Below are 56,756 nucleotides of genomic sequence, written 5' to 3'. Positions count from 1 at the left end.
CCGCGCTGCTGCCCACCACCCTGCTCAAGCTGGAGCAGCTCAGCGTCCAGGCGACGGGGCAGCGGATTCCCGTCACCTCGTCGCTGGGATCGACCGAAACCACCATGCCCGCCACACTGGGCTGGTGGCCCTCGCAATCGCTGGGCACGCTGGGACTGCCTGGCCCCGGGGTCGAGGCCAAGCTCATCCCAGGCGAAAACCGCTACGAAATCCGTTTTCGCGGCGACAACATCACGCCGGGCTATTACCGGGATCCTCAAGCCAACCAGGCATCGTTCGATGAAGAAGGCTTCCTGATCACCGGCGACGCCGTCGTCTTCATCAACGACGAACAGCCCGAGCACGGCCTGCTGTACGCCGGCCGCCTGTCGGAAAACTTCAAGCTCTCCACTGGCACCTGGGTCTCGGTGGCCACTGTGCGCGAGCATCTCCTGGAGGCTCTGCACCCCTTGGCCGCCGACGTCGTGCTGGCTGCACCGAACCAGCTCGAACTGGGCGCCCTGCTGTTCCTCAACCTGGCCCAGGTGCGCAAGGCATTTCCCGGGCTGGCCGAGTCGGAACCTGCAAGAATCGCCCGCGACCCCCAAGTGCTGGCGGCGATCCGCGAAGGCGTGCAGCGCTACAACGCCATGTTCCCCGCCAGCAGCACCTGCATTGCCCGCGCCCTGGTGCTGGATAGGCCGCCCAGCCTGGACGATGGCGAAATCACCGACAAGGGCCACATCAACCAGCGCGGCGTGTTGAAGACGCGCGCCGCCGCCGTGGATCGCATGTATGGCGCCACGGACAGCCAGGACGATTGCCTGCTTTTCGCCGCCGCCCGATAATACGGGTACCGGGGCCGCCGCGGCGGCTCTTTTCTTTTCGAGATCCCACCATGTCTTCCAGGCTTCGCATTTTCGGCTCGCCCATCAGCACCTACTACAACAAAATCAAGATCGCCCTGATCGAACTGGATCTGCCCTTCGAAGAAGTTCCCTTCATGCCGGGGGCCGGCCACTGGCCGGAGTCGGGCAGCCCAAGCGGCAAGATTCCCTTTCTGCACACTGCCGAAGGCAAGCTCTACGAATCGCAGGCCATCATCGAATACCTCGAGGACATCCGCCCTCAAGCCAGTGTCTCGCTATTCCCCGGCAACCCCATCGAGCGCGCCCGTTGCCGCGAACTGATCCAGTACATCGAGCTTTATCTGGACGCCGCGGCGCGCCCGGTCTATCCGGCCGCGTTCTGGGGCGCACAGCTGAACCAGGACGTGCTGGCCGCCGCCCTGGAAAACCTGGAGAAGGGGCTGCGCACATTGGGCCGGCGCGCCGACCTGGAGCACTGGCTTTGCGGCGAACACTACACCCATGCCGACGCCGCCGCCTGGGTGCACCTTTCCGCCATCCGCCGCACGCTGAACATCGTGGGCGAAAAAGACTTTCTCGACAGGCATCTGCCCGCGCTGTCCGGGTATATGGATCGCGCCGCGCAGCGTCCCAGCACGCAGCGCATCGAAGCCGACCGGCGGGCCGCCGGCCGCGCCCTCAAAGAACAACAAACCACCGCGCAAGGCAATTGACCCTATGGCCCGTCCTCAAGCCGCCGACTACGAAGACCGCAAGAAAGACATCCTGCATGCCGCCGCCGTGCTCTTCGCCCGGCAGGGCTATAGCGAAACCCTGCTCGAGGACATCGCCGAACAATGCGGCATCAAGAAGTCCTCGCTATATCATTACCACCGCTCCAAGCATGCCATCCTGCAGGGACTTATCGAATCGAGAATCGAAGATCTGGCGATAAAGGTCGAGGCCGCCACCGCCGCCGGCACGCCCAAGGAAAAATTCCACGCCATGACGGCCACGCTTATCAGCGAATACATCAGCACGCCCGACGAAATCACGGTCCTGCTGAACCAGACCCGGCACCTGAACAAGCCCGCCATGCGCTCGGTGGCCGCCATGCAGCATCGTATCGTCAGCCGCATGGCGGCCCTTATCCAGGCATTGCGGCCCGACATCGAAATCACGCGTAAGAAGATCACGGCCGTGGCCATGCTTTACTTCGGCATGACCAACTGGATCCACGTATGGTACGAGCCTTCGGGCTCCATCAAACCGGCGGAGTTGGCTACGCTTATCGTTCATCTGTTCCTGAACGGCCTGAACGACCTGCCGCCCATGGATCTGCGCTAGAGCCTGGTTGATCCGCATGCATGACCTCGGCGCCTGAATGCGCCAAACAATACCCCGGGAGAACAGGCGGCAGCCCTCCCGGGCTCCTCGTCAATCGCCGCTGCGCTCCAGTTCCGCCAATTGCTGGCTCCATGACTTCACGCCCTTGACTGTCGAGGCGGTGATGGCCGCGCTTGGCGGACGGACAATGGCTTTCGGCACCTTGATGCCCGCCAGCACATCGTAGGCGCCGATCACGCCTTGAACGCCCTGTCCGACCGCGTCGTTCTGGAAGGTGGCGGTAATCGTTCCTTTCTTGACGCCCTGAACCCCGAAATCGTCGCCGTTCATCCCCACGATTGAAATATGGCGTCCGGCGATTCTTGCCGCCGCGGCCGCCCCGGCCGCGGACGGATCGTTGTAGGCAATGATGCCGGCCAGCTGCGGATTGGCGCCCAGCAGCGCCGTCGCGGCCACCTTGCCGCCCGCCGCCGAGTCCTCCCGGTTATCCTGCCGGCCTACAACCTTCAGGCCCATCTGCTCCGACCAGTATTTCACCCGCTGCACGAGGTATTCGATTCCGGGAACCGGCACGGCAAAGCCGATCAGGCCGATCTGCCCGCCGGGTTTCGCACTGGCCATCGCCTTGGCCATGGACCACGCCTGCCAATCGCGCCCCTGCATCACCTGGCTGACATAGCCCTCGGGCAAAGCATCGCTGGCCTGGTTGGTCACGTCGTAGCCAATGACCACGACGCCCTTCTCCTTGGCCTGCTTGATGGCGGGGCCCAGCGCCTTGGGGTCGAGCGGGTAAAGCAGGATGGCATCGGCCCCCTGGACGAGCAACTGCTTGAAATTATTGAGCTGCGTATTGATGTCGACATTGTCGTTCTTCGCGATGAAGCGCCCGCCCAGGCGCTTCGTCTCGGCCTGCGCCGCATCCTGCACCGCCTGCAGGTTCTGGTTGCCGCCCGAAGGATTCATGAAGCCGATGGTGAAGGACTTTACCGCCCCGGGCTTGGGCTCTGCATAATGGGTAGGGAGCGCGGCCTCGACCCCCTTGTATTCGGACAGCGCAACCGACGGCCCGCCCGGAGCGGCCGTAGGCGCTGAAAACGCAGCGCCGGGAATACCCAGCGCAAGCGTTGAAGCGGCGCCGAGAGCCAATGCAGTGTACACCTTGCGGAATTTCATGTTCCGCCTGGAAACTTGGGACATAGGAACACCTCCTGTCGTTTTGCTGCCGTTCAAGAAATGGTTCAACAACCCGAAGCAAGGACGACCCACGATTGCCGCCGTCAGGACTGGCGCACAAGGCGCCGCCGGCGCCGCAGGTCTCCCAGTAATTTGCGTAAAGGGTCCAGGCCGACCGCCAGGACGAGGATGATGCCGGTGACGACCTGCTGCCAATAGCTGGAAATCCCCGCCAGCCCGAGGCCGTTCTGGAGTATCCCGATGAACAGCACGCCCGCGGCGGTGCCGACGACGCCGCCAACGCCGCCCGAAAACGCCGTTCCGCCAAGCAGCACCGCCGCCGCGGCCTGCAGCGGCAGCGCCAGGGTAATCAAGGGGCTGGCCGCACCCAACTGACCCACCTGGATGAGCGCCGCAATGCCCGCGCACACAGCGCTCAGCGTATAGACGCCTATCAGGATGCGGGAGGTCCGGATGCCCGAAAGCCTGGCAGCCTCGATACTGCCGCCCGTCGCAAAGACGTCGCGGCCAAAATAGGTCCATCGCTGTATGTAGACGGCGATGGCCAGCGCGGCAAGCATGATCCAGATGGCAATGGGAACGCCCAGGAATGTTCCGTAGCCGATGGCCAGGATCACCGAGTCGTCGACGGCCAGCGTGCGCGTGTCGGACCATATGTTCACAACACCCGTGAAAGCGGTCATGGAACCCAGCGTGACGACGAAGAAATTCAGTCCCGCCTTGCCGATCAGCACGCCGTTCACCAGGGCGCCGCATGCCGCGGAAAACACCAGCACGATGGAAATCGCCAGCCAGCTGCTCGTCCCCGCCAGAAGCAGGGTCGCCAGCAGATAGCCGGAAAGACCCATTTGCGCGGCCACCGCCAGGTCGATGCCCGCGGAAACGACGACGAAGGTCATGCCCAGCGACACCACCCAAAGCACGGCGCTGCCGGTAAGCAGATTGCTGATGTTGGCAACGGAAAGGAAACCGGGCAATGCCGTAGAGAAAACGATGACGAGCACGATATCGATGATGACCACCGCCGCATACCGCTCGGTGCCGCGGATGAACTTTCGCACATTGCCCTGCTTTGCTGCGCCATGCGCTTTGGTCTCAGGCATCGGGCACTCCCGACATCATCGACGTGATCGTGTATTCGCTTGCTTCCCGGGCCGGAAGGTCGCCGACTATCCTCCCCTGGAACATCACCAGGATCCGGTCGGCAAGCTGAACCACCTCGTCGAGCTCGGTCGACGCGAACAGCACGGCGGTTCCGCCGGAGGCGATCTGGCGCAGCAGATCGTGAATCTGAGCCTTGGCCTTGACGTCGACGCCGCGCGACGGTTCCGCCAGCAGCAACAGCTTCAGCGGCTTGGCCAGCCATTTTCCAATCACGACTTTCTGCTGGTTGCCGCCGGACAAGGCCGACACGGGACTGTCGGCGCCTTCCATGCGTATGGATACCGACTCGGCCACGCGATTCACCTGTTCAAGCTCCGAGCGGTCGGGCCGGCTAAGCCGGAAGCGCTCTGACGTGCCGGGAATCAGCAGATTGTGCCTGACGCTCATGTTCAGCAGCACGCCCTGCCATTTCCTGTCGGCCGGAACGAACCCGATGCCGGCCCGGATGGCTGTGTTGATACCGGCATTGGTGAGGTTCCGCCCGTCGAGGGAGATGTCGCCGCGCTCGATCAGGCGCGCTCCGTAGATCGCCTCGAGCAGTTCGTTGGCCCCCGAGCGTGTCAACCCGGTGATGCCGACGATTTCGCCGGGCGCCACCGACAAGGTGGCGCTCTCGACGTATCCGGCGGTGAACACATCGCGAACCTGCAGGCGTGGGCGGCTTGCAGGCAGGCGGGACGGCGCGCGGACGGCGCTCGTCGGCGTAACGGCGTCGCCCACCATATCCGAGATCAGGGTGTCGCGCCCGGTATCCTTCACGCATCGGGTCGAAATGGTTTGTCCGTCCCGCAACACCGTGACTTCGTCCGCCAGGTCGTAGATTTCATCCATCCGGTGCGACACCAATATCGTTGCCATGGTGCCGCGTTTGCTGGCGCCCTTTACTGTGCGGAATACGGCCTGGACTTCGTCGCTGGACAGCGCGCTCGTGGCTTCGTCCAGAACCAGGATGCGCGCCCTCATCGAAAAAGCCCTGGCGATCTCCACCATTTGCTGCTGGTCGGGGCGCAGGGTTCCCACGGGCGCGTCCTCGGGCAGGTCAAGCTCGAGCGAATCCAGGACTTCACGCGCAGCGCGAAAGACTTGCGGCCAGTCGATGGCCCCGAACCTGCCGCGGGGCAGCCTGCCCATCAGGATGTTCTCCGCCACCGTCAGGGCAGGCGCCAGGGTGGTTTCCTGCGTCACGGTCGAAATGCCGTGGCGCAGCGCATCGCGCGGCTCTGCAAAGCTTACCTGCCTGCCGTCCAGGTAGATCTCGCCCGCGTCCGGCTTGAGCTGCCCCGTTGCAATGCGCAGCAAGGTGGACTTGCCGCAGCCGTTGGATCCGAGCAGCGCATGCACGCTGCCCGGTCCCGCGATCTTGAGCGACGCGCCGCGCAGCGCCTGGATGCCGCCGAAACTCCGGTGCACCCCGCGCAGCTCGAACAAGCTCATGGCGCCGTCTCCACGGCGTCCGCGTCGTAGCCGGTGGCATAAAAACATCGAATGCCGGACTCGACCCAATTGGGTTCCCGCCAATCGGGATGCCTGCCGCGGATGACGGGCTCCAGCCTGGCCACGACATCGTCCTCGGCAACCCCCGAATCCTTGAGCGCGCCAACCTGCCGGCCCATGTCGGCAAGGTATCGCTCGGCGATTTGAATCAGTTCGATCCCGCCGATATCGCCATGCCCGGTGACAACCGTTTTAGGCCCGAGGGCGGCGATGCGCCTCAGCACCCGTATCCACTTGTTGCCGTTCACATCCGCATCGTCCGGCGGAAAAAACGGCACGATGGGGAACACGCCTGTTTCGACCAGGTCCCCGACGAACACCACCTTTTCCTCGGGCAGCCAGACGACCTGGTCGCCCATGGAGTGGGCGGGTCCCATTTCGATGAGTTCGACGGCCCGCCCCCCGAGTTCCATGGTGAGCCTGCCGTCGTACACAAGATCGGGATCGACGAACTGGACGTCGACCAGGCACTTTGCCACATGCTCGCCGAACCCCCGGAACATGTCGAGATAGCCCGGGCCCTTGGCCCGCAGCTCGTCGCGCTGCCTGCGGTTGTAAAGGATGGTGGCCTCTCCGGCGAATACCTGGTGGCCGAAGCCATGCTCGGGATGGAAATGGGTAAGCGTGAGGAACAGCGGCCGGCCTTTGGCGATTTCGCGGGCCTTGTCCAGCACCTTGCGGGCGTTTTCGCGCCCCATGCCGGTATCGACGACCAGCACCGAGCGTTCGCCTTCAATGATGCCCAGGTTCGGCACCAGCGGTATTCGGTGCTGGTCGGGAATGATCCAGACGCCATTCGCGATTTCGTGCAGGCCCGCCATATCGATGATGGGCGCGGGATTGGAGACTGCGTTCTGCTCGGACATGACTATTGCCTCTCCCCCTCCGGTTTGCCTGATGCGCAGCTTGGTTGATTCGACGCGAACCAGCCGGCGGCGCACCGCTTTTCTCTTGACGGCCAATTTAACGACCGTCGGTCATTTTTACATCATCCTAGCAAAGCGAATCCCGATTATCAATACAGGATTACACTTCGGACTACACTTTTCATGCTTGCCTGATCACCCCGACACAAGGCCCGTTCATGAACAAAGCCAAGCCGGCCATCGCCCTTGCCATTGCCGCCGTCATCGCCATCGCCGCATTCGCCTGGTGGCGGTTCGGCCAAAACCCGGCGCCCAACGGCCTCGTGCTGTACGGCAACGTAGACATGCGACAGATATCGCTGGCCTTCAACTCCAGCGAGCGCATCGCCCAGGTGCTGGCGACCGAAGGCGAACAGGTCAGGCAGGGACAGGTGCTGGCGGTGCTCGACACCACCACGCTGAAGCTGCGCCTGCGCCGGGCCCGGGCCCAGGCCAATGCGCAGGAACAAGCCCTGAAGCGCCTGGAAGCCGGCACCCGCCCCGAGGAAATCGCTCAGGCCAGGTCGGCGGCGGCCGCCGCCAAAGCCCAGGCCGTCCGGGCCAAGGAACAATATCAGCGGCTGCGCAATGCCAGCGCCGATACGAACGGCCGGGGCATAAGCCGCGAGCAGCTGGACGCCGCCAAAGCGGACCAGGCCGTGGCGCTGGCCCGCCAGGACAGCGCCGACAAGGCCTTAGAGCTGGCCATCGCGGGGCCGCGCCGGGAAGACATTGCACAGGCCCGGGCCCAATTGGAGGCCGCGCGCGCCGACCTGGCCCTGGTGCAGCAGCAAATGGCCGACTCCGAACTCAAAGCGCCTGTCGATGCGGTCGTGCGCAGCCGCTTGCTGGAGCCGGGCGACATGGCCTCGCCGCAACGGCCCGTCTACGCCCTGGCGCTGACCAGCCCTAAATGGGTGCGCGCCTATGTTTCCGAAACCGGTCTGGGTCAGGTCAAGCCCGGCCAGGAAGCGCAAGTGTCGACCGACAGCCAGCCGGATCGTCCGCTGCAGGGCCGCGTCGGCTATATCTCGTCGGTCGCCGAGTTCACGCCCAAGACCGTCCAGACCGAAGACCTGCGCACCAGCCTGGTCTATGAAGTCCGCATCAACGTTGACGACCCCGACAACCGCCTGCGGCTGGGCATGCCGGCCACAGTCCGGCTGTCCGGCGCGGATTCCGCCCCGCAGGACACCGCAGCTTCGGATTCGGGCGGGAAGCCTCGATGAACGCCCCGGCGCCCGCGCTGCGCGCGCGCAATCTGTACAAACGCTTCGAGGTCAAGGAAACCCGGCAAAGCCTCTGCGCGCTGAACGGCGTCTCGCTGCAGGCGCGGGCGGGTGCCCTGACCGCCCTGGTGGGGCCGGACGGCGCCGGCAAGACGACCTTGATGCGCCTCGCGGCGGGCCTGATGCGGCCCAGCCAGGGGGAGCTGGAAGTGCTGGGCATCGACGTAGGCGAACGCCCCCAGGCGGTACAGGACCGCATCAGCTATATGCCGCAGCGCTTCGGCCTGTACGATGACCTGAGCGTGCAGGAAAACCTGGATCTGTACGCCGACCTGCATGGCGTGCCAAAAAACGAGCGCGCGCAGCGCTATGCGCGCCTCATGGAAATGACCGACCTGGGCCGCTTCACGCGGCGGCTGGCCGGCAAGCTCTCGGGCGGCATGAAGCAGAAGCTCGGGCTGGCCTGCACGCTGGTGCGCTCGCCCGACATGCTGCTGCTCGACGAGCCGACCGTCGGCGTGGATCCCCTGTCGCGCCGGGAACTGTGGGAAATCCTGGAGCAATTGGTGCGGCAGGAGCAACTGGCCATACTCGTCAGCACCTCGTACATGGACGAGGCGGCGCGTTGCGCCCATGTGGTAGTGCTGCACGAAGGCCGCGTCCTGGTCCAGGGCGAGCCAGAGAGCATCCAGCAAAAGGCCGACGGCCTGTGCTTTGTCGCCACGCCCCTGCCGGGCCAGCCCGCCCGCCTCCTGCAAGCCCGCCTGCTCGACGACCCAGACACCCTGGACGCCGTGCCGCGCGGCGGCCAGGTGCGCTTCATCCGGACCGCGGACTGCCTGCGGCAAGGCGACCCGGGCCTGGCATCCCTGCTTGCGGGCGCCCCGTACTCGCCGGCGCCTCCTTCGCTGGAGGACGGCTTCATGGTCGTCCTGCGTGCCTTTGCTGCCGACAGCCGCGCCGATGCACCGATGCGCGATCCCGATTCGGCGCCCGCGCCGGGATCCTATGCCCTACCCGACTCCGGGCCAACGGCCCGACCCATCATCGAAGTCAAGCAGCTGGTGCGCAAGTTCGGTGATTTCATCGCTGTGGACAACACCACCTTCTCGGTGCGGCGCGGCGAGATCTTCGGCCTGCTCGGCCCCAACGGCGCAGGCAAGACCACCACCTTCCGCATGCTGTGCGGCCTGCTTGCGGCCAGCAGCGGCACGGTGCGGGTGGCCGACTACGATCTGCGCACGGCGGGCGCCCAGGCCCGCCTGAAAATCGGCTATGTATCGCAGAAGTTCGCGCTGTACGGCAATCTGTCGGTCAACGAAAACCTGGCTTTCTTCGGCGGCGCCTACGGCATGCGCGGCGCGCGCCTGCGCGATCGCATCCTCGCCTCGCTGGAGCAATTCCAGCTGTCCGGCCACAGCCAGACGCCCGCCGGCCAGTTGCCCGGCGGCTTCAAGCAGCGGCTCGCCATGGCCGTGGGTCTGCTGCACGAGCCTGAAATCCTTTTTCTGGATGAACCCACCAGCGGCGCCGACCCGCTGGCGCGCCGCGAGTTCTGGCGGCGCATCACCAGCCTGGCCGAGCAAAGCACGACCATCATCGTCACCACGCACTTCATGGAAGAGGCGGAATACTGCGACCGCGTGGTCATCCAGGACGCCGGCCGCATACTGGCGATGGGCGCGCCCCAGGAAGTGCGCCTGCAGGCGGGCGGAAAGCAGAACGAAGCCATGAGCATGGAACAAGCATTCATCGGCATCGTGGAAGGCGCGCGCCGCGCCCGGAGCGGCACCGACGGCGCGGATTCGGCGGAAAGCCCGCTCGGGCATACGGGCACGGCCGGCAATGCCGCGCCCAGCGGGAGTCCTCCATGACCTTTGGCGCGCACGGCTTCTGGCGGCGGCTGGCCGCCCTGACAAAAAAAGAAACCCGCCAGCTGCTGCGCGACCGCGGCAACCTGCTGATGGGCCTGGGCCTGCCCATCGTGCTGATCGTCATCTTCGGCTATGGCATGAGCTTCGACGTCAAGAACGCCCCCGTCGCCATCGTCATGCAGGACAGCTCGCCCACGGCCCGGGAGGCCATTGCCGGCCTGAGCCTGTCGCCCAGCATCGCCCCCGTCATCGTCGGCACCATGCGCGACGCCGAACGGCTCATGGCGCGGGGCAAGGTCGATGCCATCGTGGGCCTTCCCAGCGACTTCTCGCGCAATCTGGACCTGGGGCAGGCTCATATCCAGCTCGTCCTGCACGGCACCGACGCCAACCGGGCGCGCATCATACAAGGCTATGTCGAGGCCGCCCTGGCGCTACGGCAGGCAAAGCAGGCCGATCGCAGTGCGCAAAGCCCGCCGGGGGCCATGGCGACGCTGGAGCCGCGCCTGTGGTTCAACGCCGCCAACACCAGCACCTGGTTTCTGGTGCCTGGCCTCATCGTGCTCGTCGCCACGCTGGTCGGTTCCTTTTTGACGGCGCTGGTCATGGCGCGCGAATGGGAGCGCGGCACGCTGGAATCGCTGTTCGTCACACCGGTGCGTCCCATCGAAATCCTGCTGGCCAAGATCATCCCGTATTTCTGCGTCGGCATGGCGGGGCTGGCATTGTGCCTGCTGGCCGCCCGTTTCCTGTTCCAGGTTCCCTTTTATGGGTCGCTGACAGCCGTCGTCGCGATCTCGATGCTTTACCTGCTGGTGGCGCTGGGCCTTGGCCTGGTCATTTCCTCGATCACGAAGAACCAGTTCATGGCCAGCCAGATCGCCCTGATTGTCAGCTTTCTCCCGGCCCTGATGCTGTCGGGCTTTTTGTTCGACCTGCGCAACATGCCCGCCATGGTCGAGGCGCTGGGCCATGTGCTGCCCGCGACCCATTATCTGGAAATGCTCAAAAGCCTGCTCCTGGCGGGCGACATATGGCCGATGATCTATCGCCACAGCGCCATCCTGCTGTTCTACGTGCTGCTGCTCATGGCCGCGGCACGCGCCAAGACCCGCAAGGAGCTGGAATGAATCCCGCGGCCACCGTCGCGCGGCTGCTGGCCCTGTGCCGCAAGGAACTTCTCATCATCCTGAAGGACCCGGCCAACCGCATCCTGCTGGTCGTGCCCATCGTGCTTCAGTCCCTGGTCTTCGGCTACGCCGCCACCTACGACCTGAAGCACGCCACCTACGCCCTGCTCGATCAAAGCCATGGCGCCGCGTCGACCCAACTGGCCGCCCGCCTGGACGCCTCGGGCGTGTTCGAACGCACGGCCACATTGCGCAACGAAGCCGACATCGCGCCGGCCATCGATGCGCAGCAAGCCCTGGCGGTGGTGCATATCGGACCGCGCTTCGACCAGTTGCTGCAACAGGGGCAGCCGGCCCCGGTGCAGGTCATCGTGGACGCGCGCAATTCCGCAACCGCCAACAACGCCCTGGCCTATCTGGCCGGCATCGTCGATCAGTTCAACGCGCAATGGCGCCGGCAGCACGGCATGGCCGGTCCGCCCGTCGTCATCGATACCCGCGCCTGGTACAACCCCAACCTGGATACCCGCTGGTACATGCTGCCCGCGCTGATCGCCGCCCTCAGCATGATCCAGACGCTCATGCTGACCGCCCTGTCGGTGGCGCGCGAACGCGAGCAAGGCACCTTCGACCAGCTTCTGGTCGCGCCCTACACGCCCACCGAGATCATGGTGGGCAAGGCGATTCCGCCCATCCTGGTGGGGCTGGCGCAGTCCGCCTTCATCCTGTTGGTCAGCGTCTTCTGGTTCCGGATTCCCTTTTCGGGCTCGCTGGCCGCGCTCTTTGCCGGACTGCTGCTGTTCACGACCGCCATCGTCGGCGTAGGCCTTTCCATTTCGGCGCTGTCGGCCACCATGCAGCAGGCCATGCTGTACGCCTTCATATTGATCATGCCGCTGATGCTGCTGTCGGGATTGGCCACGCCCGTCGAGAACATGCCTCAGCCCATGCAATGGTTCACCGCCGTCAACCCGCTGCGCTACGGCATCGACCTGGTGCACCGCATCTATCTGGAAGGTTCGGGCCTCGCCCCGTTGTGGAACGATACCCTGCCCTTGCTTGCCATATCGGCCGTCACCCTGCCCCTGGCCGCCTGGCTGTTCCGCCATCGCCTGGCCTGACTGTCCGACACAAGCCGAAAGCAAAGGGCGCCCCAACGGCCATGCCGTCCTGACGCCCTGAACACAGCCGGGGCCGCCGGCAAGCTCTTGCCCGCGCCGGCATACTGCGCATTACAGCGAAATCAGCTTGTCCCAGGGCGACTCGCCGCTCCAGTTGATGCATACGCTCTGGCGGCGCATATAGCCCTTCCAGGCATCGGAGCCGGCCGTGCGGCCGCCGCCGGTTTCCTTCTCGCCGCCGAATGCCGAGCCGACATCCGCGCCGGTCGTACCCATATTGACCTTGGCGATGCCGCAATCGCTGCCCGCGGCAGAAAGGAAATATTCGATATTGGCCAGGTTGGTGCTGTGTATGCCCGAAGCCAGGCCCTGGCGGACGTTATTGTGGATTTGAATGGCTTCTTCCAGCGTATCGTAGGCAATGACCGACACAATGGGCGCAAAGGTTTCGTGCTGGGCGCAATCCCAGCCAGGATCGACGTTGGTCAGGATGGCGCCTTCCACATAGTAGCCGGGGCGGTCGATGCGCTTGCCACCGTAGACCAGCTTGGCCCCCTGCGCCACGGCGCTCTTGATGGTCTGCTCGTAATGATCCAGCGCGGCCGCGTCGATCAGCGGGCCGACCACCGTGCCTTCCTCGCGCGGATCGCCGATCTTGATCTGGCTGAACGATTTCTTCAGCAGCTCGACCAGTTCGTCGTGCACGGAACGATGGACGATGAGGCGGCGCATGCTGGTGCAGCGCTGGCCCGTAGTACCGATGGAGCTGAACGTCACGCCCCGGGCCGTCTGCTTCAGGTCGGCCGTTTCGTCGACGATGACCGCGCTATTGCCCGAGCATTCGAGCATATAGCGCCGGCCCAGCGTCTCGCTGACCAGGCTCGCCACCTTCTTGCCAACGCCGGTGGAGCCGGTGAACGACACCAGGTTCACACGGGGGTCGCGCACCATTTCCTCGGCAACCGAATCGTCCTCGGGGATGAACAGCGAAAACACGCCTTGGAAACCCATTTCCTCCATGGCCTGGTTGGCCAGCTTCTGGACGGCGATGGCCGTAAGCGGCACTTTGGGACTGGGCTTCCAGATGACGGTATTGCCGCCGATGGCCGACAGGAAGCCGTTTTGCGCCCAGACGGCGGCGGGAAAGTTGTAGGCCGAAATCACGGCGGCCACGCCCAGGGGCAGCCACTGGTCGTACATGCGGTGCCTGGCGCGCTGCGACTGCTGGGTCACGCCGTACATCATGCGCGACTGGCCCGCGGCCAGCGTGGCCATGTCCGCGGATTCCTTGAGTTCGCTGCGGCATTCGGCCAGCGACTTGCCGGTATCCAGCGACACGATGGCGGCCAGGTCGGCCATGTTTTCATTGATCAACTGGCCGATGCGCAGGACAAGCTCGCCGCGGCGGGGGCCCGGCACCATGCGCCAGCTTTTCTGCACGTCGACGGCGGCGGCGATGATGGCTTCGTAGTCTTCCCGGGTCGATGCCGCCACTTTGGCAACAGCCTTACCGTCGGCGGGACACACGGCGTCGAAGGCGGGCCGCCCTTCAACCGGCCCCCAGCCCTTGGTATGCACATAGGTGCCGGAGTGCACGCCTTGCAGGCCGAATTTTTCCAGGGCGCTTTGAGTATCGAACATGGTGACTTTCTCGGGTGTGGATAATGGTTTCATAAAGTGCTCGCTATTTCTTTTGCAGGAACCCGCCTATGGTCTCGTCGGTATGGAATACCGGCTTTTCCGCATAGTGGGGGCCATCGTAGATTTCAATCAATACACTGCGTTCGTGCGCAATCGTGGGGCCATGGGCATTGCCCTTGGGATTCATGTAGAACGAGCCCGGGCGCAGGCGCAGGCCGACGTCGGTGTACTCGTAGTCGCCTTCCAGGCAATACATGAACTGGTTGGAGGCATGCGTATGCTTGACCGGAATGCGCCCGCCCTTTTCATATTCGAGCAGGGCGATGCTGGCTCCGGTCTCCTCGTTTTTCCAAAGGAAGTATTGGCGGAAGCCATAATCGGGAAAGGCTATCCATTTGTCCGGATCGAGCTGGTCGCGATTGATCAGAACCTCCAGCGACTTCATCGTGTTGGCGTCGAAACTCATGCTCAGGTCTCCAAGGAGGGGCGGCCGTCGGCCACCCATTTGTCGTATTCCCGCCGGCTTTCCGGCGTGGCGGGAAACAGGCCGAACAAAGACCTGCCCCGCGCAATATGCGCGGCAGCGAATTCCTCGTACTCGGCCGAATCGAATGCCTCGTCGGCGATTTCCCCGACCAGCGCGCGCGGAATCGCCACCACGCCCTCGCCGTCGCCCACAATGACATCGCCTGGATAGATGGCCACCCCGGCGCAGCCCACCGGGCCGTTCAACTCGATGGGGTGCATGGCGATGGGAGTGGCGGGCGGCGCGCTGCGCTGCTGATAGCAAGGCAGGCCTATCTTGCGGATGGCCGGCGCATCGCGATAGCCGCCGTCGGTCACCGCGCCGCTCACGCCCCGCGCCCGCAGCCGGGCCGCCATCAAATCGCCCATGGCCGCCGACCTTGCCATGCCCATGGCGTCGATGACCAGCACGGCGCCGGCGGGACATTCCTCGATGGCGCGCCGATGCAGGTTATCGTTGCGCCCATAGTTCGCCATGGTGTCGATATCCTCGCGCGCGGGAATGAAGCGCAAGGTATAGGCCGGCCCCACCAGTTGCGGCTGCTCGGGCGACAGCGGCGCGACGCCCAGCAGGTACACATTGCGAAAACCGCGCTTGAGCAAGGCGTTGGCCACATTGGCCGTGCCCACGCGAGCCAGCTTTTGCCGGATCGCATCGTCCAGTTGCGGTATCGCGGGCGCAGCGCTGCCCGCCGGCGCCGACGCGCCGGATGGTTCTTCGTTATTCATGATTCACCTTTTGACGGATCGCGGCGGCGTTTGCGCTATCGGCAACCGTCCGCCTCGTAATTGGTCTCTACATAAAGAAATCGGCCTCGGGCTCCATGCCCCACTGCGTGGTCTCGCCCGCCGTGCCGTTGAATACCGTCGGCTGGTGGTCCGAGTCGACCACGTCGCCGTCGGTGTAGTGCTCGATGCGGAAGCCGAATGCATCCTTCCAGTAGTCGAAGACCTGGCTGCCGAGAAGATGGCGGCCCACGCCGCAGTCCAGTTTCCAGTTCCTGGAAACCAGATAGTCGTGGCCGGCCATGATGGCGTCCATGTCCTGCACTTCGTAGGAAGTGTGATGCACCGTCACGGTATCCGACTGCAGGATGAGCATGCTGTGATGATCCACCGGCGTCTTGCCCCGGTTGCAGCGCAGGAACGTGCCGAATATCGGGCCGCTTTCGCCGGGAGGCGCGAAATGGTCGGAAGGCAGCAGACCGAAGCGCTCCTTCAGCCATGCCACGGACTCGTCGTGATTGGACACGTGCAGCACAAAGTGGCCAAGCCGGATCACCGGGCAGGGCTCTCGCTTGACCCGGATGGATGCGCCCACGCGCGGCTTGGCGTCGCCGGCATTGAATGCATGGGAAGCGCGGACGGGCAGCGGCTCTGCCCTGGCCCGCCCCCATACGGCATTGATCTCGAAGCCGTCCGGCATCGTCATGCGCACCTGCCAGCCGCCGCCGGGCTCGGTAACGGCTTCGACTTTCGAAGACCCGTTCAGGGCCGCCAGCTCGTCGAGGTCTTCGCGGGAGGAAACCTCGATGGCCGCGCCGACGAAACGCGCCTTGGGTCCCAGGCGGGTTTCATGAATGTGATGCTGCGCCCCGGTGCCGCGCATATACAGGGCCTTGTCGCCGCGCTCGACGAGAACCAGGCCGAAATCCGCAAGAGTTCGCTCCATGAGCGGCAGATCCGGTACTTCGTAGATTACTTTGGCAATATCGATTGCTGTAGCCATGAGTAGAACCTAAGCAAGAAAATCAAACGGGACGGAGGCGGCCGCACGCCGCAAAGGCGCACAACGCTTCGCCCGTCATTCAAGATGGGTCAGCCGGCCATAGCGGCCGCTGTGAAACAGCAGGGGCGCGGCGCGATTCTCGACCGGCCGCAGCTCGCAGACCTCGCCCACGAACAGCGTGTGATCGCCGCAGGGGTAGGCGTGCCGCAAATGGGCGCCCAACTGCAGCACCGCGCCGCGAACCACCGGCACCCGGCCCAGCCGTTCGAACTCGGGCGCGCCTTCGGCCATGGGCTTGCCGGCGAAATGATTGCTGGTGTGCTGCTGGTCGTGCGCCAGAACGCTGATGCCGAAAAAGCCCGACTGCTGGATCTTCTCGTGCATGCGCGCCGTGCAGGCCACCGACACCAGAACCAGCGGCGGCTCCAACGAGCCGGACATGAAGGCATTGGCCGTCATGGCATGAGCGTCGCCATCGGTTTCCGTCGAGATGACGACTACCCCGGTGGCGAACTGGCCCATGGCATCCCGGAACTGGCGGGGAGTGAACCGGGGCTCATCCGGCAAGGAATTGAACATGCTGGCTTGCACCCTGGGCGTGGAAGTATTCAATGCAGTCATGGCTCGGCCTCCCGGCGCTATTAACGCTTGCCCAGAACGCTGACGTCGTCGGGGTTGACCAAATCCGGAACCGTCCAGCCGTCCAGGTCGTACTCGTCCAGGCACGACTTGGCGAAGGCCTTGAACTGATCCAGGTTGCCCGACCCCTGCGCCGCCCAGAGATTGGTCAGGCGCGTCACGTCGTTGCTGCCGATGTAGTTGATTTCGTAAAGCTCGTGGCGCGAACCGAACTCCGTGCCGATGGCGTCCCACAAAGCTTTCATGACCTTGACGCGCTCGACGGCATCGATGCCGCCCGAACCGCGCACATATTGGTCCAGATAGCCGCGCACCTCGGGCTGCTTGAAATCGTTGGCATGCGAGTTCAGGTAGATGAGGCCGCTGGCCACGATCTCTTCGATGATGTTCTTGATCTTGGGCATGGCCAGCTGGTTCATCACTCGGTACGCGCCGGCGAAATGCGCATCGGGGCGGATCATGCCGTTCCAGGGCTGCGAGCTCTTGGCCATGGCGTCGGAAAGCGCCCAGAAGGTATTGCGCCAGGCAATGACTTCACCCAGCTTGGACTGAACGCCGTGGAAACCGTTGGCGCCAGTGATTTCCAGGGCGCGCGCCAGCAGGCCGGTGATGAAGTCCAGCTTGACGGCGAAACGGGTGCAGCCGTGCATGGAAGCGCGCTCCAGATAGCCCGAGCCGGTGTTGAACTTGTTGGAAAGATCGACGTTGTTGTGCATGAACACGTCTTCCCAGGGCACGAACACATTGTCCAGTACCAGGATGGCGTCGTTCTCGTCCAGGCGGCTGGAAAGCGGGTAGTCGAAGGGGCTGCCCAGCACGGCGGCACGGTATTCGTTGGACACGCGGCAAAGCAGCTTGACGCCGGGGGCTCCAGTAGGAACGATGAACACGGGCGCGAACTTGGGATCCTGCATCGGTACCTGGGTAATATGGGCCACGAACGTATAGTGGGTCAGGGCCGAGCCCGTCGCCACGACCTTGGCGCCGCTTACGTAAATGCCCGCATCGGTTTCCTTGACCACGCGCACGAACACGTCGGAGCCGTCAGCGGTGGGGCTGGAACGGTCGACCGGCGGATGCATGATGGCGTGATTCACGTACCAGGTCTTTTCCTGGGCCTTGCGGTACCAGTTGCGGGCGTTCTGCTCAAAACCCTGGTAGAACCCGGCGTTGGCGCCCAGCGTGCCCAGGAAGCAGCCTTTGTAATCGGGCGAACGGCCCATCCAGCCCCAGGCCATGCGCTGCCACTCGGCGATCGCATCGCGCGAGGCGACCTGCTCCTCGATATTGGCCGAAGCACGATAGAAGCGGTGCGTATAGCCGCCCCATTCGGTCGGCGTGGTCAGGATGTCTTTCCTGGCGGGATCGTGCAGCGCATCGTACATGCGCGCAATCATGCGCGCCGAATTGCGGAACGCCGGATGGTCCGTGATCTTCTTTACGCGCTCGCCGTAGATCCAGACTTCGCGGCCATCATCCAGGCTATCCAGGTATTCCTGGCCGGTGAACGGAATGTAGTCCTTGTTCGCGACGCCGCTGGATAGTTGCGTGGGTGCGTTCATAAATTTCTCCTGAAAACCTGTATGTTCAAAGCTGGACGGGCCGCTTGCGCAAACCCGCATATATCGTGATGCGGCGATCGATGGAACTCAAAAACTGAATTGCATTCTCACACCCGCCATCCTATGTGTCGAATGAATAATCACTGGTTTTTTATAACCAGCCGGTAATGGCCGGCGCACTCATCCGGTTCAAGCTCATGCCTTGCTTCGACGCCGCATCGATGCGCTAGCGGCGCGTCAAGGCCATGGCAAAGATCAGAATTGCGCCGATCACCATGGTTTGCGCGTAAGCGCCTATCTGCATCAGGTTCATGCCGTTCTGCACGAACACGATCAGCAAAGTGCCCACCACCACAGCCAGGGCGCGCCCCACGCCACCGGAAAGCGTGACGCCGGCGATCACGCAGGCCGCAATGGACTCCAGCGGCAGGCTCGCGCCGATGTTCGACTCGCCGGTATCCAGCCGCGCCGTCAGCAGCAGCCCGGTCAAAGCCGCCAGAACCCCGGCCACGGCGAAGGCGGCAATGATGACGCGCCGGGTGCGTACCCCCGACAACTCGGCGGCACGCAGATTGCCGCCGGTTGCGTACAGATGGCGTCCGTAGCGCGTCCATTCGAGCAGCACGTAAACCAGCACGACCATCAGCAGCGCGACCAGCACCGGGATCGGCACACCGTAAATCCGCCCGAAGCCGAACGAATTGCCGAACTCGGGCGGCAGCCCGTAAATGGGAACGCCGCCGCTGATGAACAAGGTAATGCCGAACACCACCGAGGACGAACCCAGGGTCATCATGAAAGCGGGAATGCGCAACACGGCGGTTCCCCAGCCATTGACCAGGCCGACCAGGCCGCCCGCCGCCAGGCCGGCCGCCATGCCGGCAACGATAGCCAGCGTGGGCGAGTCGGGCATCGCCGCCAGGACCTGGGCCATGACCGAGGCGCCCACGACCGAGGCCAGGGCGACGATCATGCCTACCGACAGGTCCAGGCCGCCGCAGATCAGCACGATCAACTGCGCCAGCGACACGATCAGCAAATAAACCGACTGGCGTCCCACATTGGTCAGGTTTTCCAGGCTGAGGAAGCCGGGCGCGAAAATGGAAAAAATCACCAGCGAACCAATGAACAGGAACAACAGGACGGCTGTCGACCTGTGCTGGCGTAACCACGGCAGGACTCCGGGCTTTGTGCCGGGCGAAGCGGGCGTGGCGCTTTTGGCTATTGTCATAGTACTCATGGAAAAGCTCATTCAAAAAAACTGCTCGAGGATGGCGTGCTCGTCGAACTCGTCACGCCCAAACCCGGCAACCGTGCGTCCGTCGCGCATGACCAGCAGACGGTGCGACATGCCGAGCAGCTCCGGCAGATCCGATGAAATCAGCAGGATCGCGGCGCCCCTGGCGCTCAGCTCGCTGAAGTATTTATAGATGGCCTGGCGCGCGCCGACGTCCACGCCCACCGTGGGCTCGTCAAAGACATAGACATCGATATCTTGCGCCAGGCCTTTGGCCAGCAAGGTTTTTTGCTGATTGCCGCCCGAGAAGTTGGACACGGGCTCGTGCGCCCGGGAAAACGGAAACTCAACCTGCCTGGACAACTCGGAAACCAGCCTGCCTTCCTGGCCCGGCCTGCGAAAGAAGCCGCGATTGCGGCCGAACATCAACGACGACAGGCCGATATTGTCGAACGCCGAACGCATCATGGCGAGGCCATCGTGCTTGCGATCCGCCGGCGAATACCAAAGCCCGGCCCGGATGGCATCCGCGGGATGACGAAAGACGACTTTGCGTCCGTCCAGCAGGACTTCGCCGGCAGCGGTTCCAATGGCGCCGAATATGGTCTGGCCCAGCTCGCTTTTGCCGCAGCCGACCAGACCGGCCACCCCCACGATTTCGCCGGCCCGGACCTCGAGGCTGGCATCCTTCACCCTCCCGCAAGCGCTGGACAGATGCTTCAGTTCCAGGCGAATCTTGCCCGGCCGCCTCGCGCATTCGGGGTAGATATCCGAAGCGGTGCGTCCCGTCATCAACTCGATCAGGGCGTCCGCCTCGGTATCGGCAGGCACGGTCGCCACCTGGCGGCCATCGCGCAGCACAGTCACCGTATCGCCGATTTCGGGTATCTCGTGCATGCGGTGGGTGATGTACACGATCGAGGTGCCGGCCGCCTTCAGGCGGCGCACCAGCGCGAACAGCGCCTGCGTGTCGTGTTCGGTCAACGATGCGGTGGGCTCGTCCAGGATGAGCAGGCGCGGCGCCTGCCCCACGGCCTTGCAGATTTCCACCATCTGCTGCTTGCCCCGCGACAACTGGGAAACCAGGGCATCGGCGTCCAGGTCGAACCCCAGGTCGGCGATGAGCCTGGCCGCCTTGGCCCGCATGGCCGACTTCGCCAGGAAGCCCAGCGTGCCGACCGACTCTTCGCCCAAGGCGATATTGTCGGCGACGCTTAAATGGGGAATCAGGGAAAACTCCTGGAACACCGCGCGGATGCCCAGCGCCCGGGCCCGCGCGACCGTCGCCAGCTCGACGCGCTCGCCCATGATTTCGAGATGGCCGTCGCTGGGCTGGTTGGCCCCGGCCATCATCGAGATCAGCGTGGACTTGCCCGCCCCGTTCTCGCCGAACAGCACATGCACCTCGCCCGGCATCAAGTCGAGGCCGACGCCCTGCAAGGCCTGGTGGGCGCCATAGCGCTTGCCCAGGCCGCAGGCCTTGAGCACCGGTGCGCCGTTCGTCCCAGGCGCGCCCGGGGCGGCAGCAGCCATTTGGCTCATTTTGCCGTGACCTTGAAGACGGGCTTGAAGCCATTGGGCGCCAGCACGGTATCGATCGGCAGATCCTTGGCTTCAGCCTTCTGGTACACGTGCCCCAGCGGGCCGACATTGCGCAGCACGTCTTTGTTCTCGATCAGGCGGACGGCCTGGTCGACGGCAATGCGCCCCACCAGCACCACGGGCGCCATGCCCGCCGCTTCGATCCGGCCCGCCTTGACGCCCTCGTACACCCCGGGGGTCGTGTAAACAGAAACCACCTTGACCTTGCCTGCCAGGCCCCGTCCGCGCAATACCGGCACGGCGGCTTCGGCGGTGACCGCCGTGCCCACGACGTAGTCGAGATCCTTGTGAGTCTGCAGCAAGTCTTCCACCAGGCGCGCCTGCACCTCCTTGCCCGTGTCGCCGTACTTGGTCTCCGCGATTTCCACGGCACTGCCCTGGATGCCCTTGAGGAAGCCCTGGTTGAACAGCTCTACCCAGCCCGCGCCCGCGGGGCCTGGCAGCCAGGCGATCTTGACCTTGGGACTGCCCGCGGGATGCTTCCTGGCCAGGTACTGCCCGGCGCGAAAGCCTTCGTCGCTGGGAATGGTCAGCACGTGCGCATCGACGTCCTTCGAGGCAATGCCGTTATAGGCGTCCACTACGTACACGCCTTTCTTCTTGAGGTCGGCCACGAGATTGTTCAGCCCGTCCTGCGAGATCGAGCCGATGACCACGGCCTTGGCTCCGCCGGCCACGCAATTTTCGATCTGCGAGATCTGGTTGTTCAGCTCGGTATAGCCGCCCGCATCCATGACCTGCAGGTTCACGCCCAGGCGCTTGGCCTCCTCGGTCACGCCGTAGTCGGCGGCCAGCCAGAACGAATCCTTCATGTGCGGGAACGACACGCAGACATTCCAGGGCTTCTCGGCCTTGGGCAAGGCCTCGTACTTGGCTGGCGTGCGGCTGCCGTCGGGGTTCATCATCTCGACGTCCAGCGGATACCAGGCCGCATGCGCCGCGACCGAACCCATCAGGAGCGCCGCCGCCCCCGCTGCCTGAAAGCCCATCGTCCATTTTTTCACTTCCGTCTCCTCGTTGGTTGGTCGGCCGGCTTGCGGAAACCGCACAGTCCCGCGGCAAGCCGTTATGCAATCATGATTGCGATGGCGTAGTTTCTGACGAGGAAAAGGTTAGGTCTATTGAATTTTGACGTGGGATTTATTACCATTAGGTTATATAAAATTCGGCGCAGCCCTCATGGCCAAACTAAATTGGTACATCCGTTCCAACCTCAAGTTCAGCCATCTCCAGCTATTGGTGGCTCTGGACAACTTTCGCAGCATCGGACGCGCCGCCGGCTACCTCAACGTCAGCCAGCCGGCCATCTCCAAGGCCCTGGCCTCGCTGGAAGCAAACCTGGGGTTTTCCCTATTCACCAGAACCACACGCGGCATGGAGCCGTCCGAGTACGGCGAATGCCTGGTTCGGCACGCGCGCGACATCCTGCGGCGCATGGTCAGCATCGAGGAAGAACTGCTGGACATTGCCGAAGGACGCATCGCCCGCATCTCCATGGGCGTGCTGCCCGCAGCGGCCGGGGTGCTGGTGCCGCGCTTCGTCACCGACCTGAACAAGAGCAACGCCGACATCACCCTGTCGATCCGCGAAGGCACCATGGACGCCCTGGTGCCCATGCTGCGGGCCGGCGACATCGACTTCGTGCTTGGCAACCTGCCCCAGCGGCCGCTGGGCGCCGAATTCAAGACCGAGCTTCTGTATGAGGATCCCATTGTGGTGGTCGCGCGCAAGGATCACCCCCTGACAAAAATCGACAACCTGCAATGGGATGCGCTGTCGGGCTGCTCGATGATCCTGCCCACCCAGGATGCCTCCACCCGGGCGTCCATCGACGACTTCCTCGCCCGGCACGCCGTCGATATTCCACACCGGCACCTGGAGTCGCTGTCGACCTTCACGAATGTGGGCGTCCTGCAGTTCACCGATGCCGTGGCCTTCCTTTCGCGCGTACTGGCCGAGCATTTCCAGCGCATGGGCCTGCTGGCGATGCTGCCGCTGGGCCTGCCCGACACCTGCATCCATGTGGGGCTTACCTGGATGGGCGACCGCAAGACAACCAAGGCCCACGAAATCGTCAAGGAACAAATCCGCAACACGCGCGACGCGCTTCTCAGCCAGTTGTCGGCTTAGCCGCTTGGCTGGCTCGAGCGTTCAACGCCGGATGCCCGGACTCGCCAGGCAAGACGCACACCGCAGGAACAACCGTAACCATCACGAGGCCGGGCCAGGACGACAACAGCCTCTGGCGCGGAACCGCGCCGGCGCCCCAGGTCACCGGGCCGAACCGGGCTCGGGAACGTAGACGACGGTGCCGTCCTTCATGCGGTAGGCCACGCCGGCCTTGGAGCCCTCGCCCTGCCCGGTCTGCCCGTTGGCTTTGTAGCGTTCGATCTTCTCGCCCTTCTTGACGATCATTTCCATCGTTTCCTTGCCTGGATCCGTGATGATGGTCACGTCTTTCTTCGTAAAGGGATCCAGCAAGGGGTTCTGGGCGATGGTGATCAACAGCGCCGCGATGATCACCAGGAAGATGTCGATCAGGTTCACGACCGACAAAATGGGGTCGTCGGACTCCGTTTCCTCCAGGAACTTCATGCCGTCTTTCTCCCGGCCGCGTGCGCGTCGAAGCGGGCCGGCGCCTGCAGCCAGGCCAGTTCCTCAGCCAGCCAGCGCCGCTTCACGGAAACGATCCAATAAGTGATGGCGGCGGCAATGAGGGCCAGGATCACCGCCGAGAAGGCAATGGCCAGGTTTTCCGACACCGAAGCCAGATTGCCGTCCGAAAGGCCCTTCAGCGCCGGCCCCATGGGAATCATGGTGGCGACCAGGCCCAGCATGGGCGTTACGCGAGTGACGATGCGCGGCACTTCCAGCAGCTTGTGCGCGGCCACGTCCAGGTCGTCCTGCGAGGCATCCGGATTGGCATGGGCCCAGCGCAGCAGCTCGAAGCTGCGCTGGCGATGCGAAGCGCCGTCGATGGCCTGGCCGCGGCGCTGGGAATAAGCCATGGCAAACGCGCCCAGCGCATACAAGGCATACAGGAACAGCACCGAAATGGCCACCAGGGTGGGAATCAGAAATACCTGTCCCACCTGGTACATCAAGCTTTCAAGAACATGACTCATGCAACTTCCTTTTCATTACAGCAATGGAATAAATTCGTTGCGGGCCCGATTGCCCGCAGCCGGCGTCCAGCCAGCTGGATCCGTGGCCATCACGCCGGCCTCGTCTTCGCCCCGCCTGGCGCTGACACTAGGGCCTGTTAACAGGCCCTAGCCCGCCCGCACGCGCACCGGCCGCGCCTGGCGCAAGGCGCCCGCGGCGACGACCAGCAGCAAAAAGGCCAGCACGAAATACAGGGTATGGTCGGGCTCGGCGTTGGCGCCGACTTTCTCCAGTTTCATGCCGGTGACCTGCTCCAGTGCCGCATCGTCCGGCGCTGGCTGCTGCTGTGCCTGAGGCTGCTCGGGCGCCCGGTTCGCCTGGGCAGTATCCGGCGTTGGCGACGCCAGCATCTCGGCCTTCACCGGCTCGCCGGCCGCCACATACTCCAGGAAGCGGGCGTTGTCGCTGCGCACGTCGTAGCGCGCCGCCAGGTCGTTGTAGCGCTCCTTGAGCATCTGCACGGTTTGCGGGTCGGCCTGCCAATACCCCTGGCGCGCGGCCTCCAACATGCGTTCCATGGTCTGGGCCAGTGCATGCGGGTTTTCCTTCTCGAACCACTCCTTCAGGCCCAGCTTGTATTTGTCGTTGACATATACGTCGACCATTTCCTGCCACTGGTCATCGCGCACGATTTCGCGCGCCACCGAAGTCCAGCCCCAGAAATTATTGGTGGCGTCCAGCACGCTGAGCGTTCCAGCATAGCCTTCGGCCATCAGGGCCTTGATATAGCCCGGATGGAACTGGCGCGTGGCCAGCTCCTTGGCCAGGAAGCCGGCCGCGCCCTCGACCTTGCCGGCCCCGCCGCCGCGCAGGTTGGAGATATACAGCTCGGGCGCCTTGCCATCCAGGCTGCGCACGGCCAGGCCGATGCCGCCCAGGTACTGGAAGGGGTCGTCGGTGGTCAGCATGCCGTAGGTATTGGAGGTGCGCGACAGCACGGCGCCTTCCGTGCCGCGCAATTGCTCGGCATACAGATTGGCGGCGCTGCCGGCGACGCCTTCCGCCCCCCACTTGCTTTCGTCGGGACCGTAGGCGAATTTCATCTTCGACAAGTACAGCGCGGCCAGTTTTTTATCGCCCTCTTCCTTGCCGTTCCAGGTGTCGGTGGCCAGCGTGGCATCGTCCAGGCCCGTGCCATACTGCCCCGACGCCGACGAGAAGATGCGGGTCTGGCCGGCCAGCTTAGCATCGCCCGGCGCCACGCCCTCCTGCCTGAGCCGGGCCTCGATGCGCCTGGCGTTCTCGGCAACCGGGTTGTCGGCCTCCTCGGCCAGGGACGCCAGCTGCGCCGCGTGCGCCAGTTGCTTGAGCACATTGGGGAAGTGATCGCGATACAGGCCCGTGGCCGACAGCACCACGTCCACGCGGGGACGGCCCAGCGTCTTGCGATCCACCAGCTCCACACCGACCACGCGCCCGCCCTTGTCCCACACCGGCTGCACGCCCATCAGCCACAAAGCCTGGGCTTCGAGCAGGCCCTGATGGCGCATGGTTTCCACCGACCATAGCGAAAACGTGAGCTTGCGCGGCAAGCGGCCGCTGGACTGGCGATGCGCTTCCAGCAATTGCTCGGCCGCCTGGCGGCCGGCTTCCCAGGCCTGCCTGGTGGGCACGCGCGACGGATCGAACCCGTACAGATTGCGGCCTGTCGGATAAGCCTCGGGGTTCTTGATGGGATCGCCGCCGTAAGAAGTCGGGATATAGCGGCCCGCCAGTGCCGCGATGACGGCCGGCATCTCGTTGGCGGCGCCGATGTCGGCATACCAGCCGCGCGCCTGCTCGAGCATGGCCTTGAGTTGCGGCGATACGGGGCCGGGATCCTGGCCGTCCACCACCACCTGCTTGAGCAGCGCATACGGCGCCGTCTCGGCCAGCTTGTCGTAATCGCCGACGACGGCTTCGTCCAGGTCGGCTTGCGCGGTGCCGGCGTTGGCGGCGGCGGCCTCCCAGAACGGATGGCCCAGCATCAGCAGCACGGTGGAAAGCCTGTGCCTGGTCTCGGGCGCGCGGCCCAGGGTGTGCAGCCCCAGCGGCTGCGCCGTCTGGGCCAGTTCATGCAGATGGCTGTGCAGCAGGTCGATGAAGGCCGGGAACTCGGCGGCCGCGCGCTCGCGCGTCCAGCCCAGGTCCGGCAGTATGCGCTCGCTGGCTGCCCGCTCCAGCAGGTCGGCCTTGATCTGGTCGCGCACCGCGCCCTCACCCTGGTTCAGCCACTGGTGCAGCAGATTGTGGGTTTCGGTGAGGGCGTCGTGCAGCCCGGCCGGCTGGAAGGGCGGCGGCTGATGGCTGACAATGACCGCCCGGCCGCGGCGCCGCGCCTGCTGGGCTTCGCCGATGTTGTCGGCGATGTAGGGATACACCACCGGCACATTGCCCAGCACCAGCATGGGATAGTCGTACACCGACAGGCCTCGCTCCTTGCCCGGCATCCACTCTTGCGAGCCGTGCGTGCCGAAATGCACGAAGGCATCGGACTGCTGCTGCTCGCGCGCCCACAAGTAAACGGCCAGGTAGAAATGCGTGGGCAGCGCGGAGGTCGAATGGTACAGCGCCTTTTCCTTGTCCTCGGACTGATCGCTGCGCGGCGGCTGCGGCATGATGGCGATATTGCCCAGCAAAAGGCGGGGAATCACGAAATACGCGTTTCCGCCTTCGCGCACCACCATGCGCGACTTTTCGGGCTCGCCCCAGCGCTCGAGCATTTCGCTGCGCACTTTCTCGGGCTGCGCCTCGAACCAGCGCACGTAATCAGCCAGCGGCAGGCAGGCCGCCAGGCCATCGTCCAGCAAGGGCTTGAGCATGTCCGGGCGGTACTGCGGCGCCAGCAGGCGCTGCAGCTTCTCGATCAGCGCCGGCTCGTCGATGGGTTGCGTCGCGTACCCGGCTTCCTTCATGGCGGCCAGCGTGCCCATGAGGCTGTGCGGCAGGTTCATGAAAGAAGCCGACAGATTCTTCTCGCCCGGGGGGTAGTTCCAGAAAAACACGGTGACCTTTTTCTCGGCATTGGGCTTGCGCTGCAACGCCGCCAGCCGCAAAGCCTTGCCCACCACGGCATCCATCTGCGGCGCAATGGGCGTAAGCTGCTGGTCCTTGGCGTCGAAGGCCGACGCGATCTGGATATCGGTAATGCCCGTGTATTCGGACTGCGACATGTAGAAAGGCACGTCCATCATCTGCACGCCCTGCGGGTCGGCCTCCCATTGGCTGGCGTCGCCGCGCCGGTAGGGCGTGGCCTGGATGACGGGTATGCCCAGTTTTTCGAATTCGGCGCGCGGCCCTTCGGTGCTGAGCATGATGCGTGTGCTGATGAGGACACTGGCCAGCGTCCGGCCTTGCGGCGCCAGCATGCGCTGGTTGGCGGTGTCGTCGGATACCGAATGGTAATAGGCAATGGGCACGGCGCCGGCGGCTTCCACCCGGGCGATGATGTCGTCGATCAGCCGGGTCTGCATGGCCGACACGTACTGCTGGTGAAAGGAAATTCCCACGATCGGCGCGTGCTTGTCCGGGTCGACACCCTTCCATTTCAGGTACGCCATGGTATCGGCAAACAGCAGCCCCGGCGCCTTGGGGTGATAGATGGCGGTTTCGGGAAACTCGACCGGGTCGGCGATGCCCTGCGGCTCACGCCCCGCCAGCAAGGCGGCGACGGTGGCGAAGAAATTCTCGAAGTTCGCGCGCCCGCCGTTGGAGTAATAATCGGCCAGCCGCACGCCCATTTCCTTGCTCAGGCCGCTGGCCGACGGCGACTTGTCGTACAGCCAGGCCATGGGAACCTTCAGGCCCGGCAATGCCTTGACCAGCTTGGCCCGCACCGCGCTTTGCTGGTAGGTGTCCACAAAGACGATGTCGTAGCCCTTGAACAGCCCTTCATCCACGTCGGCGGGCAGGTCGCCGATATAGCGGTAGTCCACCTCGATGCCATAAGGCTGGGCGATGGCGCCAAGCACCTGGAACTTGCCGGCCGGCACGTTGCTGGTGGTCAGGAACAAAGCCGTCGCGGCCGACGCCGCCATGCTGGCCGCCCCCAATGACAAACCTGCGGCCAAAACCACTGCCCGCCGCGCATAGGCGCCCCATCGCCGAACCTTGTTGAACATTGCCATGCCTTGAATGCGCACCGCGCTGGAAGCCCACAGGCCGTCCAGCCGCGATGCTATCCGGATCCGATCCAGGCTCCGCCCTTCGATGCGCGCCCACCCCAAGGGCCCGCAACGACGCGGCCTGATCCCGGCCGGTTCCGATTGATTGTTTTTGACTTGGGAAACCTCTGGACGAGCCGCCCCGCAACTCACCAAGCGGATTCCCAGGCCACAGATATTATCATAATGATAATGATTCTTAAAATTATTAATTAAAGAGTACGGGGAAACGCCTCACGCCATCGCCGCCGCGCAGAACATATCCAGCTTCGGCCTGGGAAAACGCCGGTCGCGCCGTCCGCGCGGCGCCGCGATGGGCACACAGGCCGGATCAGACCTTTCCCTTGCCCAGGCGCGTCGCCATGGCGATTCCGCCCAGTGCGCACAAGCCCGTCGCCAGCCAGGTCCATTGCCAGCCGCCGGCCTGGGTCGCCACCCAGGCCACCAGGGGAGGCCCGGCAAACTGGCCGAATGACGAACACTGCTGCAGCCAGCCAATGGAGGTCGACGTCGCGCGCACCGACGGCGCCAGGCGTATTCCCAGCAGGAAGAGCGTGGTGGGAATCAGCCCGCCCACCGCGGAGAACAGCAGCACGGAAATAAACTTGGCGGTGGCGGGGATGTCGAGCGCGAAGGCGCAAAACGCACCGGCAGCCATGACGGCAAACCCGGTGCACAGCAAGACCGGCGGCTTGACCCCGCGCTGCAGCAGACGTCCCGCCGCCAGGTTGCCGAAGGCGTTCGAACCCGCCACGATGGCCGTCATGACGCCCGCCGCCGTTCCCGAAATGCCGGCGGCTACGTAAATGGAGGGCAGAAAGCCGATGATGGCCACCCACTGCCCTGAATAGGCGCCGAAGCACAACGCCGCGAACCAGATATCGCGCGAGGTCAAGGTGGCCTTGACGATGCCCCAGCCCGAATCCGCCGCCGGCCTATCAGGCTGCGGCCCGGCGGCTCTGGCGGAATCCGCCGGCACCCACCGGGCAATGGCGGCCAGCATAACGAAAGTCACTGCGGCCATCAGCCACCACAGCAGGCGCCAATCGGCCAGGCTCAGCAGCCAGGAACCGAACAGCAGGATGATGACGGTGCCGATGGGCATATAACAGCCCCACACGCCCAGCACCCGCGCCAGCACCGCAGGCTGGACCAGGCGGCGGATGAGGCCGGGCGCGGGCATGGTCACCATGAGAAAGCCGCAGCCTTCCAGGGCCCTGAACACCAGCAACGCCGTCTTGTCGCCGAAAACCGTGCCGCCGGCCGAAGCCGCGCTCAACAGCAGCAAGCCCACCAGCACGCAGCGCCGCAGGCCGATCTTCTCGGCGAAAAGCCCCACCGTCAGCCCCAGGGTCATGCCTGCCATCTGCACCAGGGAAAGCAGGAAGCCCGACTCCACCAGGCTCAGGCCCAGTTCTTTTTGCAGTTCCGGCAAGGCGGGGGGCAGCTTCCAGATATGCAGGGCTGCGCATATTCCCGCCAATACGACGAGGTAGGCGGCCTGGTTGGACGAGTCGGCGGGGGCGTTGACGGTTGCCTGCATACGGTTCTTGGATTTCCACGGCGAGGAGGGTGGCGACAAGCGCATTAAAACACGGCATGCACCCTGCCACGATGCAAGCCGCCGCGGCTGGGCGCGGCCTGATCGAATCCTGCGCTGGACGCCGGTATTGTGGCACACTGTCGTAATATGCCAATTTATTAAGTACACAAACAATATCCATGCAGCCGCAACAGAACACCCCCCAGCCAAACGCCGCTCCCTCCCGCTCCACCGGCGGACTGATTCTGGTGATCGCGCTCATGCTGGTTGCGGCCAACCTGCGTCCCGCCCTGATCAGCCTGGGGCCGGTTCTCGATTCGGTTCAAAACAGCCTGCACCTGTCCGCCTCGGCCAGCGGTTTTCTCATCACCCTGCCCATTCTGTGCTTCGGCATCTTCGCGCCCTTCGTGCCCAGGCTGCTGCGCTACCTTTCGAGCGAACGCATCATTTTCCTGAGCTTGCTGCTCCTGGCCTTCGGCATTGCGCTGCGCAGCCTGTTCGGCATCACGGGCCTGTTCGCCGGAACGCTGGTCGCCGGCGCCAGCATCAGCGTCATCATGGTTCTGCTGCCCAGCATCATCAAGCATCATTTCCCCACCCAGGCCGGCATGATGATGGGGCTGTATTCCACGGCCCTGTGCCTGGGCGCGGCCATCGCGGCCGGCGCTACGGTGCCCATCCAGAACCTGCCCGGCAGCGGCTGGCGGCTTGCTCTGGCCTTCTGGCTGATTCCGGCCCTGGCCACCGCCCTGATCTGGTGGCCCCAGATCCAGCCCGGCCCCCTGCAGCAGGCCAAGGCCCGCGCACCGGCCCCCCGGCTGCGCTCCAGCCCGCTGGCCTGGCAGGTCACGCTATTCATGGGCCTGCAATCGGCCATCGCCTATTGCGTTTTCGGCTGGCTGCCTTTCATTCTCATCGACCGCGGCCTCACCCAGGTCACCGCCGGGCTGGCTCTGTCGGTGGCCATGGGCATGCAGTTGATCACGTCGCTGTCGGCGCCGTGGATGGCCACCCGCGGCAAAGACCAGCGCTGCGCCATCGGCGTGCTGGTCGTCATGACGCTGGTCGGTCTGCTGGGCATCATCTACATGCCGCTAAGCCAGGTATGGCTATGGACCACGGTCATGGGCTTGGGGCTGGGCGGGGTGTTCAGCATCGCCCTGGCCCTGCTGGTGCTGCGCTCGCCCACGCCGCAAATCGCGGTCGCCCTGTCTGGCATGGCGCAGGGCGTGGGCTATATCGTCGCCGCCGTCGGCCCCTTCGCGGTGGGCCTGCTGCACGAGCTTACCGGCAACTGGCACGCCGTCGCGGTGTTCTTCACCCTGCTGCTGACAGGCAGCTTCCTCTTCGGGATGGGGGCGGGACGGTCCATTTACATAGGCATGGAAAAGCCGACCCGAAGGCCGGCTCAAAGCTGAATCACGAGCGCGGGCGGCGGAAGCTTCCTCAACGCTACCGCACTGTTCGGCTAATTCGCCTCAGCGCGCTAGGCCGCCGTGCTGGCCGCCACGTCTTTTAGTGGAATCGCCGGATCGGCCGCCCTTTCCATGGGGATGGGAGTGCGGGCCGTAATGAGCTTGCGGGCGGCGATGTGGTCGGCGGCGGCATTGATGGACTCGACCGACGTCAGAACGTCGCCCTCGAAATACAGCACCGAGAACTTGCCCTGGGAAGGATCGCCGCGCACCACGCGGACATGATCCTGCTCGGGCACGCCCGCTATCTGGATGCGCACGGCGCCCTGGTCCGACCAGAACCACGGCAAGGCCGTATAAGGCGCAGGCTTGCCGGTCACGGTAAGGGCCGCGCAGCGCGCCTGGTCGTTGGCATTCTGCACCGACTCCAGACGGATACGGCGCCCGAGCGCCGCCGACGGAAACGCCGTGCAGTCGCCGATGGCCAGGATCGCCGGATCGCTGGTGCGCATATGGGCGTCCACCACCACCCCGTTATCGCACGCCAGGCCGGCCTGGCGCGCCAGATCGTCGTTGGGCACCGCGCCGATGCCCACCACGATGACGTCGACGGGCAGGTACTCGTTACCCACCCAAACACCTTTCACCGCCTCGCCCTGAACGTCGACGCGGTCGATGGCGGTTTGAACGCGGATGTCGACGCCCGCCGCGCGGTGCTTTTCCAGCAGATAGGCGGACACTTCCGGCGAGGAAGAACGCCCAAGCAGCCTTGGCGCCGCCTCGAGCAGAGTTACCGACTTGCCCAGTTGCGCCGAGGTGGCGGCGATTTCAAGGCCGATGAAGCCGCCACCGACCACCAGCAGGTTCTGCGCCGATTGAAGACGCTCGCGCAGGCGAGCCGCGTCGTCCAGCGTGCGCAAGGTAAAGACGTTGGCATGCCCGCCTTCGAACAGCGGCAGGGTGCGGGCCCGCGTGCCGGTGGCCAGCACCAGCACGTCGTAGGGTATGCGCTCGCCGCCTTCCAGTCCGATGGTCTGGCTGGCGCGGTCGATGTCGGCCACCTTGCCGCCCAGGCGCACGGCGACATTGTGGTCGGCATAGTAGCTGGCCGCGCGCAGCAGCGCCGCCTCGGGCGCGTCGTCTTTCAGGTAGGTCTTGGACAGGGGCGGCCGTTGATACGGCAAGTGAGCCTCATCGCTCACCAGCAAAAGCTGAATGTCTTCCTTCGATTCGATCATGCTGGCGCAAAACTGCGCCGCCGCATGCCCGCCGCCCACTACGACTATCCTCTTCACCACGCCACTCCTTTCTTGTCCATTCATGACTGCTCGCCCCGCCCGGCCAATCCCGCCGGCGCCTACCGGCCCGCCAGGTGTTCATGCACATAGGCCGCCGTCGCCTTTTCGACATTGGGCAGATTGATGTGCAGCCGATGTAGCAGTTTAATCAAAACCTCGGTTTCCTCGGGAGAGATGCACGAGAGCAGCGCTCTTTCCCGCTCGAGCGCCACCATCTTGATCTGGTCGTGCTTCTCGCGTCCCGCCTGGGTAAGCGTTGCATAGCGCACCCGGCCATCCGCGGGGTCGGTCGAAAACGTGATCAAGCCTTTTTCATACATGCTCTTGAAGCAGCGGCTGACCGAGCCTTTGTCCATGCCGATCAATTTGCACACCATGTTGACCGATACTTTTTCGTCGATGGCCAGCATGACCAGCACACGCCAGATTTCGATGCCCACCCCGAAATGCTTGCGATAGACGGCGGCCGCGCCCGATGCCATCTTGGTCGCGATGAAGGTGAAATACGCGGGGGCATAGTGGCCCAGGTCGATACCGGTCGAAGTCCAGCCGCCCGACCATGAGCCGGGGCCGGCCTTGCCCGCCCGCGCAGGACGCTTCCTGGCGGCAGCCTTCGAACCGCTCCCGGCGGCGCTCATGGTGCTTCGTACTTCGTGCTCTGCGGGCGGGCAAACATCTTTCTTCATCGTCGAAAAAATCCAGCAGCAGAGCCGCCGTGGCTATTGCTGCGTTTCAGGCAAATAAACCGTAATAGTATCGTGCTCGTCCTTGACGACCAGCTGACACCCCAGGCGGCTGGTTTCCCGCAAAGGGCTGGCCGTGCAGTCCAGCATTTCTTGTTCGGGCGGGCTGATGGGCGGGAACTTGCCGCTGTCGGCCTCGTCGACATAGACGTGACAGGTCGCGCACATGGCGGCCCCGCCGCATTCGCCCACGATGCCGTCGAGCCCGTGATTCACGGCGGCCTGCATGACGCTGGTGCCGGCCGGAACCTCCAGCTCGGTGACCGAGCCCGAACTATGCACATATTTTACGTTAACCACTTCTTCATCCTTTCAAACTTTGGCCGCCCCGCCGCGGATGGTGCCGCAAGCGGGCCGGGCTCATGGATCAACCGGACAAGGCTTCGGCAAATCAATGGGGAATCAAGCGAAGGGGCAGCGACTCCAATGCCCTCAGGGTGTTGTTCAAGCGGCGCACCGGCTCACCCGTGATCTCGATGCGCTTCACCCGCTTGGCAAGCGCGGAAAGAATCAGTTCGCCTTCCAGGCGCGCCACGGTCTGCCCGACGCAGCCATGGATGCCCGAGCCGAAAGCCATGTGGCCGACCGGCTTGCGCTCGATGTCGAAGACCTCGGGATTGGGCCACTGGCGGCCATCGCGGTTTGCCGCGGCCAGGAAGAAAATGACCTTGTCGTTTTCGCGCATGGGCACGCCGTAGAATTCCAGCGGCTTGTTCACCGTGCGGAAGAACGTCTGCACGGCCGACTCGAGACGCAGCGATTCCTCGAAGGTCTGGCGGGCCAGCGCGGGCGCCGCCGCCAGCTTGGCGTACTGGTCGGGAAACATGGCCAGGCAATACATGGCGTTGCCGATGCCGTTGACCGTGGTGTCGACCCCCGCCGACAGGAAGGAACGTACCAGCAAGGGCGCGTCTTCGGGGGGAATCTCGCCCGCGTCGGCAGCCTGGTAGACGAGGTCGCCAAACCCGCCCGGACGCAGCTCGGAGCGCTGGCAGTGATCCATGATCCACTCGCGCACCGGCTCGTAGCGCTTTACGGAATCGAGAAACACGTGGTTGCGCGGGCCGAACGCGTTGAACACCATGTCTCCGTACAGCAGCAGCGTTTCGCGCCCCTCTTCGGCCAGGCCCAGCGCATCGGGGAACACCCGCAGGGGAAACACCTTGGCCAGATCCTTGATGGCGTCGATCTCGCCCTGCTCGACCAGGCGGTCGACCAGCTTGTTGGCCTGGATTTCGAACTCGGCCTTCACGGTCTGCATCATTTTGGGGGACAGGATGCGGGAAAGCACCGTGCGCGAACGCGTATGCAGCGGCGGGTCGGCCTCCAGGATGAGGCTGGGCGGACGGAAGGGCTTTTCAGTGCGGAAATTGGCCAGCCCCACGCCCGCCGAGGAAATGAAGCTTTGCCAGTCGTTCAGCCCCACCTTGACCGGCTCGTGGCGCGCCACGCCCCATAGCTGGTAGGGCTCGAGCCAGACCACCGGGCCGGCCTCGCGCATCTGCTCGTGATACGGATACGGCATGTTGAGAAAATCGTCGGAAAACGGATCGATGTCCAGACGCGGCGCGTCGATGTCGTCCCGGACCTGGGTTTGGGTTTCGCTCATGGCTATCTCCTGCCAAAAAAATTCACTCGTCTACGCCGGCGCATCCGCCACGGCTATATGACGATCCACGATGCCGGGATCGGCCAGCAGTTCAGAGGTTGGCCCCTCGTGAACCACCGCGCCATGATCCAGCACCACCGCCCTTTGGGCAAATTGAAGCGCTTCCTGCACTTTCTGCTCTACAAATAGAATGGCGACGCCTTCCTCGCGGCTGAGCGTATCGAAGGCGTGCATCAATTCTTCGCAAATAATCGGCGCCAGGCCTTCCAGGGGCTCGTCCAGCAACAGCAGCCGCGGCCGCCCCAGCAATGTGCGCGCCACCGACAGCATCTGCTGTTCTCCGCCGGAAAGCTCGGCGCCGCCGTTGTTGCGGCGTTCGTGCAGGCGGGGAAACAAGCGATAGGCGCGATCGACGTCGCGGGCCGGCCGGCTGCGCAAGCCCGCGATGAGGTTTTCCTCGACGCTGAGCGAAGGAAAGACGTCGCGCGTCTGCGGCACATAGCCTATGCCCATGCGCGAGCGCGCCACCGTGCCGCTGCGGGTAATATCGGCGCCGTCCCAGCTCAGCGTTCCGCTGCGCCGGTCGGTAAGCCCCATGATGGTCTTGAGAGTCGTCGACTTGCCCACGCCATTGCGCCCGATGAGGCAGACGCGCTCGCCGGCGTGAATCTCGAGAGAAACCCCGTGCAGCACGGTCAAGGGCCCGTAGCCCGCCTCGACCTTGGAAAACTCCAGCAGCTTGCTCATGCCTGCCCCCCCTTGCCCAGGTATACCGCACGCACGACCTCGTTGCCGCGGATCTCGGCCGGCGCGCCGTCGGCCAGGACCGCGCCATTGGCCAGCACCAGGATGCGGTGCGCAAAACGAAAGACCAGCTCCATATCGTGTTCGATGATGACGACGGCCAGGTCGGCGGGCAGGCGCTCCAGTGCATCCAGTATGAGCTGGGCCTCGGATTTTGGCACGCCCGCCATGGGCTCGTCCAGCAGCAGCACCCGCGGCTTCAAGGCCAGGGCCAGCGCCACTTCGACCAGCCTCTGGTCGCCATAGGCCATTTCGGACGGCGTGCGCTGCGCGGCCCGCGACAGGCCCAGATCGCGCAGAATCGCCAGGGCTTCGTCCAGCACCGCGCCGTAGGAATTTTTGTGGCGCCACATATTGCCGATGCTGCCGTCGCGCTGGTGGATGGCCAGCGCCAGTTGATCGAGGACGGGAATATCGGGCGCCAGCTTGGATATTTGAAAGGTACGGACCAGGCCATGTCCCACGCGGCGGTAGCCAGGCCAGGACGTGACATTGTCGTCCGCCATGAAGATGCGGCCGCCGTCGGACTGCAGCGCCCCGGCGATCTGGCTGACCAGGGTGGTCTTGCCCGCGCCATTTGGGCCGATGATGGCCAGGCGTTCTCCGGGCTTCAGCGTAAAGGAAACGTCGTCCGTGACCTTGAGCCCGCCATACGCTTTGCTTAGGTGTTCGACACGCAAAATGCTCATGCACGCCTCCCGAAAACCGCCAGCACGTTATTGCCGAGGCGGCGCGCCACAAGCTGGATGACGCCCTTGGGCAAAAACACGACGACCATGAGCAGGACCCCGATGACGAACAGCCAGTGGAACGGATTGGCGGTGGCGGCAAAATGGTGAATGCCCGAGAACAGGGCCGTCCCGACGATGCCGCCCACCAGATTGCCCGAGCCGCCCAGCACCAGCATTACCAGCGCCTCGGCCGACAGCTCGAAACCCAGGCTGTCCAGCCCCACGATTTGATTGACCTGGGCGGTGATGCCGCCGGCCAGCCCGGCGAACACGCCGGCCAGGACATACAGCTTGAGCAGTTGCGGATAGATGCGCGTGCCGTTGGCGCTCATGCGGTCGCGGTTTTCGCGTATGCCCATGCAGCACAGGCCGAAGGGCGAACTCATTATCCGCTGAAGCACGATGAAACTGAGAAGCAACAGGATCATGCTGTACCAATAGCCGGTTACGCCGAACATGTCGAACTCGAAGCGGCCGAATATGGGCGAGACCGTAAAGCCCGAAAGGCCGTCGTCGCCGCCCGTGATGAAGCTGAGCTTGCTGGCCAGGTTCTGCATGATCTGCACGACGGCGATGGTCAGCATAAGAAACGCCAGCCCCTGGTAGCGCACCAGGAAAGCGCCGGCCACCAGCGCCAGCAGGCCGCCGGCAGCCGCCGCCACCAATAGGCCGGCCAGCGGATCGCCGGTAAGAAACTTGGCGCACAAGGCCGCGCCATAGGCCCCGACGCCATACATGGCGGCGTGGCCCAGCGTGGGCAGCCCCGCGTAACCGGTAACCAGGTCGAGCGACATGACCAGGATGGCAAGCGTTGCTATGCGCGTAAGCATCAACAAATTGCCGGGGAACAGCCAATACAGCGCAACAATCAGCACCAGGCCGGCCAGATGCCACTGCCAGGGAAAATAGCTGCCGCGGCCGATGGGCGAAGAAGCTTGGGACAACTGCATCATCGTCTCCGCAAAATGCCGTTGGGGCGCACGGCCAGCAGTATGATCATGGCCGCGTAAAAGAAAAAGTCGCCGAAGCCGGACGCCAGGTATTTGCTGGCGGTATCCACGATGCCCAGCAACAGCGCGGCGCACAGCGTGCCAGACACGCTGCCCATGCCGCCCACCGACACCACGACCAGCATGAGCACCAGGTACTTGAGCGGATAGTAGGGCTCGAGCGGCATGAGCTCGGCCCCCAGCACTCCGCCCAATGCGGCCAGGCCGGCGCCGAAGGCGAACGTGGCGCATTGGACCAGGCGGATATTGATGCCCAGCGACGACGACATGGGGGCGTTGTCCACCGAGGCCCGCAGCCAGATTCCGAAGCGTGTCCTGGCAATGATGAGCCACAACAGCAGCACGACCGCCAGCCCCAGAACCACCACCATGACCCGCTGCGCGGGCAGGGTGCGCTCGCCCAGCGTGACCGAGCCATGCAGCCAGCCCGGCAGGGGAATCTGCTGGATGTAGGCGCCCGCGAAAAAGCTGGCCACCGCAATGGCCGCGAACGTGAAGCCTATGGTGAACAAGACCTGCTGCAGTTCGGACTTGGCGTACAGGAAACGGAACACGAAGGTTTCGAGCACGGCCGCCAGCGCCATGGTGGCGACGATGGCCAGGACCACGCCCGCGAAGAACGGGAGGGCCTCGACCCGGATAAGCCAGGCGGCGACATAGCCGCCCGCCATGGCGAAGGCGCCATGGGCCAGATTGATGAAGCGCATCAGGCCCATGGTGACCGAGAGGCCTACGGAGATGACGAACAGCACCATTCCGTAGACGACCCCGTCGATCAAGATATTGCTCAGCTGCAGCACGTCCGCTCCTGCGTAACGATATTAAAGACAAGCCCCACGCCCCCTAGTGTCCTGTCTGGTTAGTTCGATCACTTATATTCGGATGCATGGGCTTGTCAGGCAAGGCGCAAACCACAGTGATAGCCGTAGCTATCGCGAGGATTTGCAACGCCGCATGGCGAGCCCAGGCGCCGAAGATAAGGATCAGAATTAGCCAGGCAGGGCACTAGGAGGAGCGTGGCGCCCGGCCGGGCCTTATTCCAGGCCGTGGTCGCCCTGAGGCCCGAAGTTTTCGATTTCCTTGTTGATGAGCTTGCCGTCGCTGCCGCGCTCGACCGTGCGCAGATAGACGTTCTGGGTAATGTGGCGGGTCTTGGGGTCGATCTTGACCGGTCCGCGCGGACTTTCCCAGGCAAAGCCCTTGATCGCCGCAATCGCCTTGGCGCCGTCCCTCTTGCCATCGGTGGCCTCGACCATTTTCTGGATGACGTGCATGCCGTCGAAGGCCCCGACCGATGCGTAGTTGCGCAGCGCATCCGGAGCCTGCTTTTTCATGGCGGCGTCGAAAGCGCGATTGGCGTCGGAATCGTGCGCGGCGGAATAATGAAACGAGGTATGCAGCCCGATTGCCGCATCGCCGAACTTCTGCAGGTCGAATTCGTCCATTTCGGCCGTGCCCAGGAACTTGATGCCCGCTTCACGCAAGCCGTTCTGGTTGTAGGCGTTGACGAAGCCCAGGTTGGGAGGCCCGCCCGGCAGGAAGACGTACACTGCTTGCGCGCCGCTGTTCTTGATGCGCTGGGCATAGGGGCTGAAATCGTTGGTGCTGAGCGGCATGCGTATGCTCTCGACCACGGTGCCGCCCGCCTTGGTGAAGGATTGCGTAAAGGCCTTTTCGGCGTCCACGCCGGGAGCGTAGTCGCTGACGGCCGTGACGACCTTGGTGATGCCGTTCTTGTGCGCCCAGTTGGCAAGCGGCACGGTGTCCTGCCACAGCGTGTACGAGGTGCGCACGAAATAATCGGACTTGGTGGTAATGACCGAGGTCGCCGCGTTGAAGATGACAGTGGGAGTCTTGGACTGTTGGATCAGGGGCGCCACGGCCATGGCATTGGGCGTGAACACGAGGCCGCCCAGGTAGTCCACCTTGTCGTTGACGATGAGTTCCTGCGCGGCGGTTTTCACGCCGCCGGGGTTGGGGCCGCCGCTGTCGCGGTAGATGATCTTGATTTCATGGCCGCCGAACTTGCCGTTTTGCGTGGCGAGATACGACTCGGCGCCGTCCTTGAACAACTTGCCGTAATGCGCAAAGGGGCCCGAGAACGGGGCGATGATGCCGACCTTGACGGGATCTGCCGCGGCATACCCGGAAATCGACGCGGCCACCAGCGCGACGGCGCCCAAGCTGAGTGCTTTCATGTTGTCTCCTGAATTGTGATTGTTGTGCAAGTTCGCAGCCGTGCAGGGAAAAACAAACACGGCGCACTTGTCTGCAAAAAATTCTATGCGCAAAAAGTTGGTAAGTCAACTAGTTGCAATACCAACAATTTAAACTTTTTGATACGAAATTTGCGGGCACAGGCTGGACTCGTACCCGCGACATCCCTATCATGGGCAATACCGCATGACCCTTATCCTCTGACAAGGCAACCCGCTATTCCACCTACAAAAAGGAGCCAGCCATGGGCATCATCAGCATGATCGTCGTCGGATTCATCGTAGGCCTCATCGCCCGCGCCATCATGCCGGGCGAGCAAAAACTCGGCATCATCCTCACCGTCATCCTGGGTATCGTGGGTTCGCTCGTGGCGGGCTATCTTGGCGCAGCCGTGGGCCTGTACGCGCCGGGCGAAGGCGCCGGCTGGATAGGCTCCATCGTGGGCGCCATCATCGTGCTGTTCGTCTACGGCCTCATCGCCAAAAAATCCTGATCCGCGCAATCAATGCAGCAAGCACACTCCCCGCACGCCAACCCCGTGCAGGGAGTTTTCGTCATTACCCAAAATGAGCTCCGGCGATTCCACTACCTACCCTTCTGTGCGCGGCCTGGAGCGAGGGTTGATGGTATTGCATGCCCTGTCCGAAATGGGCGAAGGGACGAGTGCACAACTGGCAAAAGCCACCAAACTCCCTCGTCCCACTGTGCATCGGCTGCTTGAAACGCTGCGCATGGCCGGCTATGTCACGCGCCCAGGCCTTCGGGACACCTACCGGCTGACGCTGCTTATCCGATCTCTGGCCGACGGCTACAAAGACGAAGACTGGATCTCCGAGATTTGCCGCCCGGTGCTGGCAGAACTCTGCGATACCGTCGTATGGCCGACCGACATCGCAACTTACGATAACGGGGCCATGGTCATCCGCGCAACGACGCATCAACGCAGCGCCTTGTCCATTACCCGGGCGACCGCGGGCTTGCGTGTTCCCATGCTTAGCACAGCCACCGGCAAAGCGTATCTTGCTTTCTGCCCGCAAGCCGAACGCACCGCAATTCTCGAAATGCTGGCGCTGGGGCCAGACCCCGATGGGGAAGCGCTGAAACTTCCCAAGGAAGTCGAGGCCGAGCTACTACTTACACGCCGACGGGGCTACGGTCTGCGCATCAAAGGGCAGGTCGAGAAAATTTCCACCATAGCCGTCCCATTGATGGCCGGAGAACACGTGCTTGCATGTTTGAATCTGAACTGGATTACATCGGCCATGGAAGCTGAAACAGCGGTACGCCGCTATCTACCCCCGCTGCGCGATGCCGCAAGCCGGATCGAAGCCGAATATTCGCGCTACAGCGCAGCGTGTCGCAATCCTTCCCCGCCTAAACGCAGCTAGCGCCCTTCTTCCTTCTTCCCGCAAAGTACCGCAACCGCCAACGCCCAGCGCAGAGCGGCGGCGCGGCTCTTTCTGTGCCGGCCATATTGCATGCCTACGCCATGCTCGCAACAACGTCCATGCAATGAACATTTTTTTCAGAGTTGTGCCGGCTTGTCATATCGCTTCCTATTATCTGCATGTGGGCGCTAAGCACATTTCGCCACCGTCCATCAAATCCGCGCATACAAAAGGGGGCATGCATCATGCAGCACATATCCAGCACGACAAGCACCAGACCTGTCATCGATTACAAGAATTTCTACAATGTCGGGCCTGGCACATTAGCCGGCCGCTACCTGCGGCAGTTCTGGCATCCTGTGGACACTTCCGCCAATATCGCCGCAGGCAGGGCGAAGCCGATCAAAATACTGGGAGAAGACTTCACGCTTTATCGTGGAGCGACAGGCAAGGCCCATCTCGTAGCCCCACACTGCCCACATCGCGGCACCCAGCTATCGACCGGATGGATCGAGGAAGACTCGATCAGATGCCTTTACCACGGATGGAGGTTCTCAGGCTCTGGCCAATGTGTCGAACAGCCCTCGGGCAGCTCCGAACAAGCGGCTCGGATCAAGATTGCCGCCTACCCGACCGAGGACTATCTGGGCCTTATCTGGGCCTACCTGGGAGAAGGCGAACCGCCGGCATTTCCCCCCGTCCCCGTCTTCGAGGGCGAGGGAATCACCGAGTCATTCGTGGAACCGATGGGATGCAGCTACTTCCAAAGCTGGGAAAACGACTGGGACGACTGTCATCTGTCATGGACTCATCGAAGGGGCGGAATCCACGTCGGATACGACATGTCCAGCATCAAGTTCGAAGAAACCGACTACGGAATCGTAAAGCGCGGCACCAAACTCGATGGCGACCAGCGCACCGTCGTGCTGTTTCAACCGGCAACGGTGCGCCTGCTCGTACCCTCTCCCAATGCGCTCTCGTACCAGGGAGCCGGCCCGGCCCTGCGCGACACCTACATCTTTCACACTCCTGTGGACGATGAAAACCATTTGTTCATTGCTACGCAACAAGTCAGGCTTCTCCCAGGGCAAGAGGAAGCCTACAAGAAGCAATACGAATGGTATCTGCAGCAACGCGCCCAGCATCGCTCCATCAAGGACGTAGGCGAGGACATCGTCGCCGGCCGAATTTCCATTGCCGACGTGCTGGATCATCCCTACCTGGTGCTGGTGGAAGACTATGCCGGACAAGTGGGCCAGGGACGCATCGCCAACCGGGAGGCCGAGCGCCTTGCACGCACGGATGCCGGTGTGCAATACCTGCGCCGGCTCTGGACCAGAGAGCTTCAAGAACTGGCCGAGGGTCGCCAGACCAAGCGTTGGACAGTCATGCAAAACATGCCTGGGTCGGAAGCAAACGAGCAGGCACTATTGAACAACACGGGGACTGGGGCAAAAACCGCCATGGACACCCGTGCCGCCATAGATTGATACCGACCAAACGGCTCACCTGGAGACTATCAAATGAATGCTCGCACAATACTGCTCGCGGCCGCCATCGCCAGCGCCTCGCAAACGGCCCAGGCCGACATCAATATCGGAGTCATCGCTTCTTTGACGGGGCCAGCGGCGATCCTTGGCACCGACATCAAACGTGCTGTCGCGTTGATGCCGGATTCCATCGACGGAGAAAAAATTCACTATACCGTGCTTGACGACGCTAGCGACCCGACTACGGCGGTCAAGAACGCCCACAAGCTGATCTCGGAGCGGAACGTAGACGCGATCATCGGCCCGAACACCAACCCGACGGCAGCCGCCGCCACACCGGCTGCCAGCGACAGCAAGACGCCCATCGTCATCATCACACCCTATATTCCCCCGAAAGACAAACGCGCGTGGGTGTTTCAGTCGACCCAGTCCGTGGGATTGATGGCGCAGTGCATTGTCGAGGACATGGTTGCACGCGGCGCAAAAACTGTTGGCTACATAGGCTTTGCCGACAGCCTCGGCGACATCTGGTATTCAGAGCTCCTGAAAGCCGTTTCGGCGGCCGGGATTACCGTGATAGCCGATGAGCGCTATGCTCGCTCCGACACCTCCGTTGCCGCCCAGACACTGAAGCTGCTCACTGCCAAACCCGATGTCGTACTCGTGGGCGCTTCCGGTACACCGGCCGCATTGCCGCCCATCGAGTTGCGCCAGCGAGGCTATAAGGGAAATATCTATTACACCCACGGCGTAACCAGCAAGGATTTTCTGCGTATCGGCGGCAAGCAAGTCGAAGGCGCGCTGATCCCGGTCGGCCCTGTACTGGTTGCGGATCAACTTCCGGATACCAGGCTCAGCAAGAAAACAGGTGTCGACTTCAACAATGCCTACGAAACGAAATACGGCCCGGGTAGCCGCTCGACCTTTGCGGGGTCAACCTGGGACGCCTGGCTGCTTCTCGCCAACGCTATCCCACCCGCGCTCAAGTCCGCCAAACCAGGTACGCCTGGATTCCGCCAGGCATTGCGGGACAACCTGGAGCGCACTCGAGAACTGCCGGGCGTCAACGGCGTCTACAACATGACCCCGCAAGATCATATCGGGTTGGATCATCGCGGCCGTGTCCTGGTCGAAGTCAGGCACGGTCAATGGAAATACATAGGCGCAGAAGCCGAGCGACGCACCATCGCCACGAGCAAATAGCGGCCAAAGCCAACCCGGACGGCCAGGCCGCTACAAGCCGCTACAATATCCTTCTGTGATCACGACTGCCATCCAGGAGGGGCGCATGACCGACTCCCGTTACCAAAGCGCATACAGCCCCGCGCGCTTCTGGCGCAAGCTGGAGCCGCGGGTTCGCAGCATCGGGCGCGAGGTGCTTGAAAAAGCGCTGTGCCTGTACTACGCCACGCAAAGCAGCGCAACGCCGGCCTGGGCCAAGCGCGTCATCTATGGGGCGCTCGGCTATCTCATCCTGCCGCTGGACGCCATCCCCGACTTGACCCCCATACTGGGCTATACCGACGACCTCGGCATCCTCGCGGCCGCCCTGGCCACGGTTGCCGTCTACATCACCCCCGACATCAAGGCCCAGGCAAACGACAAGCTCGAACAGTGGTTTGCTCCCCGGGCGGCCCGCACTTGAGCCCGCATCCGGATACGCGCCACGCGGCTGGCGGCACGGCCGGGCAAATACGTATCCGTGCTCGGGCTGGACACTCGCATGAATAGCGGCTCCCCGCTCAATACATACTGGCTGGCCGAAACCCTGCGCTTGCGCGAAGCACACTGGGGGCCGCTGGACGACTCGCGCGAACTGCGGCAGGTGCGCGCATCGGGCGCGGACTTTCCTCAAAAAATCCTGCTGCGCGCCATGCTGATCGGAGGCCGCGAAGGCATCGATCGCATTCTCCTGCACTGGCGGCAAATCGCCAGGCTGACGCTTGCCGGCATGCTGCTGGCCGCCATCCTGGCTGGCGCCGGCACGGCCCTGGGCGCGCTGGGCGACGGCGCGCGGCCGGTCAACCTGCTGCTGGCCGTGGCCGCCCTGCTGGGGCTGCACGCCATCACCTTCATCCTGTGGCTGCTGAGTTTCGCGCTCGATGGCCGAAACACCGGAGCCTGGCTCGGCCGGGCCTGGCTCTGGCTGACTCAAAAGCTGGCGCGCGGGCCCGACAGCGGCCTGGCTCCCCGAGCCCTGGCCGAACTGCTGGCGCGCCACGGCAGCCTGCGCTGGATCCTCAGCGCCGTCAGCCACGGCCTGTGGGTCGGCGCCATGCTCAGCGCGCTCCTGACCATGCTGGCGGTGCTCTCGGCCAAGCGCTATGGCTTCAACTGGGAAACCACCCTGCTGTCGCCCGACACCTTCGTGGCGCTGACCAAGGCCCTGGGCTGGCTGCCGGGCCTGTTCGGCTTCGCCATGCCCGGCGACGCCGCCATACGCGCCAGCGACGGCCTGCATGCCTTGCCCGAATCGGCGCAGGCGCTTTGGTCGAGCTGGCTGATAGGCTGCCTTGTCGTCTACGGCCTGCTGCCCCGGTTGGCGGGCTTTCTGGCAAGTATTTTCATCGCGCGGCGCGGCATCGCCTCCATCGCCATCGACGAAAGCCTGCCGGGCTATGCCGAACTGCGCGAGCGGCTGCAGCCCGCCAGCGAAAAAATGGGCATCGACGCGCCGGCCGGCCACGACGGCCTGGCGCAAGGCCAGCATGCCTTGTTCAACGGCGACGACAAGCCGGGGCCGTCGATGGTCGGCCTGGAGCTGCCTCCCGGCCTCGCCTGGCCGCCCGCGCCCGTGCCCGCGCACGTCCACGATCTGGGCGTCGTCGATACGGGGCCGCAACGCAAAGCGCTGCTGGACTACCTGCACGCCCAGGCGCCGGACAAACTGCTGATCGTCTGCGACGGACGGCAGACGCCGGATCGCGGCGCCATCGGCCTCGTGGCCGAAGCCGCAAGCCTGGCCGGCCAGACCCGCATCCTGCTGCTTGCCTCCCCCGGCAACACGCAGGAAAGCCGCCTGCCCGCCTGGCTCGAACGCCTTGCCGCGGCCGGCATCAGCGCCGGACAGGCCGGCACCGACACGCCCGCCGCGCTGGACTGGCTGGCGGCCTCGACACCAGGAGGCTCCGCCCATGCCTGACGCCCGCGACGATTGCCTGCGGCTGGCGGTGGTGGGGCACACCAACACCGGCAAGACCTCGCTGCTGCGCACGCTGACGCGCGACCCGGAGTTCGGCCAGGTGCGGGACAGCCCGGGCACCACCCGCCACGTGGAGGGCGCGCGCCTGCTGGTCGACGGCAAGCGCGTCGTCGAACTGTTCGACACTCCCGGCATGGAAGACGGCATCGGCCTGCTCGACTACATGGACCTGCTGGCCGAGGGTTCGCCGCGCCTGGACGGCCCCGACCGCATCCGCCGCTTCCTGGACTCCCCCGAAAGCCGGAGCCGCTACGAGCAGGAAGCCCGAGTCGTGCGCAAGCTGCTCGAATGCGACGCGGGCCTGTATGTCGTGGACGTGCGCGACCCCGTACTGGGCAAGCACAAGGACGAGCTCGCCATCCTGGCCGCATGCGGCCGGCCCTTGCTGCCCGTGTTGAATTTCGTGCACGGCTCGGCCCCGCATGCCGGCGCATGGCGCGAAACGCTTGCCCGCCTGGGCCTGCATGCCATCGCGGAATTCGATACGGTGGCGCCGGCGCTGGACGGGGAAACCCAGCTTTACGACAAGCTGGGCCTGCTGCTGGATACGCACGCGGCCCTGCTGCAAACGCTCAAGGCCGATGTCCTGCGCCAGCGCCGGATACGCCGGACCGATGCCGCCCGCCTGATCGCCGAACTGCTGGTCGATGCAGCCGCATACCGGCTAAGCAGCCTGCCGGACGACGACGCCCTGGAACAGGCCACGCAATCCTTGCGCAGTGCGATCAGCGAACGCGAAGCCGACTGCGTGCGCGCGCTGCTCAAGCGCTACAACTTCCACGCCAGCGACTTCCCCAATCACCCGCTGCCTCTCGAAGGCGAACGCTGGGGCATGGATTTATTCCATCCCCAGGCGCTCAAGGACGCCGGCCTGCACATGACCAAAGGCATTGCCGCCGGGGCCATGGCGGGCGCGACCGTGGATCTGTTCACTGCGGGCTTGAGCCTTGGCGCGGCGGCGCTGGTGGGCGCGGCGGCCGGCGGACTATGGCAGGGTGTGGATCGCTACGGCAAGCGCATCCTGGGCCGCCTCAAAGGCTACCAGGAACTCAGCGTCGACGATGCCGTGCTGTGCCTGCTGGCCTTGCGCCAGGCGGCGCTGGCGCGCGCCCTGGAAACGCGCGGCCACGCGGCGCAAGCGCCCATCAGCCTGAGGGATGCAGCGCCGGGGCGGCAAGACGCCATTGACGCCCCGAACACCCCCCTTCAGGAAGCCGCGCACGACGGACTCGCCGGGTTCGAAGCCGGGCTGCGCAAAGGCCGCGTGCCCGACGCATTGCAAGAAGCCCGAGGCCACCCTGAATGGTCGATGCCGGGGCGGAGCGGCACAGCCGGCCCCCGCCGCGAGCAGGTCGTGCGCGAGCTGGCGGAGCAACTTGGCGCAATGCTGTCACCGCCTGGAGGCGCCGCACCATACCATCGTGATCGCTAAAGCAGCCCCGCCGCGTTCAGCGCCTGGGTTTCCTTCCAGGCCCGCCGTATGAATTTCGCCGCCTCGACATTCTGCTCGAACAGATTGTATTTGGCGCCCAGCCCGTAATCGGCCAGGTTGATCATTTCGGTGGTAATGTAGCGCAGCGGGCTGTTCGCATGCGTGGCATGGTAGCGCAAGGCCTTGCGTATGGCCTCTTTGGAGGGCTCCAGCATGTAGGCATGCCACGGCGAATGCCATTCGCCGGGCTTGGGCCGCACAATGGGATACTGGATACCGCGCGCAAAAGAACCGTCGTCGTTCTTCACCCACAGGTTTTCAGGCTGGTTGGGCCCCACCGTGCGCAGCTGTATCCACTTGACGATGCCCAGGCCAAGCCACTCGTCGCACAAGGAGCCTTCCTCGAAAGGATCCAGCACCATGGCCCCCGACTCCGCGGCCTCACGGCATTCGGAAATATCCAGCTCGCGGGGATTGCCGATCTTGAAGTTCACATGGCTGTAGTCCATGGTGTAGTTGAACGGCACGCCCTGGGCCTGGATGCGCCGCGCGATGGGCGTCACGCGCGCCATGCTCTCGGTCCACATGTTCACGTGCAGTTCGAACGACGGCTCCACGCCCAGCTGCAGGCCGCGCTCGTAGACATCCATGTAGTGCGCCACGATTTCGTCGTCCGTCAGGACATGGCCGTCGGCATGGTGCGTGAAGGTCATGATGTTGTGGCACTTGGCGCCCACGTCGCGGCAGATTCCCAGGTTGTCGTACATCAGGGCCTCGTCGCGGCCCAGCATGTAGAACCAGCTTGCCGTATGCACGGGCAGATCGTACTTTTGCATGGCCCGCTCGTACTCGGCGAAGTTCTCGCGCAGCGGGATGCGGTCGAAATAGTCGAAGACCCCCGACTCCTTCACCAGGCGGAACTGCTCGCCGATGGGCAGTTCGTCCAGCGAAACCGGCCTGTCCAGCGACGACACCTGCACGCCGCGCCCGTTGCAGCCCAGCAGGAACGGAAACTCGCCGTTGGCGGATGCGACCGCCCCGCCGTTGCCCCCGGCCGCCATCAAGCCAATGCCTCTTCTTTTTTCGGCGCCGACTCGGCCGCGATCATGGACTGCACCATTTTTCTCATGCGCGTGGGCGACGCATCGATGGCCAGCTTCAAGGGGCGATGGTCGGGATACTTGCGCTCGTTGATGTGGATGGCTTCGAGAATGGCCTTGTCTTCCTGGAAGGCCGAACGGAACTCGGCCGACAACGCCTTGTTGGTTTCCTCGTCGGCGCTGAAGTTCTTGACGTGCAGCCAATGGTCGATGGTGGTGTTTTCGTCGACGGGCGTCATGAAGTGACAGGCGTAGATCTGGATGCAGTCGTCGCGGTTGCCCTCTTCCGCGCCCGTTCCGGTTGCCGCGCTGCCAAAATCGATGATCGCGATGCTGGGCGCATGGTAGTGGTAGTAGTGCCAGCGATCCACATGCCCCTTGAAATTACCGAACTTCTGGAACAGAGGAATGGCCGGCGCATCGTTGATCCAGCGCCAGGTCACCAGACCGCCATCCTGCTTCTCATGATGCACGGGCACGTCCTCGCCGGCCGATGAACCCAGGGTGGTCAGGTGCACGAAGTTGACATGGGCAGGATCGCACAGATTGTCGGCCAGGTTCAGGTAGTGGCAGCCGATCTCCAGCGCATCGCCTTCCACCGCGCTCCAGTTTGCGTCGTGGTACTGCGGCAGGTCATAGACCAAAGACGTATCGGCCAGGGCGGGGTCGCCCATCCACACCCAGACCAGCCCCATGTTTTCGTGGGTGGGGTAGGTGGCGACCGATGCGTTGGACGGAATGATGTCCTGTCCCGGCACGCGCACGCACTTGCCCGAGCAGTCGAACTGCAGGCCATGGTAGCCGCACTCGAGCGCATCGCCTTTGAGCCGGCCCTGCGACAAGGGCAGCATGCGGTGCGGGCACATGTCCAGATGCGCCACCACATTGCCGGCGCTATTGCGATACAACACCAGGTCCTTCGCCACGACGCGCCGCTTGTGCAGCCCGCCGGCGGTGATGTCGCGCGACCACGCCAGCGGATACCAAGTGTTCAATACGTACTCAGCCATATGTCCTCCGAATCGTTGTTTACGCCCACTCCGGGGCCAAGGTAACAGTCAGGCCGTCCAGCTCTTCGGCCATTTTCAGTTGGCACGACAGCCGCGATGCCGGTTTCAGCTCGCAGGCGTCGTCCAGGATTTCCTCTTCGTCTTCTTCGATGGCCGGCAGGCGATCCAGCCACGCATCGTCCACGTAGACGTGACAGGTGGAACAGACGCAGCAGCCGCCGCATTCGGCCTTGATGTCCAGCCCCGCCTCGCGGATGACCTCCATGATCTTCCAGCCCGGCGTCGCTTCCAGCTCGTGCTGCCTGCCCTCGCGGTCTATGACGTTGATCTTCATGCCGCCACCCCCAGCTTGCTGACCAGCGCGGTGGACGTGGTGGTGTATTGGAACAGCACTTTCTGTCCGGGATGGGCGATGCGCTTGGCCTGCTGGGCCATAAGAGCGGCCTCGTGGAAGCCCGACAGAATCAGCTTGAGCTTGCCGGGATACCAGTTGATGTCGCCGATGGCGAAAATGCCGGGCACGCTGGTCTCGAACTTTTCGGTGTCGACCACGATCCGGTTCTCGTGCAGGTTCAGGCCAAAGCCGGCGATCGGCCCCAGCTTCATGGTCAGGCCGTAGAACACCAGCAGGTTGTCGCATTCGTGGTGGATTTCCTCGCCGCCATCGGTGGGCTTGATGCTCACGGCTTCGAGCTGGCCATCGCTGCCGTGCAGGCCGCTGAGATTGCCGGCAATGAACGACAAGCCGCCCGCATCGACCATGCCGAAGGCCTTGTTGACCGAATCTGGCGCAGCCCGGAACTCCTGGCGTCGGTGCATCAAGGTGGTGGATTTGGCCAGCGGCTGCAGGTTCAGCGTCCAGTCCAGCGCCGAATCGCCGCCGCCCACGATCAGCAGTCTCTTGTCGCGGAAGTTCTCCATTTTGCGCACCGCGTAGAACAGCGATTTTCCTTCGAATTCGGCCGCGTTGGGCAGGGTTACCTTCTTGGGCATGAAGCTGCCGCCGCCCGCCGCGATGACGACGACGGGCGCTTCGAACACCTTGCCCCCGTCGGTGCGCAACAGCCAATTGCCGTTTTCCAGCTTTTCGAGCGACTCGACCATTTCGCCGTAGTGGAACTCGGGGTCGAACGGGCGGATCTGCTGCAGCAGCCTGTCGGTCAGTTCCTGGCCGGTGCATGAAGGCGTGCCCGGAATGTCGTAAATGGGTTTTTCGGGGTAGAACTCGGCGCATTGGCCGCCCGGCTTGTCCAGCACGTCCACCACGTGGCACTTGAGATCCAGCAGCCCAAGCTCGAATACCGCAAACAGGCCGCAAGGCCCTGCGCCGACGATCACCACATCCGTTTTGATTGCGTCCATGTTTCCTCCATCCTCAAGGCCGGCAACGGCATCAACCGCTGAAACCGCCTGCCGAAAATCCTATTTAATTTATTTAGTGCTCACTACATTAATGAGTATAGTATACTGACTTGACGCAAGTGAAAAGCTTTTTTTGCTGCAGAGCCGTCCCAAGGTAAAAAGCGCCGCCTTGGGGGGGCAGCAAGCCGGGCAAGCTACGCGCGCGGAAGCGGGCCAGCAAAGGCAAAACCCCGTGGTTGCAAAGGCTTACAGCTGTGCTTTAGACTGAACGCTGATTTTTTTCCCCTTACAGAGAAAACCCATCACATGACAGCCCGAGACGACGAACAGCAAGCATCCGGCATCGCGAGCACGCCCGACATCACCGTCGCCACGGAAAAAAAGCCGCGCCCCCGCTCGGCCAAGACCACGCGGGGCAATATCCTGCGGGCAGCCAAGAAAATCTTCTCCAAGGACGGCTACGACGGCGCGCGCGTCGACAAGATCTCGAAAGCGGCCAAATCGTACGACAGCCTCATTTATTATTATTTCGGCAGCAAGGAAAAGCTGTTCGTCGAAGTGCTGGAAGCCGCCTACAAAGACATCTTCGAGGCCGAGCAAAAACTGCCGCTCGACCTAAGCGACCCGGTCGCCTCGCTGCGGAAAATCGTCGAGTTCCCATTCCGGTATTACCTGGCCAACCCGGAAATCATCGTGCTGCTCGGCACCGAGAACCTGCACAAAGGCAAGCACATCGCCAAGTCCAAGACCGCCGACCAATACGCCAGGCCGGCCATCGCCATTCTCAAGCAGGTCGTCCAGCGCGGCATCGAAATGGGCAAGTTCCGCAACGACGTCGACTGCGAAAAACTGTACATCGCCATGACGTCGCTGGGGTACTTCTACGTTTCCAACCGCTACACCTTCTCGTCCTTCCTGAACACCGACCTCATGGAACAGGGCAATGTGGACGCCTGGGCCGGCTACGTCAGCGATCTGCTGTTGAAATCGGTGCTGAAGTAGCCACACAGCCACCCTTGCGGAAGTTCCACCCAAAAAAATCCCATCGAGTATGACATGAACAGCGCACAAGACCTTGGCGATGTTCATGTGCTACGTCCATACTCTGCCAACACCCATCGCCTCAGCCGACCCAACAGCTTGATCCAGTTGATCTTTATTCGCTAATAAACGAAAATGGCTTCATATCGGATAGAACACTACCTGACAGCTGACGAGCAGAACGATCTCTACTTGAAGTGGCTCAATCGCCTACGCGACCGTCAGGCAAAGGTAGCGGTGATCCGGCGAGTGAACCGGATCGAGCAGGGCAACTTCGGCGACCACAAGTTCTGCCGTGACGGCGTCTGGGAACTGCGTGTCGATGTGGGGCCTGGCTACCGCGTGTACTATGCCCAGGCGGGGCACAGAATCGTGCTGCTGCTATGCGGAGGAGACAAACGCACGCAGAACGCCGACCTCGACCGGGCAGTGGGTTATTGGCAGGACTGGCAACGGAGAGATGACGATGAGAAGCAAAGGACATGACGAGGCAATGGCCGAGCTGTATCGCAGCGACCCGATGCTGGCACTGGATGTGATCAACGGAATACTGGAAGACGGCGATCAGGCGGAACTGCTGTCCGTGCTGCGCCAGCTTGCGCAGGCGTTTGGTGGCGTGCAGGCGGTAGCGGAACAGGCTCGGCTGAATCCGACGCAGCTTTACCGCACCCTTTCACCAAAGGGCAATCCGGCTTTAAATAACTTGACCGCCATCCTCAAAGCGATGGGACTGCGACTGGCGGTGCGACCGATATCCTGGAGCAACAAGTAAAAGGCAGAACCGCTGAACGCTGAGGCGCCGAACCCTAGATGGCCTTGGCCTCCCGCAAGGCCGCGATCGCCGCAGCATCCAGCCCCAGTTCGCCCAATACGGCCTCGGTGTCCTGGCCCAGCGAAGGCGGCCCGGCATCGTAGCTTATGGGCGTGCCCGAAAAGCGCATGGGGCTTGCCACCAGGTCGACGTCGCCATAGCCCTGGGACGGCACACTTACCCGCATCGACCGCGCCTGCACCTGCGGGTCGGCGAATACCCGGTCGATGGTGTTGATGGGCCCGCAGGGAAAACCGCTTTCGATGGCGACCTGGCACCACTGATCCACGGTCTTCAGGCTCATTCTTTCGTGCAGCAGGCCGATCAGCGCCTCGCGGTTCTGAACCCGCAATGCATTGCTGCGGAAGCGTTCGTCCTGCGCCAGGCCTTCGCAGCCGGCGGCGCGGCAAAATGCCGCAAACTGCGTGTCGTTGCCGATGGCCAGCATGACGTGGCCGTCGGCGCAGGCAAAGGGCTGATACGGCACGATGGACGGATGCGCGCTGCCGATGCGCTGGGGAACCAGGCCGCCCAGCACGTAGTTGCTGGCCTGGTTGGCCAGGGCGGCAACCTGCACGTCGAGCAGGGCGATGTCGATGTGCTGCCCCTGCCCCGACTGCGTGCGATGATACAGCGCGGCCAGGATGGCCGATGTCGCATACAGGCCGGTCAGGACGTCCACCACCGCCACGCCCACTTTCTGCGGCCCGCCGCCGGGTGTGGTGTCGGGCTCGCCGGTAATGCTCATGAGCCCGCCCATGGCCTGGACCAGCGCATCGTAGCCGGGACGCTCGGCGTAGGGACCCGTCTGGCCGAAACCGGTAATGGAACAATAAACAAGCCTCGGGTTGACCTTGGAGAGGCTGTCGTAGTCCAGCCCGTATTTCTTCAGTCCCCCGACCTTGTAGTTTTCGACCAGCACATCGGCCTTGCGCACCAGCTCCAGCAATACGGCGCGGCCCTGCTCCACCGTGAAGTCCAGCGTCACCGAGCGCTTGCCACGATTGCAGCAGAAATAATAGGCAGCATCCTTGACGCCTTCGTCCACGCCCTGAACGAAGGGAGGTCCCCAAGTACGGGTATCGTCGCCTTGTCCCGGACGTTCGACCTTGATGACGTCGGCGCCCAGGTCGGCCAGATTCTGCGTCGACCAGGGACCGGCCAAAATGCGCGACAGATCGAGTACCGTCACGCCTTGCAATGCTGCTGCCATGCCTGTGTTTCTCCGGGCTGATTAATGTTCGACCACCGGCACTTCGGTGGCGGGCGGGGTGTTGCGGCTGCGCTGGCAACGCACGATGCCATCGATCATGACCATGCCCACGCCGGGCAGGTCGCCCAGTTGCACGCTTTCCAGCAAATTGGAGCCGGCCGTGTGCTGAGCGCGATCCATGAACACGAAGTCGGCGCTGCGCCCCACCTCGATCAGGCCGCAATCCAGGCCGCGCATGCGGGCGGTGTTGCCCGTGGCGAAACAGAAGGCGATTTCGGCGGGGATGTCGGCCAGGCTGGAGAGCTGCGCCACCATGCGCAGGATGCCCAGCGGCTGAACGCCGGAACCCGCCGGCCCGTCGGTGCCGAGAATGACGCGATGCAGGCACTTGAGCTCGTGTGCGTGGCGGGCAGTGAGAATGGCGATGCGTTCGTTGCCGTTGTGCACCAGCTCGATGCCGCGCGACGAGCGTTCGCACAGTTCGCAAACCTGTTTGTAGGGCAGCGAGGTATGGCCGCCGTTGATGTGGCCGATGATGTCGGAGTCGGCCTCCAGCACCACATCTTTGTCGATGAAGCCCGAACCCGGCACGGACGGACCGCCCGTGTGAATGGTGCTTTGGATGCCGTACTTGCGCGCCCAGGCGACCATCTGGCGGGCTTCGTCGCCGGCCTTGACGCTGCCCAGGCCGATTTCGCCCAGCAGCTTCACGCCCGATTCGGCCAGTTCCTTGAAGTCGGATTCGACCATGCCTTTTTCGATGACCGGCGCGCCGGCATGCACCTTGACACCGCCGGGACGGAAATTGTCGAAGGCGCGCTGCGAGGTAATGGCCAGCGCCTTCAGCCCGAGGATGTCCTTGGGCCGTCCGGGGTAATGCACCTCGCCGGCGGAAATCATGGTGGTGACCCCGCCGTTCAGCGAAGACTCGATCCAGCTGAGCTGGTTCTGGCGCGGCGTCCAGTCGCCCGCCACGGGGTGGACGTGGGAGTCGATCAGCCCGGGGGACACCGCCGTGCCGCGGCAATCGATCACTGTTTTGGCGCCTTCGACGTCGCAATCCTTGTAGCGGCCGACGGCGGCGATGCGGCCGTCGTTGACGACGATGGTGTCGGCGTCGAGGATGGGGTTTTCCATATCGCCGGACAGCATCAGCCCGACGTTCTTGATGACCACTTTGCCCGATTTGGCTTCTTGTACGGATACAGCCATTGCAATCTCCTTTTCAAGCCGGCTTAGCGCAAGCCGTCTTCGCCCTTGATTTCACTTGTCTGCAGGCCGCCCACGCGCGGCAGCGGCCGGCCCGAATCGGTCACCGCCACGGCCACGACGATTTCGTTGGCGCGGGGCGCATCGGAAACCCGCGCCTCGATGGCATCGAAGTGGCTGCGCACGAACGCGGCGTCCTTGTGGCCCAGGGGCACGTCGATGGCCGAGCCCAGGCTGCCCATCTTCTTGGCCGAAGGCACCAGGGCGGCGCCCTTTTCAACCGCCTTGCGCAGAGGCTTGCCCAGCTTGGGATGCAGGATGGCCGCGGCATGCTCCAGCTCGCCGGCCTCGCCCACAATGGCGCCCTTGCCGTAGCTTTCGGCCTGGCCGGGCTGGATGCCCAGGGCCTGCACGCACTTGTCACCCAGCAGGCCGCCCAGCTCTTCGCCGATATCGGAAAGCTCTTCGAGACTTTCGACGTACTTGCCGGCGAAGGGGTTCTCGATGACGGCCATGGCCACCGCGCGCCGCGTGGCGGGTTTTACTTCCTTGTTCATTTCAATGCGGGTCTCGTCGACCACCACAACCAGTTTGCGGATCTTTGCCTTCATGATTTTGTCCTCTCTCTGTTCAAGTTTTTGCGCCGGGCCGCCCGGCCCGCGCTGACCGGTTCAACGCAAGCCGTCGAACTTGCTGATCTGCTCCGGCTTGAGACCGCCGACGCGTTCGTGGATGCGCGCGCCGGTGGACATGGCCAGAATGAAAACCACTTCGTCGGCCGCCGGCGCGCCGGGCACGTAGACTTCGATGGCGTCGAAGTGGCCGCGCACATAGCTGGCCGTAACGTGGGTCAGGGGCACATCCAGCTTCGTGCCGGGCGCCCCGACCTTTTTCGTCGAAGGCACGATGGAAAGCGCGCGGCCCGCCTCCAGGCCTTTCTGGCCGCCGCCCTGGCCCTGCTTGTAGCTGTCCCGGTCGCCCTTCCAGCCCAGCAGTTCGCGCATGGCATAGCCGCCCGGCACGTGCCACAACGCGCCGTGCTCGAGTTCGCCGGCGGCGCCCACGATGGCGCCCTTGCCGTAGCCCTCGATGTCGTCGGCCTGAACCCCCATGGCGGCCACCAGCCTGTGCGCCATTTCCAGGCCCACCGCGTTCAGCTCTTCCATCATGGGCAGGATATTCGGCTCGTAGCGGCCCGCATAGGGGTTCTTGAGCACCGCCGCCACGGCGCCGCGGATCAACGGCTTGCCGGCCACCGGACCGAACTCGTGATAAATCGTCTCCGCCTGCGTAAGAACGGTACGCACCTCGATCAACTCTGACATACGCTTCCTTTTTTGCTCATGATATTCAAACGCTTGCCGCGTCCTGTCCACCTGACAGGAATTTGCGGCTCAATTCATCCAGCCCAACCACGGTCATTGCCCCGCGCAGCGCCAGCACGGCGCCGTGTATCACCCCTTCGCGCAGCAGGGCGCCGGCCCTTGCCGCGCCTTTTTCCAGCGCGGCCCGCACCTCGTTGTACGGCAGGTCGCCCACATCGACGGTCACGGGCAAATCGCCCAGATCGGTGTCGTCCTTGAGGCTGGAGGCCGGCGCCC

54 protein-coding genes (2 of these 54 only partly in view) are annotated in these 56,756 nt (G+C 63.8%); 19 read left to right on the top strand and 35 right to left on the bottom strand.

The genetic code is table 11. The features are described 5' to 3' along the window. The 3 genes in view from VNT00_RS02625 to VNT00_RS02615 are tightly spaced (at most 50 nt apart) and all read left to right on the top strand, a layout consistent with a single transcriptional unit that may run on beyond the window. On the top strand, positions 1–827 hold the final stretch of the coding sequence (locus VNT00_RS02625; protein ID WP_325584212.1) for an AMP-binding protein. Its footprint begins 1,075 nt before the window's first position; only the last 827 of its 1,902 coding nucleotides appear in the window; its start codon lies off the left edge, out of view; it ends in the stop codon at positions 825–827. A 50-nt stretch (positions 828–877) separates the two neighbouring features. Continuing rightward, on the top strand, positions 878–1,561 hold the full coding sequence (locus VNT00_RS02620) for a glutathione S-transferase family protein (RefSeq protein ID WP_325584210.1): 684 nt from the start codon (positions 878–880) through the stop codon (positions 1,559–1,561). A 4-nt stretch (positions 1,562–1,565) separates the two neighbouring features. Further along, positions 1,566–2,174, top strand: a complete 609-nt coding sequence (locus tag VNT00_RS02615) for a TetR/AcrR family transcriptional regulator (RefSeq protein WP_325584208.1) — start codon at positions 1,566–1,568, stop codon at positions 2,172–2,174. A gap of 90 nt (positions 2,175–2,264) precedes the next feature. Here the strand turns inward: VNT00_RS02615 and VNT00_RS02610 are convergent, their stop codons facing one another. The 4 genes from VNT00_RS02610 to VNT00_RS02595 form a co-directional block, all read right to left on the bottom strand. Continuing rightward, positions 2,265–3,371: a sugar ABC transporter substrate-binding protein gene (locus tag VNT00_RS02610; RefSeq protein WP_325584206.1), complete on the bottom strand. Its 1,107-nt coding sequence runs from the start codon at positions 3,369–3,371 to the stop codon at positions 2,265–2,267. Between the two features lie 80 nt (positions 3,372–3,451). Then, positions 3,452–4,471 (bottom strand): ABC transporter permease, encoded by a 1,020-nt coding sequence (locus VNT00_RS02605; RefSeq protein WP_325584204.1) that lies wholly within the window; start codon positions 4,469–4,471, stop codon positions 3,452–3,454. Further along, complete coding sequence (locus VNT00_RS02600) at positions 4,464–5,966, bottom strand: sugar ABC transporter ATP-binding protein (protein WP_325584202.1); 1,503 nt, start codon at positions 5,964–5,966, stop codon at positions 4,464–4,466. The genes VNT00_RS02605 and VNT00_RS02600 overlap by 8 nt, the downstream gene beginning before the upstream one ends. Continuing rightward, positions 5,963–6,892, bottom strand: coding sequence for an MBL fold metallo-hydrolase (locus VNT00_RS02595; RefSeq protein ID WP_325584200.1), 930 nt, complete (start codon positions 6,890–6,892; stop codon positions 5,963–5,965). The genes VNT00_RS02600 and VNT00_RS02595 overlap by 4 nt, the downstream gene beginning before the upstream one ends. 218 nt (positions 6,893–7,110) lie before the next feature. On the opposite strand from VNT00_RS02595, the gene VNT00_RS02590 reads away from it, so the two are divergent. The 4 genes from VNT00_RS02590 to VNT00_RS02575 are packed head-to-tail and all read left to right on the top strand — an operon-like array spanning position 7,111 to position 12,285. Beyond that, complete coding sequence (locus tag VNT00_RS02590; protein WP_325584198.1) at positions 7,111–8,160, top strand: HlyD family secretion protein; 1,050 nt, start codon at positions 7,111–7,113, stop codon at positions 8,158–8,160. After that, positions 8,157–10,034, top strand: a complete 1,878-nt coding sequence (locus VNT00_RS02585; protein WP_325584196.1) for an ATP-binding cassette domain-containing protein — start codon at positions 8,157–8,159, stop codon at positions 10,032–10,034. The genes VNT00_RS02590 and VNT00_RS02585 overlap by 4 nt, the downstream gene beginning before the upstream one ends. After that, positions 10,031–11,164, top strand: a complete 1,134-nt coding sequence (locus VNT00_RS02580) for an ABC transporter permease (RefSeq protein WP_325584194.1) — start codon at positions 10,031–10,033, stop codon at positions 11,162–11,164. Before VNT00_RS02585 ends, VNT00_RS02580 begins: the two co-directional genes overlap by 4 nt. Then, entirely contained in the window at positions 11,161–12,285 is a 1,125-nt protein-coding gene (locus tag VNT00_RS02575) for an ABC transporter permease (protein WP_325584192.1), read from the top strand. Before VNT00_RS02580 ends, VNT00_RS02575 begins: the two co-directional genes overlap by 4 nt. A gap of 111 nt (positions 12,286–12,396) precedes the next feature. Here VNT00_RS02575 and VNT00_RS02570 read toward each other — a convergent pair whose 3' ends face one another. The 9 genes from VNT00_RS02570 to torT form a co-directional block, all read right to left on the bottom strand. Then, positions 12,397–13,959 carry an aldehyde dehydrogenase family protein gene (locus VNT00_RS02570; RefSeq protein ID WP_325584189.1) on the bottom strand — a complete coding sequence of 521 codons (1,563 nt, stop codon included), beginning with the start codon at positions 13,957–13,959 and terminating at the stop codon, positions 12,397–12,399. A 10-nt stretch (positions 13,960–13,969) separates the two neighbouring features. After that, positions 13,970–14,392: a cupin domain-containing protein gene (locus tag VNT00_RS02565; RefSeq protein WP_325584187.1), complete on the bottom strand. Its 423-nt coding sequence runs from the start codon at positions 14,390–14,392 to the stop codon at positions 13,970–13,972. A gap of 2 nt (positions 14,393–14,394) precedes the next feature. Then, positions 14,395–15,180, bottom strand: coding sequence for a ribonuclease activity regulator RraA (locus VNT00_RS02560; protein WP_325584185.1), 786 nt, complete (start codon positions 15,178–15,180; stop codon positions 14,395–14,397). Positions 15,181–15,247: 67 nt separating this feature from the next. Next, on the bottom strand, positions 15,248–16,180 hold the full coding sequence (locus VNT00_RS02555) for a VOC family protein (protein WP_325584183.1): 933 nt from the start codon (positions 16,178–16,180) through the stop codon (positions 15,248–15,250). Positions 16,181–16,255: 75 nt separating this feature from the next. After that, positions 16,256–16,801, bottom strand: a complete 546-nt coding sequence (locus tag VNT00_RS02550; protein ID WP_325584181.1) for a flavin reductase family protein — start codon at positions 16,799–16,801, stop codon at positions 16,256–16,258. A 20-nt stretch (positions 16,802–16,821) separates the two neighbouring features. After that, a complete protein-coding gene (locus tag VNT00_RS02545) occupies positions 16,822–18,381 on the bottom strand; it encodes a 4-hydroxyphenylacetate 3-hydroxylase N-terminal domain-containing protein (protein ID WP_325584179.1) in 1,560 nt (519 codons plus the stop codon). Positions 18,382–18,607: 226 nt separating this feature from the next. Then, positions 18,608–19,621 (bottom strand): ABC transporter permease, encoded by a 1,014-nt coding sequence (locus tag VNT00_RS02540; protein ID WP_325584177.1) that lies wholly within the window; start codon positions 19,619–19,621, stop codon positions 18,608–18,610. A gap of 12 nt (positions 19,622–19,633) precedes the next feature. After that, on the bottom strand, positions 19,634–21,151 hold the full coding sequence (locus tag VNT00_RS02535) for a sugar ABC transporter ATP-binding protein (RefSeq protein ID WP_325584175.1): 1,518 nt from the start codon (positions 21,149–21,151) through the stop codon (positions 19,634–19,636). Positions 21,152–21,156: 5 nt separating this feature from the next. Next, positions 21,157–22,224 (bottom strand): TMAO reductase system periplasmic protein TorT, encoded by a 1,068-nt coding sequence (torT, locus tag VNT00_RS02530; protein WP_325584173.1) that lies wholly within the window; start codon positions 22,222–22,224, stop codon positions 21,157–21,159. 175 nt (positions 22,225–22,399) lie between these two features. Here torT and VNT00_RS02525 point away from each other — a divergent pair, with 175 nt between their 5' ends. Further along, a complete protein-coding gene (locus VNT00_RS02525) occupies positions 22,400–23,350 on the top strand; it encodes a LysR substrate-binding domain-containing protein (RefSeq protein ID WP_325584171.1) in 951 nt (316 codons plus the stop codon). Between the two features lie 141 nt (positions 23,351–23,491). Here the strand turns inward: VNT00_RS02525 and VNT00_RS02520 are convergent, their stop codons facing one another. The 4 genes from VNT00_RS02520 to VNT00_RS02505 all read right to left on the bottom strand — a co-directional run bounded on the left by VNT00_RS02520 (position 23,492) and on the right by VNT00_RS02505 (position 30,070). Next, positions 23,492–23,815 carry a DUF2149 domain-containing protein gene (locus VNT00_RS02520; RefSeq protein ID WP_325584169.1) on the bottom strand — a complete coding sequence of 108 codons (324 nt, stop codon included), beginning with the start codon at positions 23,813–23,815 and terminating at the stop codon, positions 23,492–23,494. Continuing rightward, positions 23,812–24,345: a MotA/TolQ/ExbB proton channel family protein gene (locus tag VNT00_RS02515; protein WP_325584167.1), complete on the bottom strand. Its 534-nt coding sequence runs from the start codon at positions 24,343–24,345 to the stop codon at positions 23,812–23,814. The genes VNT00_RS02520 and VNT00_RS02515 overlap by 4 nt, the downstream gene beginning before the upstream one ends. A 147-nt stretch (positions 24,346–24,492) precedes the next feature. Beyond that, on the bottom strand, positions 24,493–28,590 hold the full coding sequence (cobN, locus tag VNT00_RS02510; protein ID WP_325584165.1) for a cobaltochelatase subunit CobN: 4,098 nt from the start codon (positions 28,588–28,590) through the stop codon (positions 24,493–24,495). 268 nt (positions 28,591–28,858) lie between these two features. Beyond that, entirely contained in the window at positions 28,859–30,070 is a 1,212-nt protein-coding gene (locus VNT00_RS02505; protein WP_325584164.1) for an MFS transporter, read from the bottom strand. A 179-nt stretch (positions 30,071–30,249) separates the two neighbouring features. Here VNT00_RS02505 and VNT00_RS02500 point away from each other — a divergent pair, with 179 nt between their 5' ends. Then, positions 30,250–31,488, top strand: coding sequence for a CynX/NimT family MFS transporter (locus tag VNT00_RS02500; protein ID WP_325584162.1), 1,239 nt, complete (start codon positions 30,250–30,252; stop codon positions 31,486–31,488). 68 nt (positions 31,489–31,556) lie between these two features. Here VNT00_RS02500 and VNT00_RS02495 read toward each other — a convergent pair whose 3' ends face one another. The 9 genes from VNT00_RS02495 to VNT00_RS02455 form a co-directional block, all read right to left on the bottom strand. Continuing rightward, the gene (locus tag VNT00_RS02495; protein WP_325584159.1) at positions 31,557–32,780 is read right to left on the bottom strand and encodes an NAD(P)/FAD-dependent oxidoreductase; all 1,224 of its coding nucleotides are present in this window, start codon (positions 32,778–32,780) and stop codon (positions 31,557–31,559) included. Between the two features lie 62 nt (positions 32,781–32,842). Continuing rightward, positions 32,843–33,469 (bottom strand): MarR family winged helix-turn-helix transcriptional regulator, encoded by a 627-nt coding sequence (locus tag VNT00_RS02490; protein WP_325584157.1) that lies wholly within the window; start codon positions 33,467–33,469, stop codon positions 32,843–32,845. A gap of 33 nt (positions 33,470–33,502) precedes the next feature. Continuing rightward, entirely contained in the window at positions 33,503–33,826 is a 324-nt protein-coding gene (locus tag VNT00_RS02485) for a 2Fe-2S iron-sulfur cluster-binding protein (protein WP_325584155.1), read from the bottom strand. Positions 33,827–33,917: 91 nt separating this feature from the next. Continuing rightward, entirely contained in the window at positions 33,918–35,135 is a 1,218-nt protein-coding gene (locus VNT00_RS02480; protein ID WP_325584153.1) for a cytochrome P450, read from the bottom strand. Positions 35,136–35,165: 30 nt separating this feature from the next. After that, complete coding sequence (locus VNT00_RS02475) at positions 35,166–35,882, bottom strand: ABC transporter ATP-binding protein (protein ID WP_325584151.1); 717 nt, start codon at positions 35,880–35,882, stop codon at positions 35,166–35,168. Then, positions 35,879–36,628, bottom strand: a complete 750-nt coding sequence (locus VNT00_RS02470; RefSeq protein WP_325584149.1) for an ABC transporter ATP-binding protein — start codon at positions 36,626–36,628, stop codon at positions 35,879–35,881. Before VNT00_RS02470 ends, VNT00_RS02475 begins: the two co-directional genes overlap by 4 nt. Further along, positions 36,625–37,620 carry a branched-chain amino acid ABC transporter permease gene (locus tag VNT00_RS02465; RefSeq protein WP_325584147.1) on the bottom strand — a complete coding sequence of 332 codons (996 nt, stop codon included), beginning with the start codon at positions 37,618–37,620 and terminating at the stop codon, positions 36,625–36,627. Before VNT00_RS02465 ends, VNT00_RS02470 begins: the two co-directional genes overlap by 4 nt. Next, entirely contained in the window at positions 37,620–38,480 is an 861-nt protein-coding gene (locus VNT00_RS02460) for a branched-chain amino acid ABC transporter permease (protein WP_325584145.1), read from the bottom strand. The genes VNT00_RS02465 and VNT00_RS02460 overlap by 1 nt, the downstream gene beginning before the upstream one ends. 234 nt (positions 38,481–38,714) lie before the next feature. Beyond that, on the bottom strand, positions 38,715–39,878 hold the full coding sequence (locus VNT00_RS02455) for an ABC transporter substrate-binding protein (protein WP_325584143.1): 1,164 nt from the start codon (positions 39,876–39,878) through the stop codon (positions 38,715–38,717). A 263-nt stretch (positions 39,879–40,141) separates the two neighbouring features. Here VNT00_RS02455 and VNT00_RS02450 point away from each other — a divergent pair, with 263 nt between their 5' ends. From VNT00_RS02450 to VNT00_RS02420, 7 genes are all read left to right on the top strand, one after another. Continuing rightward, entirely contained in the window at positions 40,142–40,390 is a 249-nt protein-coding gene (locus tag VNT00_RS02450; RefSeq protein WP_325584141.1) for a GlsB/YeaQ/YmgE family stress response membrane protein, read from the top strand. 73 nt (positions 40,391–40,463) lie between these two features. After that, positions 40,464–41,285: an IclR family transcriptional regulator domain-containing protein gene (locus VNT00_RS02445; RefSeq protein WP_325584139.1), complete on the top strand. Its 822-nt coding sequence runs from the start codon at positions 40,464–40,466 to the stop codon at positions 41,283–41,285. Between the two features lie 245 nt (positions 41,286–41,530). After that, positions 41,531–42,775, top strand: a complete 1,245-nt coding sequence (locus VNT00_RS02440; RefSeq protein ID WP_325584137.1) for a Rieske 2Fe-2S domain-containing protein — start codon at positions 41,531–41,533, stop codon at positions 42,773–42,775. 33 nt (positions 42,776–42,808) lie between these two features. Beyond that, positions 42,809–43,978: an ABC transporter substrate-binding protein gene (locus VNT00_RS02435; RefSeq protein ID WP_325584135.1), complete on the top strand. Its 1,170-nt coding sequence runs from the start codon at positions 42,809–42,811 to the stop codon at positions 43,976–43,978. An 85-nt stretch (positions 43,979–44,063) separates the two neighbouring features. Next, positions 44,064–44,420: a YkvA family protein gene (locus tag VNT00_RS02430; RefSeq protein ID WP_325584133.1), complete on the top strand. Its 357-nt coding sequence runs from the start codon at positions 44,064–44,066 to the stop codon at positions 44,418–44,420. A gap of 78 nt (positions 44,421–44,498) precedes the next feature. Next, a complete protein-coding gene (locus tag VNT00_RS02425; protein ID WP_325584131.1) occupies positions 44,499–45,917 on the top strand; it encodes a DUF2868 domain-containing protein in 1,419 nt (472 codons plus the stop codon). Continuing rightward, on the top strand, positions 45,910–47,409 hold the full coding sequence (locus tag VNT00_RS02420) for a GTPase/DUF3482 domain-containing protein (RefSeq protein ID WP_325584129.1): 1,500 nt from the start codon (positions 45,910–45,912) through the stop codon (positions 47,407–47,409). The genes VNT00_RS02425 and VNT00_RS02420 overlap by 8 nt, the downstream gene beginning before the upstream one ends. On the opposite strand, the gene VNT00_RS02415 is transcribed toward VNT00_RS02420, so the two are convergent. From VNT00_RS02415 to VNT00_RS02400, 4 genes are read right to left on the bottom strand one after another with little or no spacing between them, the layout of a single operon-like run. Continuing rightward, the gene (locus VNT00_RS02415) at positions 47,406–48,470 is read right to left on the bottom strand and encodes a xylose isomerase (RefSeq protein ID WP_325584246.1); all 1,065 of its coding nucleotides are present in this window, start codon (positions 48,468–48,470) and stop codon (positions 47,406–47,408) included. The two genes, VNT00_RS02420 and VNT00_RS02415, sit on opposite strands and share 4 nt — an antisense overlap. Further along, positions 48,470–49,519, bottom strand: coding sequence for an aromatic ring-hydroxylating dioxygenase subunit alpha (locus tag VNT00_RS02410; protein ID WP_325584127.1), 1,050 nt, complete (start codon positions 49,517–49,519; stop codon positions 48,470–48,472). The genes VNT00_RS02415 and VNT00_RS02410 overlap by 1 nt, the downstream gene beginning before the upstream one ends. 19 nt (positions 49,520–49,538) lie before the next feature. Continuing rightward, positions 49,539–49,853: a 2Fe-2S iron-sulfur cluster-binding protein gene (locus VNT00_RS02405; protein WP_325584125.1), complete on the bottom strand. Its 315-nt coding sequence runs from the start codon at positions 49,851–49,853 to the stop codon at positions 49,539–49,541. Beyond that, a complete protein-coding gene (locus tag VNT00_RS02400) occupies positions 49,850–50,881 on the bottom strand; it encodes an NAD(P)/FAD-dependent oxidoreductase (RefSeq protein WP_325584123.1) in 1,032 nt (343 codons plus the stop codon). Before VNT00_RS02400 ends, VNT00_RS02405 begins: the two co-directional genes overlap by 4 nt. A 306-nt stretch (positions 50,882–51,187) precedes the next feature. On the opposite strand from VNT00_RS02400, the gene VNT00_RS02395 reads away from it, so the two are divergent. From VNT00_RS02395 to VNT00_RS02385, 3 genes are all read left to right on the top strand, one after another. Continuing rightward, positions 51,188–51,883 (top strand): TetR/AcrR family transcriptional regulator, encoded by a 696-nt coding sequence (locus tag VNT00_RS02395; protein WP_325584121.1) that lies wholly within the window; start codon positions 51,188–51,190, stop codon positions 51,881–51,883. Positions 51,884–52,057: 174 nt separating this feature from the next. Beyond that, a complete protein-coding gene (locus VNT00_RS02390) occupies positions 52,058–52,408 on the top strand; it encodes a type II toxin-antitoxin system RelE/ParE family toxin (RefSeq protein WP_325584119.1) in 351 nt (116 codons plus the stop codon). Beyond that, on the top strand, positions 52,389–52,694 hold the full coding sequence (locus tag VNT00_RS02385) for a helix-turn-helix domain-containing transcriptional regulator (RefSeq protein WP_325584117.1): 306 nt from the start codon (positions 52,389–52,391) through the stop codon (positions 52,692–52,694). Before VNT00_RS02390 ends, VNT00_RS02385 begins: the two co-directional genes overlap by 20 nt. Before the next feature lie 34 nt (positions 52,695–52,728). Here VNT00_RS02385 and VNT00_RS02380 read toward each other — a convergent pair whose 3' ends face one another. The 5 genes in view from VNT00_RS02380 to VNT00_RS02360 are tightly spaced (at most 60 nt apart) and all read right to left on the bottom strand, a layout consistent with a single transcriptional unit that may run on beyond the window. Further along, the gene (locus VNT00_RS02380; protein ID WP_325584115.1) at positions 52,729–53,946 is read right to left on the bottom strand and encodes a CaiB/BaiF CoA transferase family protein; all 1,218 of its coding nucleotides are present in this window, start codon (positions 53,944–53,946) and stop codon (positions 52,729–52,731) included. Positions 53,947–53,967: 21 nt separating this feature from the next. Continuing rightward, entirely contained in the window at positions 53,968–55,158 is a 1,191-nt protein-coding gene (locus tag VNT00_RS02375; RefSeq protein WP_325584114.1) for an amidohydrolase family protein, read from the bottom strand. A 23-nt stretch (positions 55,159–55,181) separates the two neighbouring features. Further along, positions 55,182–55,766 (bottom strand): amino acid synthesis family protein, encoded by a 585-nt coding sequence (locus VNT00_RS02370; protein ID WP_325584112.1) that lies wholly within the window; start codon positions 55,764–55,766, stop codon positions 55,182–55,184. Between the two features lie 60 nt (positions 55,767–55,826). Continuing rightward, the gene (locus VNT00_RS02365; RefSeq protein ID WP_325584244.1) at positions 55,827–56,471 is read right to left on the bottom strand and encodes an amino acid synthesis family protein; all 645 of its coding nucleotides are present in this window, start codon (positions 56,469–56,471) and stop codon (positions 55,827–55,829) included. Between the two features lie 34 nt (positions 56,472–56,505). Continuing rightward, positions 56,506–56,756 carry the final stretch of a UPF0280 family protein gene (locus VNT00_RS02360; RefSeq protein ID WP_414650868.1) on the bottom strand. Its footprint extends 691 nt past the window's final position, so the window shows 251 of its 942 coding nt (coding positions 692–942); its start codon lies beyond the right edge, outside the window; the stop codon is at positions 56,506–56,508.

The sequence above is a fragment of the Eoetvoesiella sp. genome (assembly GCF_035555955.1).
GTDB lineage: Bacteria > Pseudomonadota > Gammaproteobacteria > Burkholderiales > Burkholderiaceae_B > Eoetvoesia.
Note: the sequence above shows the minus strand (reverse complement) of the source record. Positions and strands in the feature narration are given on the sequence as shown.

Bases quoted from the DNA above. Each gene is read 5' to 3' on its own strand.
- VNT00_RS02610 (WP_325584206.1), bottom strand. From the start codon at position 3,371: ATGTCCCAAGTTTCCAGGCGGAACATGAAATTCCGCAAGGTGTACACT.
- VNT00_RS02540 (WP_325584177.1), bottom strand. From the start codon at position 19,621: ATGAGTACTATGACAATAGCCAAAAGCGCCACGCCCGCTTCGCCCGGC.
- VNT00_RS02505 (WP_325584164.1), bottom strand. From the start codon at position 30,070: ATGCAGGCAACCGTCAACGCCCCCGCCGACTCGTCCAACCAGGCCGCC.
- VNT00_RS02570 (WP_325584189.1), bottom strand. From the start codon at position 13,959: ATGAAACCATTATCCACACCCGAGAAAGTCACCATGTTCGATACTCAA.
- VNT00_RS02605 (WP_325584204.1), bottom strand. From the start codon at position 4,471: ATGCCTGAGACCAAAGCGCATGGCGCAGCAAAGCAGGGCAATGTGCGA.
- VNT00_RS02450 (WP_325584141.1), top strand. From the start codon at position 40,142: ATGGGCATCATCAGCATGATCGTCGTCGGATTCATCGTAGGCCTCATC.
- VNT00_RS02615 (WP_325584208.1), top strand. From the start codon at position 1,566: ATGGCCCGTCCTCAAGCCGCCGACTACGAAGACCGCAAGAAAGACATC.
- VNT00_RS02470 (WP_325584149.1), bottom strand. From the start codon at position 36,628: ATGAGCATTTTGCGTGTCGAACACCTAAGCAAAGCGTATGGCGGGCTC.
- VNT00_RS02575 (WP_325584192.1), top strand. From the start codon at position 11,161: ATGAATCCCGCGGCCACCGTCGCGCGGCTGCTGGCCCTGTGCCGCAAG.
- VNT00_RS02545 (WP_325584179.1), bottom strand. From the start codon at position 18,381: ATGAACGCACCCACGCAACTATCCAGCGGCGTCGCGAACAAGGACTAC.
- VNT00_RS02465 (WP_325584147.1), bottom strand. From the start codon at position 37,620: ATGCAGTTGTCCCAAGCTTCTTCGCCCATCGGCCGCGGCAGCTATTTT.
- VNT00_RS02370 (WP_325584112.1), bottom strand. From the start codon at position 55,766: ATGAAGGCAAAGATCCGCAAACTGGTTGTGGTGGTCGACGAGACCCGC.
- VNT00_RS02440 (WP_325584137.1), top strand. From the start codon at position 41,531: ATGCAGCACATATCCAGCACGACAAGCACCAGACCTGTCATCGATTAC.
- VNT00_RS02390 (WP_325584119.1), top strand. From the start codon at position 52,058: ATGGCTTCATATCGGATAGAACACTACCTGACAGCTGACGAGCAGAAC.
- VNT00_RS02420 (WP_325584129.1), top strand. From the start codon at position 45,910: ATGCCTGACGCCCGCGACGATTGCCTGCGGCTGGCGGTGGTGGGGCAC.
- VNT00_RS02555 (WP_325584183.1), bottom strand. From the start codon at position 16,180: ATGGCTACAGCAATCGATATTGCCAAAGTAATCTACGAAGTACCGGAT.
- VNT00_RS02480 (WP_325584153.1), bottom strand. From the start codon at position 35,135: ATGAGCGAAACCCAAACCCAGGTCCGGGACGACATCGACGCGCCGCGT.
- VNT00_RS02525 (WP_325584171.1), top strand. From the start codon at position 22,400: ATGGCCAAACTAAATTGGTACATCCGTTCCAACCTCAAGTTCAGCCAT.
- VNT00_RS02455 (WP_325584143.1), bottom strand. From the start codon at position 39,878: ATGAAAGCACTCAGCTTGGGCGCCGTCGCGCTGGTGGCCGCGTCGATT.
- VNT00_RS02515 (WP_325584167.1), bottom strand. From the start codon at position 24,345: ATGAGTCATGTTCTTGAAAGCTTGATGTACCAGGTGGGACAGGTATTT.
- VNT00_RS02620 (WP_325584210.1), top strand. From the start codon at position 878: ATGTCTTCCAGGCTTCGCATTTTCGGCTCGCCCATCAGCACCTACTAC.
- VNT00_RS02425 (WP_325584131.1), top strand. From the start codon at position 44,499: ATGAATAGCGGCTCCCCGCTCAATACATACTGGCTGGCCGAAACCCTG.
- VNT00_RS02565 (WP_325584187.1), bottom strand. From the start codon at position 14,392: ATGAGTTTCGACGCCAACACGATGAAGTCGCTGGAGGTTCTGATCAAT.
- VNT00_RS02535 (WP_325584175.1), bottom strand. From the start codon at position 21,151: ATGGCTGCTGCCGCCCCGGGCGCGCCTGGGACGAACGGCGCACCGGTG.
- VNT00_RS02590 (WP_325584198.1), top strand. From the start codon at position 7,111: ATGAACAAAGCCAAGCCGGCCATCGCCCTTGCCATTGCCGCCGTCATC.
- VNT00_RS02430 (WP_325584133.1), top strand. From the start codon at position 44,064: ATGACCGACTCCCGTTACCAAAGCGCATACAGCCCCGCGCGCTTCTGG.
- VNT00_RS02550 (WP_325584181.1), bottom strand. From the start codon at position 16,801: ATGACTGCATTGAATACTTCCACGCCCAGGGTGCAAGCCAGCATGTTC.
- VNT00_RS02400 (WP_325584123.1), bottom strand. From the start codon at position 50,881: ATGGACGCAATCAAAACGGATGTGGTGATCGTCGGCGCAGGGCCTTGC.
- VNT00_RS02475 (WP_325584151.1), bottom strand. From the start codon at position 35,882: ATGAGCAAGCTGCTGGAGTTTTCCAAGGTCGAGGCGGGCTACGGGCCC.
- VNT00_RS02500 (WP_325584162.1), top strand. From the start codon at position 30,250: ATGCAGCCGCAACAGAACACCCCCCAGCCAAACGCCGCTCCCTCCCGC.
- VNT00_RS02415 (WP_325584246.1), bottom strand. From the start codon at position 48,470: ATGGCGGCCGGGGGCAACGGCGGGGCGGTCGCATCCGCCAACGGCGAG.
- VNT00_RS02490 (WP_325584157.1), bottom strand. From the start codon at position 33,469: ATGAAGAAAGATGTTTGCCCGCCCGCAGAGCACGAAGTACGAAGCACC.
- VNT00_RS02410 (WP_325584127.1), bottom strand. From the start codon at position 49,519: ATGGCTGAGTACGTATTGAACACTTGGTATCCGCTGGCGTGGTCGCGC.
- VNT00_RS02595 (WP_325584200.1), bottom strand. From the start codon at position 6,892: ATGTCCGAGCAGAACGCAGTCTCCAATCCCGCGCCCATCATCGATATG.
- VNT00_RS02435 (WP_325584135.1), top strand. From the start codon at position 42,809: ATGAATGCTCGCACAATACTGCTCGCGGCCGCCATCGCCAGCGCCTCG.
- VNT00_RS02560 (WP_325584185.1), bottom strand. From the start codon at position 15,180: ATGAATAACGAAGAACCATCCGGCGCGTCGGCGCCGGCGGGCAGCGCT.
- VNT00_RS02380 (WP_325584115.1), bottom strand. From the start codon at position 53,946: ATGGCAGCAGCATTGCAAGGCGTGACGGTACTCGATCTGTCGCGCATT.
- VNT00_RS02385 (WP_325584117.1), top strand. From the start codon at position 52,389: ATGAGAAGCAAAGGACATGACGAGGCAATGGCCGAGCTGTATCGCAGC.
- VNT00_RS02580 (WP_325584194.1), top strand. From the start codon at position 10,031: ATGACCTTTGGCGCGCACGGCTTCTGGCGGCGGCTGGCCGCCCTGACA.
- VNT00_RS02375 (WP_325584114.1), bottom strand. From the start codon at position 55,158: ATGGCTGTATCCGTACAAGAAGCCAAATCGGGCAAAGTGGTCATCAAG.
- VNT00_RS02445 (WP_325584139.1), top strand. From the start codon at position 40,464: ATGAGCTCCGGCGATTCCACTACCTACCCTTCTGTGCGCGGCCTGGAG.
- VNT00_RS02520 (WP_325584169.1), bottom strand. From the start codon at position 23,815: ATGAAGTTCCTGGAGGAAACGGAGTCCGACGACCCCATTTTGTCGGTC.
- VNT00_RS02395 (WP_325584121.1), top strand. From the start codon at position 51,188: ATGACAGCCCGAGACGACGAACAGCAAGCATCCGGCATCGCGAGCACG.
- VNT00_RS02585 (WP_325584196.1), top strand. From the start codon at position 8,157: ATGAACGCCCCGGCGCCCGCGCTGCGCGCGCGCAATCTGTACAAACGC.
- VNT00_RS02600 (WP_325584202.1), bottom strand. From the start codon at position 5,966: ATGAGCTTGTTCGAGCTGCGCGGGGTGCACCGGAGTTTCGGCGGCATC.
- VNT00_RS02405 (WP_325584125.1), bottom strand. From the start codon at position 49,853: ATGAAGATCAACGTCATAGACCGCGAGGGCAGGCAGCACGAGCTGGAA.